Source organism: Streptomyces sp. NPDC059355 (genome assembly GCF_042752335.1).
In the GTDB taxonomy this organism is placed as follows: Bacteria; Actinomycetota; Actinomycetes; order Streptomycetales; family Streptomycetaceae; genus Streptomyces.
Window position 1 is genome coordinate 53,107 of record NZ_JBHYXN010000020.1, and the last position, 55,907, is coordinate 109,013.

The window sequence follows — 55,907 nt, forward strand, 5'->3', positions numbered from 1 at the left end:
CGGAGTCCGCCGCGCCGGACACGTACCTGACGGCGGGATCGGCGACCGGGGTCGACGCGGGGCTGCCGGTGCTGCTGGCCGAGGCGGCGCGGCGGGGCGAGCCGGGGTACACGGCGCAGATCCTGGTGGGCGGCGGGCTGACGCTGTCCCACCTGCCGGCGCTGCGGGCCGCCGGGATCGACGCGTTCCACATCGGCGGCGCGGCCCGGCCCGACGGCTGGACGGGCCCGGTCTCGGCCTCGGCGGTGGCCGACTGGCGGGCCGCACTGGCGTAGGCGTACCGCCGGCCCCGCCCCGCACCGCACCGCCGGCGGGCCGGCCCCGCACCGGCGGCGGGCGGTACGGCCGGCGGCCGGTGCCCCGGGCGGGCGCCGGCCGCCGTACGCGCTCACACCCCGGCGAGGGCCCCGGGCAGCGGGTCCGCGTACAGGGCCGTCAGGCCCGAGACCGCGCGGGTGAGGCAGACGTAAAGGCGCCGCAGGCCCGTGCGCTCGTCCGGCTCGCCCGCCACGATCGCGGCGGGCTCGTCCAGGACCACGTAGTCGTACTCCAGGCCCTTCGCCAGCGAGGCCGGGACCAGGGTCAGGCGCGAGTGCGCCGTCGTCTCCTCGCCGGGCGCGAGGTACGCCGTCCCCGCCGCCTCCAGCGCCTTCGCCAGCTCCGGGATCCGGGCGTCCGCCGCGATCAGGCCGACCGAGCCCTCGTGGCCGAGCGAGACGCGGCAGGCCTCGATCACCGAGGCGGTCAGGTCCGAGGGATCAGCCGCCAGCGCGACGACCAGCGAGCCCGGCGTCTCACGCACCGAGGAGACCGGGGCCAGCCCCGGCGAGATCGACGGCAGCAGCCGCGAGGCGTACGCGATCACCTCGCGCGGCACGCGGAAGCCGGCCGTCAGCTCCTCCAGCACCGCCTCCGGCTTGCCCAGGTGCGCCAGCGCCTCGTCCCAGCTGCGCGTGGCCCACGGGGTCGTGCCCTGCGCGAGGTCGCCCAGGACCGTGGCCGAGCCGGTCGTACAGCGCCGCCCGACCGCCCGGTACTGCATCGGCGACAGGTCCTGCGCCTCGTCGAGGACGACGTGGCCCAGCGAGTGCGTGCGCTCCACGAGGTCCGCCGCCTCGTCGATCAGGACCAGGTCGGCCGCCGACCACTTCGCCGACTTCACGCTGCGGAAGGGCTTGGCCCACAGCAGCAGCCGCTGCTCCTCGTCCGAGAGCACCCCCTGCGCGTGCTCCGCCAGGAACTCCGCGTCCGACAGCAGGCGCAGCACCAGCTTGGCCGGGTCCACGGCCGGCCACACCGCCTTGACCGCCGCCTTCACGGCGGCGCTCCGTGCCACCGCGTCCTGGACGCGGTCGTCCGGCGCCTCGCCCGCCTGCTCCATCCGCACGAGCACGGTGTGCGCGATCCGCTGCGGCAGCGCGTCGCGGGCGGCGCCGTAGCGGATCTCCCGGTCGAGGAGTTCGGTCACGATCTCCGCCAGCTCGTACGCCGGCACCCGCCACCGGCGCGAACCGCGCACCACCATCAGCGGCTCGGAGGGCGGGGTGACGTGCGAGCGGACCGCGCGGCGCAGCACCTCCGCCATGCGGGCGTCGCCCTTGACCACGGCGGCCGCGGCGGCGTCGGCGCCGCGGATCTCCAGGCCGTCGCGGGAGACGAGGTCCTCCACGGTGGCCTGCTTGACCTCCAGCTCGCCGAGGGCCGGGAGGACCTGCTCGATGTACTGCAGGAAGGAACGGTTCGGCCCGATGACGAGCGTTCCGGTGCGGGCGAGCCGCTCGCGGTGGGCGTACAGCAGGTACGCGACGCGGTGCAGGCCGACCGCCGTCTTGCCGGTGCCGGGGCCGCCCTGCACGCAGACGGACCCGGACAGGCCGGAGCGGACGATCTCGTCCTGCTCGGGCTGGATCGTCGCGACGATGTCGCGCATGGGGCCGACGCGCGGGCGCTCGATCTCCTGCTGGAGCAGCTTGCTGACGGCGGCCGCCTCAGAGGGGTCGGAGAGGTGCTCGTCCTCGTACGCGGTCAGCTCGCCGCCGGTGTAGCCGAAGCGGCGGCGCAGGGCGATGTCCTGCGGATCGTTCTTGGAGGCGCGGTAGAACGGCTGGGAGACCGGCGCGCGCCAGTCGATCACCATCGGATCGCCGTCGGCGTCGTGGACGTGGCGGCGGCCGATGTAGAACTGCTCGCCCTCCGCGCCTTCGGCGAGGTCCGCGCCGGGTGCGTGCAGGTAGTTGAGGCGGCCGAAGAAGAGCGGGGTGTGCGCGAGGTCGGCGAGGGCCTTGATCCGGTCGTCGATCTGGGCCTGGAGGACGATCGCGTTGACCCAGTTCGCCGTGACGTCACGGATGTCGAGGGCCTCGACGTCCTCGCGCATGGCGCGCAGGGCGGAGCGGGAGGCGGTGAGGTGGGCCTGCTCGCGGGCGAGGGGGTGGTGGGCGCCGGAGCCGCTGTCGCTGTCGTCGTCGATGCCGGTTTCGGGGGCGTGCGCGGACACGGAAATGCCTCCAGCTGCTGATCGGTACGGAACGATGCCCGCCGGTTTCCGTCCGGCGGGCGGCTCTCCCCGAAACGGCGGCGGGAGGCGGCAAGAGCGGAGATTGTAGTCAGTGCGCAGACGCGGCGCGAGCGGATTCACCGGCGGGAGGTCCCTCGGCAGGGGTAGGCCCGTCCGGGTGTCATACCGGGGAGTGTCAGACCTCGGGCAGAGCCACTAGGGGACGGCATGGGCCGGGAGGAGGAGGCGGGAGGGCCTGCGATTCCACCCGGAGACCGATGTGATATTCGGGACGAAAATGCACCATGGATACATGAGCACCGCAACCTTCACCCCGATCCGGGGCGGCCGCCCTAGCGGCGCCACCGCCACCTCCGACTCCCGCCCCCGGCACCTGGTGGGCAACGCCCTGCGGGCCGCGAAGGTCTTCGCCTCCGCGGCCGTGAGCGTGGTCGTGCTGGGCGAGTACGCCGAGGACGCGGGCGTCATACGCCGCTGACCCGCAGCCCCCGCCCCGCCCCGGGCCTGCCGTACGACCGCACGGGCCGGGTGGCGGGCTGGCCGGATAGCGGCGGGGCGCCCACGGTGATCCACTAGGGTCACGCGCGTGACCCGGAGTCTCCATTCCAGCCCCCCGACGTCGCCCCTGGTCGGCGTGCTGGTCACGGGCTCGCTCCTCGTGCTCGGCGTGCTCTGCATCGTGGTGCGGATCCCGATCGCCGACGGCCTCGCCGCCGGTTTCAGCGCCGCGGAGTGGCGCCCTCCCGCGGCGTACCCGCCCTTCGCGGCGATCCTGTTCACCCCGGCCGCCTGGCTGCCCGCCGGCGTCCTGAAGGCCGTCTTCGTGCTCGGCAACGCGGTCCTGCTCGCCCTGCTGATCCTGATGTCCTGCCGCCTCGCGGGACTGCGGGCCCGGCCCGGGGCCGTCCTGGGGGCCACCATCGCCGGGCTGTGGGTGGAGCCGCTGTTCCAGAGCCTGCTCGCCGGGCAGATCAACCTGGCGCTGACCTGCCTGGTCCTGTGGGACCTGCGCCGGCCCCGCGGCGCCCTCGGCAAGGGCTTCGCGCTGGGCACGGCCGCCGGGATCACCCTGACCCCGGCGCTGCTCATCCCGTACCTGCTGCTGACCGGCCGCATCCGGGCCGCTCTGACGGCTTCGGGCGCCCTCGCCGGGACCGCCCTGCTCGGGCTGCTGGTGCTCCCGCGGGACTCCGCCGCCTTCTGGTCCCGGCACCTGCCCGCCCCGGGCCGGGCGCTGCTGTCGGACTGGCCGCACCTGTGGGTCTGGGCCGTCCCGCTCCTCGCCCTCCTGGCCCGGGCGGCGGCCCGCCGCCGCCCGGAGCCGCGGCCGGGCCTCGTCCTGTTCCCGCTCCCGGTCCGCAGCTCACCCCTCGGGCAGCAGGATGTCCGCGTCGTCGAAGATCCGCGGCCCGGCCACGACGGGTGAGGCGAGCCGGGTCTCACGGCCGGAAAGCCGGTCAGCCGGTCAGTCCGTCGGGCCGTCGGTCGTCAGGAGCTCGTCGGCGTCCATGATGCGGTAGGCGTAGCCCTGTTCGGCCAGGAAGCGCTGGCGGTGGGCGGCGAAGTCCTGGTCGATCGTGTCGCGCGCGACGACCGAGTAGAACCGCGCCTCGTGGCCGTCCGCCTTCGGGCGCAGTACGCGGCCCAGCCGCTGGGCCTCCTCCTGGCGGGAGCCGAACGTACCGGACACCTGGATCGCGACCGTGGCCTCGGGCAGGTCGATCGAGAAGTTCGCGACCTTCGACACCACCAGCACGCTGATCTCGCCCTCGCGGAAGGCGTCGAAGAGCTTCTCCCGCTGCGCGTTCGAGGTCTCGCCCTTGATGACGGGCGCGTCCAGGTGCTCGCCGAGCTCGTCGAGCTGGTCGATGTACTGACCGATGACCAGCGTCTGCTCGCCCTTGTGCTTGGCGACGAGCGCCTCGGTGACCTTCCGCTTCGTCGCCGTCGTCGCGCAGAAGCGGTACTTCTCCTCCGTCTCGGCGGTCGCGTACGCCAGCCGCTCGCTCTCGGTCAGGTTCACCCGGACCTCGACGCAGTCCGCCGGCGCGATGTAGCCCTGCGCCTCGATCTCCTTCCACGGCGCGTCGAACCGCTTCGGGCCGATCAGCGAGAACACGTCCGACTCGCGGCCGTCCTCGCGGACCAGGGTCGCGGTCAGGCCGAGCCGCCGCCGGGCCTGGAGGTCGGCGGTGAACTTGAACACCGGCGCCGGCAGCAGGTGCACCTCGTCGTAGAGGATCAGGCCCCAGTCCCGGGAGTCGAACAGCTCCAGGTGCGGGTAGACGCCCTTCCGCTTCGTCGTCAGGACCTGGTACGTGGCGATCGTGACCGGCCGGATCTCCTTGCGGGTGCCGGAGTACTCGCCGATCTCCTCCTCCGTCAGCGAGGTCCGCTTGACCAGCTCGTGCTTCCACTGGCGGGCCGAGACGGTGTTCGTGACCAGGATCAGTGTCGTCGCCTTGGCCATCGCCATGGCCCCGGCGCCGACCAGCGTCTTTCCGGCGCCGCAGGGCAGCACGACCACGCCCGAGCCGCCGTGCCAGAAGCCCTCGACGGCCTGCTGCTGGTACGGCCGCAGCGCCCAGCCGTCCTCGACGAGGTCGATGGCGTGCGCCTCGCCGTCGACGTACCCGGCGAGGTCCTCGGCCGGCCAGCCCAGCTTCAGCAGGGTCTGCTTGATCTGCCCGCGCTCGGAGGGGTGCACGGCGACGGTGTCGGGGTCGAGCCGGGCGCCGACGAGCGGGGCGATCCGCTTGGAGCGCAGGATCTCCTCCAGCACGGGCCGGTCGGTGCTGGTCAGGACCAGCCCGTGCACGGGGTGTTTGGAGAGGGTGAGGCGGCCGTAGCGCGCCATGGTCTCGGCGACGTCGACGAGCAGCGCGTGCGGGACGGGGTAGCGGGAGAACTCGACGAGCGCGTCGACGACCTGCTCGGCGTCGTGCCCCGCGGCCCGCGCGTTCCACAGCCCGAGCGGGGTGATCCGGTACGTGTGGATGTGCTCGGGGGCCCGCTCGAGCTCGGCGAAGGGGGCGATGGCCCGCCGCGCCGCCCCGGCGAGCTCGTGGTCGACCTCGAGAAGCAGTGTCTTGTCGCTCTGGACGATGAGAGGCCCGTTCACCAAACGTCCCTTTCCTGCGGGGGGTGGCCGCCCGGGCGCGGACGGCCAAACCTCCAGTCTGCCGCATCCGCCCGGTGGGGGGACAGCCATGGCCGCAGCGCCGCGTACGAGCCGCCGCGCGGCCGCCGCTCACCGCACGACGGGACCGGACGGCGGGGACCACGGGCAGCGCCTCCGCCGAGCTCCGTCTCCCGTCGGCCAGGGGCCAAGCCCGTTGCCGGTGCGCCGCTGCGGGAGAACGCACCCTTTCACGGCCCATGACGACCGCCGACGCGCCCGACACAGCGGAACACGCTGAGCCCGACGTGGTTCACGGCGTCTGCGGGCGCGCTGAAGCGCGCTTCGAGCCCCTCCAGGGGACCGAGCCGGGCCAGGTGCTCCAGGGTGATCCCGATCCGTGTGGAGACGGTCAGCGCGGCTGCCTCGACCTCCTCGCGCTGCCGGCTGGTCTCGCCGTCGGGGTCCCCGATCAGGAAACGCACCCGGCACCCGCTCTCGGCCTTCCGACGGACGAGGCCCGCGAAGTCGGGGACCTGCGTCCAGAAGAAGTAGTTGGTGTACCCGCCGAGGAAGATGTCCCGCGTCGCGTCGCGGGCCAGCCGTGCCCACGTGGTGGAAGGGCAGGCGGATCGGTAGGGGTACGAGCTGACCAGCTCGCGGTCGTGACCGACCTTGACTCGCGTGGTGACTGCCTCGGGCCAGATCATCCCGATAGGGCTGGCAACCATGGCGTCGTCGGCAGACCGTGAGCGGAAGGCAAGCCAATGGTGCGAAACAGTCCCCCTGACGCACGTCAGGGGGAGTACCTCACCTACGCGCCGCAGGGCGAGCAGTGTCCTGCGTGCCGGAGGGCCATCGAGTCCTTGGAACTGGTGGAGAGGGGAACGCTGGAACGAGCGCCGGCGCCGGCGGTCGTCGTTTACCGCCACATCAAGTGCCCGCTGGAGTCCGGGTGACGGCGCGAGATGACGCGCGCGAGCCGGCGCCCGTCCGTGGCGGAAATCCACGCGACGGGGGGCGGGGCGGTTCGTAAGGTCGGGGGATGGATGATCGACGTTCTTTGGTGCCGGACGGGTTCGACGTGCCGCTCACGTTCGCCGGCGACGGGTTTCGGTTGGAGCCCTTGGGGGAGCGGCACAATGCGCGCGATCTCGCTGCCTGGAGCGGGAGCATCGCGCACGTGCGGGCCACGCCCGGGTTTCAGGGGCGTGGGTGGCCGCCCGCCGAGGGGATGTCGGCCGAGGCGAATCTGGCCGATCTGGCGCGGCACGCACGGGATTTCGCGGACCGGAAGGGGTTCACGTACAGCGTCCTGGACGGTGACGAGGTCGTCGGCTGCCTCTACATCTACCCGGGGCACGAGGCGCCGGAGCGGGTGAGCGTCAGCTCCTGGGTGCGGGAGGACCGGGCCCCGCTCGACAAGGTGCTGTACGAGGCCGTGACGCACTGGCTCCGTGCCGTGTGGCCGTTCGACGCGCAGCTCGTCGACTATGCCGCTCGGTGAGCACGGCGAAGGGGCCCGGCACTTGGTGTGCCGGGCCCCTTCGCCGTGGTGCGGGTGATCAGGCGCGCGTCGCGCGGCGGCGGGCGCCGAACCAGGTGGCGGCACCGCCGAGGCCGACGAGGACGGCGGCCAGGCCGGAGTACAGGCCGGTGTTCGAGTCGGCGCCGGTCTGGGCCAGGGAGCCCGTGGCGCCGGTGGCCTTGGTGTTGGTGTTGCTGTTCGCGGCGACGACCGCGGTCGCGGAGGCCGAGGCGGACGGCGACGGGCTCGTGGACGGCTGCGTGGTGGCGGACTTGCTCGGGGTCGGCGAGGGCGACGTGGTCGTGGTGGCCGGGGCGAGCTGGAACTTCGTCTCGTTGCCCGCGAACTCGTAGGTGTTGCCCTCGGCCAGGCCGACGCCGGCCTGCAGGGTGACGTCGGTGGCCTTCTTGAAGTCCGTGTTCGGGCCCAGCGAAGTCCGCAGGTGCACGATGCGCTCGCCGGCGGCGGCGCTGAAGCCCTTCGGGATCGTCGGCAGGTCGAAGTTGTACGGGTCGGAGGTGTTCACACCCTGCCACTTGCCGTCGACCAGCATCTCCAGCTGGAGGTTGGGCACCTTGACGTTGGAGCCGAAGTTCACGCCCACCGACGTGCGCAGCGCCGTGCCGAACTCGCCGTCGCCGGTGAGCCGGTAGCTCAGGTCCATCTCCCGGCACTGGAGCGCCGGGACGCCCTTGCAGTCTCCGACGTTCTTGAACGCGGTCTCCAGCTTGCCCTTCTTGACCGACGGGTCCGTCTTGAAGGTCAGGGCGGCGGTGCCGTCGTCCGCGACCTCGCCCGAGTAGCTCGTGGCCGTCAGCGTGAAGTCACCGTTGGTGGTCGGGTAGCTCTTGCCGAGGCCGATCGTGACCTTCCAGGTCAGCTTGGAGCCCGCCGGGATCTCGAAGCCCTCGCCGCCCGTCTTGCCCGCCGGGTGGAACATGCCCTGCCACTCGCCGTCCTGCTGTCCGATGGAGGACTCGGTCGCCGGCGCGGTCACGCCCTCGACCTTGAAGACGACGTCGCTCTGCTGGAGCGGGCTCGCGCCTGCGCCCTGCAGGAGCAGCCAGGGGTGGAACGAGCTGGGCTTGTCCGCGGGGTTGGAGACCGTCAGCTCGAAGGTCTCCGTCGCGCCGCCCCGGGTCAGCGGGCCGCTCGGTGCGGGGGCGCCCATCGTGATCTTCAGCGCGTGCGGGTTCTCGGCGGCCGGAGCGGCGTACGCCGACAGCGGCATCAGGACGGTACCGGCGACGGCGGCGACGACGGCGGTGGCGGCCGCGGAGCGGAGGTTGCGGCGGGTGGCGGTGCGAGCGGACATGGTGGACTCCCCCCAAGGAATCACGAAGGCAGGCGAGCAGCGCAGAGCGGTGGCGGCCGGCAGGGCAGACGGAAGAGGACGTGCGAGGTGCCGCGGCAGAGCGCCGGTGGCGGGTGGTGCGGGGTTCTCGCTCCGGCGCCGGTTCGACTTCCTCGGCCGCTTGCTGCGATGAACTGATCTTCACACATCGTGGATCACCAATCCATCGCCCGTCTGTCACCGCTCTGCAACAGGGACCGGAGGGCCTTCCACCCCATCTGAGCTGCGAAAACGATGCCTCGCATTCCGCTTTTCGGATCGCGGTCTGGCTATGCGCCCAGGTGCTCCAACGGCCCCGCCGGATACGGGGTCTCCACCGGCAGCAGCGCCCGCGCCGCGGCCTCGTCCCCCGAGCGGACCAGGCCGTGGATCCTCCGGGCCAGCGGGGTCACGTCGCGGATGGAGACCGTCCACTCGTCGGCGTACGCGCGCGAGGCCGGCCCGGACAGGCCCAGCTGGAGCGAGCGGTGGGCCAGCGGGTTCAGGTGCAGGTCGCGCTCCGGGTCCCACTGGACGCGGGCGGGGGAGTCGCGCAGGGCCCGCTGCCAGGCCTCGTGGTCGGCGTGGGTGCCGCGTTCGTAGTGGGACAGGCAGGCGTGGCGCAGCGCGTGGTCGAAGCCCTCGCGGGTGATCTCGACGGCCAGCACCGTCTCCTGGTCGGCCTTGGCGGCCCAGCCGCAGCGGTACATCATCCACAGGAACGACGGCTTGATCCACGTCATCCGCTCCCGCTTCCAGGCGGGCGGGAACCGGCCGTCGCGCGCCGCGGGCAGCCCCAGTGAGGGCGCGTACGCCTGGTAGACGGTCACCGTGGTGCCGGTGTGCGCGGCCCGGATCCGCCGATTGCCTCGTACTTCTTGCATGCGGCAAGGGTGCTCGGCGCGAACCCCGGTCCGCCAGCCGTTTTACAGGTGCTCCTCCGCCAGCTCCGCGACCCCCGTGATCCGGTGCAACGCGTACGTCCGCACCTCGTCGGCGGTGTGGTCGTACCCCGTGACGAAGCCGCCCTCCACCCGGACCGGGGCGATGACGCGCTGGCTCGCCGCGCCGTCCGCGTTCACGTACCCGATCCACACCGCCGTCCCGGTCAGCGCGGCCGCCTGCACCGTGGCCAGGGTCTCCGCCGAGCTCGTGCGCGGGAGTTCGCCCGCCACCACGGGTGCCGTCGCCGGTTCCTTGCGTACCGCCGTCGCCGCCAGATCGCCCGCGCGGATCGCCCGTACGGCCGCCCCCAGCAGCGTCACGTCCGGTACCGGCGGCCCGTCCGGTACCGGGACCGGCGCCGAACGCGCCGGCGTGCGGTGGGCGTCGGCCCGCGTGACGACGACGTCGCCGGTCAGGGACTCCGCGGCCGGGGCGTAGCCCATCGCCCGCAACCCGTCGAGCAGGGCGCTCGGTTCGGCCTGCGCCGCCAGCACGGTCGGGGCCAGGCGCCGCAGGCCCAGCCCGGTGGACCGGCGGTCGGCCAGGATCTCGTTCAGCATGCCGTCGTCGTCGCAGCGCACGTACGAGGAGGCCACGCCGACCCGCAGGTGCCCGTGCCGGCGCGCCACGTCGTCGATCAGGTAGGCCAGCGGCTGCGGAACCGGCGTGATGCTGTGCTCGGAGAGGAAGGCGTGCAGGTCGGAGGCGGTCCGCCCGGAGTCCAGCGCCCGCCGTACGGAGCCGGGCGTGAAGCGGTAGACGGTTGCCCCGCCCTTGGACTCCACGTCCGCGAGGACGGCCAGCACATCGCCGAGCCCCCGGCGCAGCGGCCCGGGCGCCACCGCCGTCAGGTCGGCCTGGAGCAGTACGTGGTCCACCGGCTCCGGAAACAGCGGCGCGAGCAGCGGTGCCGGATCGCGGTGCTCCAGCAGCGCGCGGCCGTGCGCCGCGAGCGCGCCGCGGCCGGTCACCCCGAGCACCTCGGCCTCGGTCAGCGTCCACCGCGCGAGGCGGGCGCGCAGCGCGCTCGTCCCCCGTACGGGACGCTCCCAGTCGAGCCGGGCCAGCAGGGTGTCGGCGTTGGCGGAGCCGCCCTCGGGCAGGGCGGCGAGCAGTTCGAGGACGCGCCGGCGCACCTCGGGGGCGGCGGAGCGGTCCAGTTCGGGGCCCAGTGTGGACAGGGTGCGGCCCTTGGCGTCCTGATCGCCGATCAGGCCGGCGGTCCGGGTGGCCGGCAGCCAGGCCTCGGCGAGGACCGACCACCGCTCGCCGGGCGGGAGCTCGATCCAGTCGTCGAAGGCGGGGGTGGGCGCGTACCGTTCGTCGGCCTCCCCGTCGCTGGCCAGCAGCCCGGCCGCGTAGGCGAGTTCGATCCAGAACGCGGCCGCCGGCTCGGTGGCGTCCAGGGTGGCCGCGGCCCGCTTCAGGTCCCGGACGGACAGCCCGCCGGCCCGCAGCACCGGCGGCCCGGTGTGCTCCCAGGACTTCACCAGCTCCTCGACGGTGGCCAGCGCGGCCAGCGCCTGCCCGGCCGCATTGGCGTCCACAAGCTGTGGACGGTGCTCGCGGTCGGCGGGCACGGCCGGGGCCAGCGGCTCCGTCGCCCGGTGCGCGAGGCCGCCGCGCAGGTGCAGCGCCACCTCGCGGGGCAGTACGACGGTCCGCGCCGAAGCCGGCAGCAGCAGGCCGCGGTCGCGCAGCCAGCGCACGGGCGGGGTCGGGTTCGGCGTGACCTCCCCGTACGGAGGCCCCCACACGAGCCGTCCGAGCACCTGGTGGGCCTCCGCGGGGGCCTCGTCCAGCAGCGCCGACATCCGTTCCGGGTCGTTGAACAGGCCGGTCAGCGCCGTCACGGCGGACACCGGGTCATGCGTGGCGGGCAGCCCGGCGGCCGCCACGATCTCCTGGACCCGGGTCGGCGACATCCCGGCGGTGGCCTCGGCGACGGTCGGCCCGAGGCCCGTCGGGGAGGGCCGGCCGGCGGAGGGTGCGAGCAGCTCGCGGGCCGTGCGGACCAGCCGCAGCCGCTCGTCGTCGCCCCACACCAGGGCCTGGTCGCGCAGGGTGGCCAGGGCGCGCGGGAGTTCGGCGCGGGAGCCGTTGTCCTCCCGGGCGCCGGATCCGCTGCCGTGCTCGCCGGCCAGCAGGGACTCCAGCACCGGGTACGGGCACGGGTCCGGGGCCACCGCGAGGGCCTCCGCGGTCTGCAGCGCGAACCGGTCGAGCCGGTCCAGCGCGCGGATCACCGAGGCCCGGGTGCCGGCCCGGGTGGCCAGCTGCGTCATGTCACCCGGCACCGGGCCGAGCAGGTCCGGGCGCGCGTGCAGCAGGGCGGCGAGCGACGCGTCGTCGCGGGCGCGCAGCGCCTCGGCGAGGGAGCGCGGGGCGCTGCTCGCTGTGGCGTTTTCCGCAGCACTGCTGGGCTCAGGCAGCTCAGGCACGGTCGTCTCCATGGTCGCGTCGGCCGGTCCCCATCCGGCCAACGGTATCCGCTGAGCCCTCGGCAGCTCCACGGGCGCACGCGCTACCTTTCGGGAGGGTGGTACGGGAGGAGCCGGACATGGGGATCGAGAGCGACCATCTGGTCTACGAATATCTGAGCCGGGTCGGGGACTTGGCACAGCGGCGGCAGCTGTCCTCCGGGGACCGGATGCGGCTGGTGGCGGGGTTGCGGGACGAGATCGACCGGCGGCGCGCCAAGTACGAGCCGGAGACCCCGGCGGCCGTGCGGCGCATCCTGGAGCGGATCGGCACGCCGGAGGAGGTCCTCGACGGCATGGGCGCGTCGCCCGCCCCGCAGACGCGGGCCGCCACCCCCGATCCGGCCCCCGTGGTGCCGATCCAGCGGAGGCCCGGCCGGCTGCTCCGCAAGGCCGTGCCGGAGCAGCGCCCGGCGGACACCGCCCCCGCGCCGCCGCACCTGGCCGGGCTCGACGAACTCGGCGCCGACGGCGGGGCGGAGCCCGACTGGTGGCGCGTCTCGCCGGGCCCCTACGGCGCCGGACCGCAGGTCGAGGGCTTCGCGGGGGGGATCGAGATCCCGGAGCTGTTCGGGCACCCGGAGGAGGAGAAGAAGCCGGAGCCCGCGGCCGGTCCGGCGGGGAAGCCCGCCGCCGAAGGCGAATCGGCCGTACGGGGCCTCGTACGGTTCCTGAAACAGCGCCGGCAGGCCAACGCGGAGGCCAAGGCGGCGGCCGCACCGGATGCGGGGGCCGCGCCCGGCGCCGCCCCTCGCCCGAAGCCGCACGCCTTCCTGCTGCTGGCCGCGGCCGTGCTCGTGGCCGGCGCGGTCACCGGATCCTGGCTGCTGCTCGTCGGAGGCTGGCTCCTCGCGTACGCGTCGCGGGTGCTGGGGCCGGCCGAGCGCAAGGCGGTCGTGTTCGGGCTGCCGGGCGCCGTGTTCGCGGGCGCGGTGGTGTGGCTGTGGGGCCGCCTGGAGGGCCGCTGGGGCACGCCGCTGACCGACGAGGGGCTGGGTGTGGTCTTCCAGGGCATGTGGCCCTGGCTGGCCCGCGGCGCGGCCGTCGCCTCGGCCCTCTACCTGGTCTGGCGCTCCCGCCGCCGCTGAGGCTGAACGGCCCGTCCGGCGGACGCCACGGGGACGGGCGCCGGCGTGTCCCCGAATTCACCGTCCCGTAAGGCGGGGCCACGTCCGTGTTCCCGCCCGTCCGGCCCGGCTCGGCACAATGGAGGCATGAGCTCCGAGACCCCCGCCGTGCCCGCCGCGTCCGCCCAGCTGACGGTCGGCTTCGACCTCGACATGACCCTCATCGACTCGCGCCCCGGGATCAAGGCCGCCTACCAGGCGCTTTCCGCCGAGACGGGTACGTTCATCGACGCCGACGAGGCGGTCACGCGGCTCGGTCCGCCGCTGGACGAGGAGCTCGCGTACTGGTTCCCGGAGGCGGAGATCCCCGCCATGGCCGATCGCTACCGGGAGATCTATCCCACGCACGCCATCGAGCCGACCCCCGCGATGCCCGGCGCCCGCGAGGCGATCGAGGCCGTCCAGGCGCTCGGAGGCCGCGCGATCGTCGTCACGGCCAAGCACGAGCCCAACGCCCGGCTGCACCTCGCGCACCTCGGCATCGAGCCGGACGCGGTCATCGGCTGGCTGTGGGCCGAGGCCAAGGCGGGCGCGCTGCGCGAGTACGGGGCGCAGGTGTACGTCGGCGACCACGTCGGCGACGTACGCGGGGCCCGTACGGCCGGCGCGGTGTCGGTGGCGGTGCCGACCGGCCCGTGCCCCGAACCGGAACTGCGGGAGGCGGGCGCCGACGTGGTGCTGCCGGACCTCACCGCGCTGCCGCAGTGGCTCGCGGAGTACGTCCGCACGCACGCGGTCTGACCCGCGGGGGCGTCGGGTCCGCGCGTCAGGCCTGGGAGGCGCGGGCGTCCCGGCGCTGGGCCGCGGCCGAGCGCAGCACGCCGGCCGCCGAGATCAGGAAGCCGATGCCCATCAGCATGCACACGGCCCACGCGTACGACGGGAACGGGTCGACGTCCAGGAACAGCGGGGCCATCGTCGCGAGGGTCGCCACGGCGCCCGCGATGAACACGATGCCACCGGCGCGCACCAGGCCGTCGCCCGGCCGCGCTTCGTCGGAATGAGGAGTAACAGTCACCTCACCAGGGTAGTTCCCTGGCCGAAGCAGCCGACAGCGCAGCCGAAATACGAAGAGCCGGCGAAGGACCGGGGATCGTCTTGTCTCCTGTGAAACGCCCACTAGCCTGGACACGGCGGGTCACCATGACCCGCTGCGCTGTTGTCCGGACCCGCCGCGCGGCGTCCCGGACCCCGACGAGCACAAGGACAGAGGACGGACGTGCCTACCGGCAAGGTCAAGTGGTTCAACAGTGAGAAGGGCTTCGGCTTTCTCTCCCGCGACGACGGCGGAGACGTCTTCGTCCACTCGTCGGTGCTCCCGGCCGGGGTCGACGCCCTCAAGCCCGGCCAGCGCGTCGAGTTCGGTGTCGTCGCCGGACAGCGCGGTGACCAGGCGCTTTCCGTGACGGTGCTGGACCCGGCCCCCTCGGTCGCGGCCGCTCAGCGCCGCAAGCCGGACGAGTTGGCCTCGATCGTGCAGGACCTCACGACCCTGCTGGAGAACATCACTCCGATGCTGGAGCGCGGCCGCTACCCCGACAAGGTGCACGGCACGAAGATCGCCGGCCTGCTGCGCGCGGTGGCCGACCAGCTCGACGTCTGAGCCCTCACGATCCGTTCGCACGACGCTGCCCCGGCCCTCTCCAGAGGGCCGGGGCAGCGTCGTGGGTGGCCGGAAAACGCCTACGGGAAGTCCAGCGCGTTCGGCGCGATGGCCGGTACCAGACCCTCCGCCGCGGCCCGCGTCAACAGCCCGCGCACCGCCGCGTACCCGGCGTCTCCCAGGTTCGCGGTGAACTCGTTGACGTACAGCCCGATGTGCTGGTCGGCGACGGCCGGGTCCAGCTCCTGCGCGTGGGCACGGACGTACGGGCGGGAGGCCTCCGGGTCGTCCCAGGCCATCCGGACCGAGGTACGGGCCGACTCGGCCAGCGCGTGCAGGGTCTCGGCGCCCAGCGAGCGCTTGGCGATGATCGCGCCGAGCGGGATCGGCAGGCCGGTCGTGGACTCCCAGTGCTCGCCCATGTCGGCCAGGCAGTGCAGCCCGTAGTCCTGATAGGTGAACCGGGCCTCGTGGATGACCAGTCCGGCGTCGACCCGGCCGTCGCGGACGGCCGGCATGATCTCGTGGAACGGCAGGACGACCACCTTGCCGACGCCGTCCGGCAGCACGTCCGCGGCCCACAGCCGGAACAGCAGGTAGGCGGTGGAGCGTTCGCTGGGCACGGCGACGGTCTTGCCCGCCAGGTCCACACCGGCCTCGCGGGTGAGGACGAGGGGCCCGCAGCCGCGCCCGAGCGCCCCGCCGCACGGCAGCAGCGCGTACTCCTCCAGCACCCACGGCAGCACGGCGTACGACACCTTCAGCACGTCCAGCTCGCCGCGCTCGGCCATGCCGTTGGTGATGTCGATGTCCGCGAAGGTCACGTCGAGGCCGGGCGCGCCCGGGACCCGGCCGTGGGCCCAGGCGTCGAAGACGAACGTGTCGTTCGGGCAGGGCGAATAGGCGATGGCGAGCGGCTCGGCGGGCCGGCCGGCGGGCCGTTCAGCGGTGCTCATGGCGTTCTCCCCAGGTGACGAGTACGGGCCCCAGGGCGCGGAATCCGGCGGTGAGCGCGGCCAGCGCGTCCCCGATCCGCCAGGCGTCGCGGTCGCGGGGGCCGACGGCGTTGGACACGGCGCGGATCTCCAGTACGGGCAGCCCGTGCGCGGCGGCCGCCTCCGCGACCCCGAAGCCCTCCATGGCCTCGGCCCCGGCGAGCGGATGCCGGGCGGCGAGCCGGGCCGCGCCCTCGGCGGTGCCGGTGACGGTGGAGACGGTCAGCACGGGCGCGAGCAGCGCCCCGGTGGCCTCGGCGGCGCGGGCGGCGAGTTCGGCGGGCGGCAGGTGCACGCTGTGCCCGAACCCGAGCTGCTGCACGTCGAGGAAGCCGTCGGGGGTCTCGGCCCCGAGGTCGGCGGCGACGACGGCGTCGGCGACCACGAGGGAGCCGACCGGGGCGGCGGGCCGGAACCCGCCGCCGATGCCGGCGGAGACGACGAGGGAGTAGTCGGCCAGCGCGAGCGCGGTGGCCGTGGCGGCCGCGGCCGCGGCCGGCCCCACCCCGCCGACGAGGACGTCGGCGGCGAGACCGGGCAGATCGCGCCGGGAGAGGAGGTAGCCGCCGGGAAGGGCGCGCGGCTCCGGCGTCACCGGGTCCGTATGAGGGGTGAGACCGGTGGCGACGGAGTCTGCCTCCGCCGCCACCGCGGTCACGATGAGCGCGCGCACGGTCGGTACGTGGCTACTTGAGCTTGACGTTGTAGGCCCAGACGGCGAGCGGCTTGCCGTCCTCGCCGACCTGGACGATGTTCAGCTTCTTGGAGGACGGGGCCTCACCCTGGCCGCCGGTGGCGAAGAGGTCGGCACCGGGGAAGCTGCGGTAGGTGTTGGAGGAGGGCTCGGTGATCGGCTGGCCGTCCAGGACCGCCTGCCACCGCTTGCCGTCCTCGACGACGTCCGGCTCGACGCCCAGACGCAGGGTGTCCCCGCGGCCGTACTCGATGGTCTTGGCGTCCTTCATGTCGGTGAGGCACTCCTGGACCTTGTCCATGGAGAGCTCCTTGGAGTCGGAGCAGACGGCCTCGGTGGACACCGACGACGTGCCGACCGTCACGGTCGCCAGAGGCGTCGGCTTGTCGCAGGCGGAGAGGAGGAGGAGGCCGGCGGACACGGCTCCGAGGGCCGCGACGCTGCGGCGGCCCCTACCCGAGAAAAGCTGTGCGGTCATGAGCCGAAGGCTATCGGGCCACCCGCCTCCGCCGCCGCACGGGGGTGTCCGTGGCCTGCCGCGCGGCGCGCACCCCACCCGGCAGGGCCGGTTTGCCCCGCTCTACGCCACTCGGGGGCGGGGAGAACCCGGATGGTGGTGGCGGGGGGCGGTGAGGCGGCCGCGGAGGGCCATCACGGTGCCCGCCGCGACGATCGCCGACGCCACGGCCATGCCCAGGACCCCGTTGAGCGGCAGCGCGATGCCGATCGCGCCGCCCAGCACCCACGCCATCTGGAGCAGCGTCTCCGAACGGGCGAACGCGGACGTCCGGACCGCCTCGGGCACGTCCCGCTGGATCATCGCGTCCAGCGACAGCTTCGCCAGCGCCTGGCAGAAGCCCGCCGTGGCCCCCAGTACGGCCATGAACAGCCCGCTGTAGAACACCGCCGCCAGGATCGCGACCCCCAGGGTCGCCGACAGCACCGACGCGATGATCGTCTCCGGGGCGCGGGCCCGCAGCCATGCGCCCACCGCCGTCCCGCAGGCGTTGCCCACGCCCGCCGAGACGCCCACGATGCCCAGCGACACCGCCGCGCTCTGCCCGGCGAGCGGGTGCTCGCGCAGCAGGAACGCCAGGAAGAAGATCAGGAACCCGGACAGCCCGCGCATCGCGGCGTTCGCCAGCAGACCGCACAGCACCGACGGGCTCACCGTGCGCAGCCCGGGCTTGCGCGAGTGGGGCTCGTGCGTGGACAGCCGGGCCCGGCGCTCGCCCTTGGCCTCGTCCACCTTGTGCGGCAGCGAGAACGCCGCGAACGTGCCCCAGACGAAGATGGCGCAGGCCCCGTACAGCGGCCACGGCGGCCCGATGACGTGCAGCCCCGCCGCGACGGGCGCCGCCGCGGCGGTGGCGAGCAGGCCCGCCAGGGTGACCCGGGAGTTCGCCTTGACGAGTGAGAACTTCGGCGGGAGCAGCCGCGGCACCACCGCGCTGCGCACCACCCCGTACGCCTTGGAGGCGACCAGCACGCCCAGCGCGGCCGGGTAGAGCTCCAGCCCGCCCGTGGCCACCGCGCCCGACATCATCACGGCGAGCAGCGCCCGCGCGAGCATCGCGCAGGCCATCGCGGCCCGCCGTCCGTGCGGCAGCCGGTCCAGCGCCGGACCGATCACCGGGGCCAGCACGGCGAAGGGGGCCATCGTGATCGCGAGGTACAGCGCGACGCGGCCGCGTGCCTCGTCCGTGGGTACCGAGAAGAACACCGTAGAAGCCAGCGCCACTGTGATCATCACATCGCCGGCGCCGTTGATGGCGTGCAGCTCGATCAGCTTGCCGAGACCCGACTCGCCGGCCCCGTGCGCGTGCGTGGCCCGCCGGATCCCGCGCGCCGTACCGGTGAAAGGGCGCCGCAGGGCACGCCCGACGGCCCGGCCGGCCCGCCTGGCCGGTCCCGAGCCGTCGCGGGACGACCGTACGGGTGCCACACCCGCCATAGTGCCCCACGGACCCCTCACGGTCCCGTCCCGGCGCGTTACGGGCGCCCGACGGATCGCCGTCGGGACGGCGTCGGGAGGTCGTAGGGGCGATGTCGGCACACGCTCTCGTCCGCGAATCGGACCTTGCATGTGGGCCCAAGGCGTCGGAGGAGGTAGCGTGCGTAGCGCGCCACCGGCGGTTGCTCTCGGCCGCGCGCCTCTTCGCGATCCCGCAGAATGGATTGCAGGTAGGTGCGCCCGAGGCCGATCGGGTGCGGACGTCGACGCGGCCCTCTGGTCCGCTCCGCCCGCGCCACGTACGGACAGGACCGACGGGTCGTTCAGGACGACAGTACGGACGGCGCACTCGTGAGACGGCGTAGGAGAGAACGAGACCTGTGAGTGCTGCGACGACGCGAAGCCGTACCCCCGACCGCCTGTGCGCCGAGGCGGTAGACCTCGCCCGCACGGCGGCCGAGGAAGCCGCCGCCCCCTCCGTGGTGGGCGAGCACGTCTCCGCCGTGGCGGAGGGTGACCGGGTCGTCACGCACTTCTTCGAGTGCAAGGACCCCGGATACCGGGGCTGGCGCTGGGCCGTCACCGTCACGCGCGCCTCCCGCGCGAAGAACGTCACCCTCGACGAAACGGTGCTGCTTCCCGGCGACGACGCGCTGCTCGCCCCCGAGTGGGTGCCGTGGAGCGAGCGGCTGCGCCCGGGCGACATGGGCCCCGGCGACCTGCTGCCCACCGACGCCGAGGACCTGCGGCTGGAGCCGGGCTGGTCGGGCGAGGACGCGCCGCCGCCGAACTCCGTCGTCTCCACCGAGATGGCCGAACTGGTCGAGGCCGAGGACGCCGACGTCACGGACCGCGCCGTGGTGCCCGTACGCGGCTCCATCACCTCCGTCGCCGAGGAGCTCGGCATGCGGCGTGCCCGGGTCCTGTCCCGGTACGGGCTGCACAGCGCCGCCGACCGCTGGGACGAGTCCTTCGGCGCCAAGACCCCGATGGCGCAGGCCGCGCCCGCCTCCTGCGTCTCCTGCGGGTTCCTCGTCGCCATCGGCGGCTCGCTGGGCCAGGCCTTCGGCATCTGCGCCAACGAGTTCGGCCCGGCCGACGGGCACCTCGTCTCGCTCTCGTACGGCTGCGGCGGCCACTCGGAGGCCGCCGTCATGCCGAAGCCGCTGCGCCCGGCGCCGCCGGTGCTCGACTCGATGGCCACGGACGAGTTCCCGCTGCGCCCGGCCCCCGACACGGGCTCGGTCCCCCCGGCGGACCTCCCGGCCGCGGACCTGGGGCACTCGTAGGGGTGTCCTGCCCTGTCCTGCCCTGTCCGTACGGGGCGACGGCCGTCCCCCGGCGGCGTACGCTCGGCGCATGGGGGAAGACGGCATGGTGGGGCTGGACGGCCGGGTGACCGGGACGGTGGGCCCCGGGCTCGTGGGCGAGGTCATCGTCCGCATCCGGGGCGGCGCGGAGCACTTCCTCGCCCATCCGGCGCACGGGACGGGCCGGCTGCCGGTCGGAACGGTCGTGACCGTCGTCGAGTACCTGCCTCCGCGCACGGTGTACGTGATGGCGGCGTACGACAACTGAGCCCCGGCGCCACCTGCGCGGATGTGGTTCGTATCAAGATGGCGACAAGAAGCCGTCTGCGTCTTCTTAACGGCCCCGCACAGGAGCACACTCGCCCTCGTCAGTGTCGAACGGCACTGCGATAAGGGGGCGTTGCCGATGGCTATCGGCGTCGTGGCGGGAATCGTTCTCGTCGCATTCCTGGCTTTGATCGGCCTGTTCAAGCTCATGTGGCGGGTGGCCGAACCGAACGAGGCACTCGTCATCTCCGGCTCCACGCACCGCACCGAGGGCATCGGCGAGGGCATGGGGTTCCGGATCGTCACCGGGCGCGGAACCCTCGTGGTTCCCGGCGTCCAGGCGGTGCGCAAGCTTTCACTGGACCTCAACGAGACCCAGCTGAACGTCGACTGCGTGACCCACCAGGGCATCCCGCTGCGGGTGAAGGGCGTCGTGATCTTCAAGATCGGCGACGACCTCGTGTCCATCGCGAACGCGGCACGCCGCTTCCTGGACCAGCAGAAGATGATGCCCGAGCGCGTGCACATCGTCTTCGCGGGCCATCTGCGCTCCATCGTGGGCGGGCTGACGGTCGAGGACATGATCCGCGACCGCGAGAAGCTGACGGGGCAGACCCGGGCGGCCTGCGGCACGGAGATGGAGAAGCTCGGCCTCATCGTCGACTCGCTCCAGATCCACGAGATCGAGGACCCGACCGGCTACATCAAGAACCTGGCGATGCCGCACGCGGCCGCCGTCCAGCGGGACGCGCGCATCGCGCAGGCCGAGGCGAACCGGCTGGCCACCGAGGCCGAGCAGACCGCGTTCGCGCGGATGGCGGAGGCCACCCGCGACAGCGAGATCCTCCAGGCGGGCTACCAGGCCGAACGCGACAAGGCCGCCGCGACCGCCCGCCAGGCGGGGCCGCTCTCGGAGGCGGCGGCCCGCCAGGAGGTCGTCGTACAGGAGACCCGGGTCGCCGAGCTGGAAGCGCACCGGCGCGAGCAGCAGCTCCAGGCGGACGTGCGCAAGCCCGCGGACGCGGCTGCGTACGAGACCCGCACCCGCGCCGAGGCCGAGCGCGACGCCCGCATCTCGGCGGCGCAGGCCAAGGCCAAGGAGACCGAGCTGGCGGCCGCGGCCGAGGCCACGCGCGTGACCACGGCGGCGACCGCGGACGCGGCGGCCACCGAGGCCCGTGGTCTCGCGGCCGCGAAGGCCACCCGGGCGACCGGTGAGGCCGAGGCCGCGGCCACCCAGGCGAAGGGGCTCGCGGTCGCGGCCTCGGCGAAGGCCAAGGGCCTCGCCGAGGCCGACGCCATCAAGGCGCGGGCCGCCGCACTGGCCGAGAACCAGGAGGCGGTCGTCGCCCAGCAGCTCGCCGAGAACTGGCCGGCGATCGTGGAGGCGGGCGCCGGGGCCTTCGGGAACGTGGAGCACATGGTGCTGCTCAACGGGGCCGAGGGCATGTCGGAGATGTTCGCGAAGGCGCTGACCATGGGCGGCACCGGCCTCGGCCTGGCCCGCCAGGTGCTCTCGTCGATGTCCCAGCCGGCCGCTCAGCCGGCCGACCGGGGAACCGCTCCGGACACCACCCCCGTGAACGGCAGGGCGGCGGCGCCGTCCCAGCAGATCCCGATCGCGGACGCGTAACCCGCAGCCGGGCGCGAGCCTGACCCGCGGTCCGGGTTAGGCTCGCGCCCATGAGGCTGTTCGCCGCGTTGATGCCGCCCCAGCAGGCCGTCGAGGAGCTGCGCCGGGCGGTGGCGCCGCTGTGGGACGACCGGCTGCGCTGGACGGGGGAGGCGGGCTGGCACCCTCGCCTTCATGGGCGAGGTACGCGACGAGCTCCTGCCGGACCTGCACGCCCGCCTCGCCCGCGCCGCCCACCGCACCGAACCCTTCAGCCTGCGCATCCACGGCTCCGGCCACTTCGGCGACCGCGCCCTGTGGGTCGGCGCCGCCGGCGGGCTCGACCCGATGCGGATGCTCGCCGAGCGCGCCGACGCGGCCGCCCGCCGGGCCGGGGTGCCGATGGAGCACCACCGCCGCTACACCCCGCACCTCACCCTGGCCCGCAGCCGCAGCGGCGCCGACATGCACCCGTACGTCGAGGCCCTGGCGGACTTCGAGGGCACGCCCTGGCGGGCCGGCGAGCTCAGCCTGGTCCGCAGCAACCTCCCGGCGGGAGGGGTCCCCGGCGAGCAGCCCCGCTACGAGGTGGTCGAGGCCTGGCCCCTGGCCGCCTGACCGCCCCTCGGTACGGGAAGGCGCGGAGCCCGCGTTACGCTCGACGGGTGGATCCCAAGACCCGAAACCGTGTGATGGCCGGTGTACTCGTGCTGATGTTCGTCGTAGTGGCCGTGGCAGCCGCCGTGGGCCAGTAGCCCTGCCCGGACGGCGACCCCGCCCGCGCGGACCCTTGCTTCGAGTGGACTCCAGGCAGTTGGCTTGGGGCCCATGAAGTACACACAGCTCGGACGCACCGGACTCAAGGTCAGCCGACTCGTCCTCGGCACGATGAACTTCGGTCCGCAGACGGACGAACCCACCAGCCACTCGATCATGGATGCCGCGCTCGGCGCGGGCCTGAACTTCTTCGACACCGCCAACGTCTACGGCTGGGGCGAGAACAAGGGCCGCACCGAGGAGATCCTCGGCACCTGGTTCGCCCAGGGCGGCGGCCGGCGGGACAAGACCGTGCTGGCCACCAAGGTGTACGGGAACATGGCCGGCGAGGGCGACCCGTGGCCCAACTACGACCGGCTCTCGGCGCTGAACATCCGCCGGGCCGTCGAGGCCAGCCTCAAGCGGCTCCAGACGGACTACATCGACCTCTACCAGTTCCACCACGTCGACCGCCGGACCCCGTTCGAGGAGATCTGGCAGGCCGTCGACGTGCTGATCCAGCAGGGCAAGGTGCTGTACGCCGGATCGTCGAACTTCCCCGGCTACAAGATCGCCCAGGCCAACGAGACGGCCGCCCGGCGCGGTTCGGTCGGGCTGGTCAGCGAGCAGTGCATCTACAACCTCGCCGAGCGGCGTGCCGAGATGGAGGTCGTCCCGGCCGCGCAGGAGTACGGGCTCGGGGTGATCCCGTGGTCCCCGCTGCACGGCGGGCTGCTGGGCGGCGTCATCAAGAAGGAGGTCGAGGGCGGCCGCCGCGCCTCCGGGCGCTCCGCGGACGCCCTGGCCAACACCGCCGTACGGGCGCAGGTGCAGGCGTACGAGGACCTGCTCGACAAGCACGGCCTGGAGCCCGGCGAGACGGCCCTGGCGTGGCTGCTCACCCGGCCCGGGGTGACGGGGCCGATCGTGGGTCCCCGTACTGCGGAGCAGCTGGAGAGCGCGCTGCGGGCGCTGGAGCTGGAGCTCTCGCAGGAGGTGCTCTCCGGACTGGACGAGATCTTCCCCGGCCCGGGGGTCTCGCCGGAGGCCTTCGCCTGGTGATCCGGCCGGCATGACGGCGCGACCGGTCCGCGCCCCCCGGTGCGGGGCGCGGACCGGTCGCGGATCAGTCGCGGGGGAACTCGGAGGTGTCGAGCTTCAGGCCCACCGCCGTGCCCGTGAGGTCGATCTCGCCCCCGAAGGCGATCTTCGTCTCCGTGGCGTAGTCCCCGTCCTTGGGCTGGGTGTGGAGCACGCAGCGGCGGGTGTACGGATCGACGATGAGGTACGCGGACACCTCGGCGGCGGCGTACGCCGCCTTCTTGGGGCCGTAGTCGTTCGCCGCGGTGCCCTTGGAGATCACCTCGGCGACGAATTCCACGTCCTCGTGGCGCCAGTGCGCCGCATCGTCCTTCGTGGCATCTGCACCGAGCAAGGCGACATCCGGCGCGAACCCGTTCAGACGGCCCGGAAAGTCGATGCGTACGTCCGAGAGGGCTTTCACTCCCATGCCGAACTCGTCTTCCAGCGCACGGACGATCCTGCGGATGATCTCCCAGTGCGTGTCCCGCTGCGGCGACATGTAGACGGTCCCCTCGACGATCTCGACCTTCAATCCCTCGGGGACGGGCTCAAGCGCCTCGAACATCTCGTCCAAGGCCTGCTCGCTGCTGATGTCGGCCATCTCGATCCTGTCGGTCTCCACGACGGTCACCGTGGCGTTCCTCCCCGCTGCCGCGCAGCCGCGGGCAGCCGCATAGCACAACGATACGCACGGGGAGCGGGTCACGGAGGGAACGCCGGGTGGGGCCCCGAGGGCCGTCAGGGCATCCGGTACGGGCCGCCGATGCCCCAGGCCTGGTGGAGGACCGCCGCGAACTCCCCGGCCAGGCGGTGCTCGCCGGAGGCGTTGGGGTGGGTGCCGTCGTACGTGTCGTGCGCGATCTCGTACGAGGCCGGGCGCGCGGCCAGCAGGATCGGCGAGGCGTCGGTCGACAGGTCGGCCACGGCCTTGGCGAGGAGCTCGTTGAACCGGGCCACCTCGGCCGCGAACGGCGCGTCGGAATCGGCCCGGACGTTCGGGATGACCGGGAGCAGGACCATCCGGATGCCGGGCCGGGCGGCGCGGGCCTCCGCGATGAAGCGGCGGGCGTTGGCGGCGGTCTCCTCGGCGGCGGTGTAGAAGCCGAGGTCGATCAGGCCGAGGGAGACGAGCAGGACGTCCGGTTCGCCGGAGCGGACGGCGGAGCCGATGAGGGGGGCCATGTGCTGCCAGCCCTCGCCCCAGCCGGCGAGGTGGCGGCGGGCGTGCTCGGGGAAGCCGGGGTCGGCGTAGCCGTGGCTGACCGGCTCGTTGGCTCCGGTGTCGAAGAGCGCGGTGCGCGGGCCGACGATCTCGTGCGGGCCGCCCGGCGCGGCACCCAGGTGCTGCCACATCCGGTAGCGCCAGGTGTAGTCGCCGGCGCGTCCGATGGTCATGGAATCGCCGACGAACATGAAACGCATCCGGTCATCATCGCGGATCACGCGCCGGGCGCCCCTGTGATGCCGGACACGCGGGGCGGCCTGGCACGCTTGGGGTATGCGCCTGCTGCCGTTGACCGCCGTCATCGCCCTTGTCGTGCTGCCCGGTTCGGCCGCCGCGGCCGCCGAGTCCTCGGCTTCCGCCGCCCCCGGTGCCTCCGGGTTCACGATCACCGATCCGCGCATCAAGGAGTCGAGCGGGCTGGCGGCGAGCCGGATCCACCCGGGCGTGTACTGGACGCACAACGACAGCGACGACGGCCCGTACGTGTACGCGGTGGACTCGGCGACCGGCAAGACCGTGGCCCGGGTGACGCTGACCGGGATCGGCACCCCGCGCGACGTCGAGGCCATCTCGCTGGGCCCGGACGGGCAGCTGTACGTCGGCGACATCGGCGACAACCTGAACGGGACCTGGGACCACGTCTGGATCTACCGCTTCCCGGAGCCGAAGCAGCTGGCCGATGTCACGGTCAAGGCCGAGCAGTTCACGGTGAAGTACGCGGACGGGGCGCGCAACGCGGAGGCGCTGATGGTGCATCCGGTGACGGGCCGGGTGTACATCGCGAGCAAGAGCGAGGACAAGGGCGGGCTGTACGAGGGCCCGCAGCAGCTGTCCGCGTCGGGGACGAACGTGTTCCGGCGGGTCGCGGACCTGCCGTGGGTGACGGACGGGGCGTTCTCGCCGGACGGCGGCCGCCTCACGCTGCGCGGCTACTTCTTCGCGCGGACCTACCCGTGGAAGGACGGGAAGCCGCAGGGTGAGGGCGAGCGGGTGGACGCGCCGTGGCAGGGGCAGGCGGAGTCGGTGACGTACTCGGCGGACGGGTCGACGCTGCTGTTCGGATCGGAGGGGGAGTCGAGCCGGGTGGTGGCGGTCGCGGTGAAGCCCGCGGCGGGCGGATCCGCCGCCCCGGCCCCGGCGAAGCCGGGCTCGGCGCCGGCCGCCGGGGCCCCCGGCCCCGCGGGAGAGCAGGGCGGGGGCGGCTTCACGAAGGGTGCGGCCGTCCTGGCCGTGGGCACGGCGCTGGTCTTCGGTGCCAAGCGGCTCTTCCGCCGTAAGCCCCGCGACTGACGCGGCCGCGCCGTCGACGCGTCACATGGCCGCGCCGTCGACGCGGCAGCCGCAGGGGCTCGCAGCGGACGTGCTACGCCGCCGTGACCAGCTCGCGGGGGCGGGGCGAGGGGACGAACGTGACCCCGTGGCGGCTCACACTGAGGCGGAGATTGCCGACGCGGGACAGGATCACCGCGATCGTCGCGGCCGCGGCCAGGGAGACGAGGCCGCCCGCGGCCATGCCGATCCGGGCCCCGTACGTGTCCGTCACCCAGCCGACGACCGGCGCACCGATCGGGGTGCCGCCGGTGAACACCATCATGTACAGCGCCATCACCCGGCCCCGCATCTCGGGGTCGGTGGCCATCTGGACGCTCGCGTTCGCGGTGACGTTGACGGTCAGCCCGAACATCCCGATCGGCACCAGCAGCGCCGCGAACAGCCAGAACCCGGGCGCGAAGGCCGTCACGACCTCCAGTGCGGAGAACAGGACCGCCGCCGCGACCAGCAGCCGCAGCCGCGAGTGCCCGCGCCGGGCCGCCAGCAGCGCACCCGCCAGGGAGCCCACGGCGATCAGCGTGTTGAACAGCCCGTACGTGCCCGCGTCCCCGTGGAACACGTCGCTGACGAACGCCGACAGCCAGATCGGGAAGTTGAACCCGAAGGTGCCGATGAAGCCGACCAGGACGATCGGCCAGATCAGCTCGGGGCGGCCGGCGACGTACCGCAGGCCCTCCCGCAGCTGGCCCTTGGCGCGCGGACGCGTCTCGACCGGGTGCAGTTCGCGCGTGCGCATCAGCAGCAGGCCGGCGACCGGCGCGGCGAAGGACAGCCCGTTCAGCATGAACGCCCAGCCGACGCCGAAGGCGGTGATCAGCACACCGGCGACCGCCGGGCCGACCAGCCGCGCGGACTGGAAGTTCGCCGAGTTCAGGCTGACGGCGTTGGCGAGCTGCTCCTTGCCGACCATCTCGGAGACGAAGGTCTGCCGCGCGGGGTTGTCCACGACGGTGACGAGGCCGAGCAGGAAGGCCGCGAGGTACACGTGCCAGACCTGGACGTGTCCGGCGAGGGTGAGTGCGGCGAGCGCGACACCGGTCAGGCCCATCAGGGCCTGGGTGGCGATCAGCAGCGGCCGCTTGGGCAGCCGGTCCGCGAGTACGCCTCCGTAGAGGCCGAACACCATCATCGGCAGGAACTGCAGCGCGATCGTGATGCCGACCGCGGAGGCCGAGCCGGTCAGGGACAGGACCAGCCAGTCCTGGGCGATGCGCTGCATCCAGGTGCCGGTGTTGGAGACGGCCTGTCCCGTGGCGAAGAGCCGGTAGTTCCGGATCTTCAGCGAGCTGAACATCGAGTTGTTCTTGCCCGTGGAGCGTGTGGAGCGCGTCGGGCGCCCGGTGGTAGTGGTGGATGTATGGCCGGGTGCGGAGTCTGCTCCGGTTCCCGTACTCAAAAGCGTTCGCCTCCTGGCGTCGTTCCTTACAAGTGCGCGAGCTTTTCCAGGACGGGAGCGGCCTCGCGCAGCTTGGCCCATTCGTCCTCGGTGAGCTCGGCCGCGAGCCCGGCCAGGAAGGCGTTCCGCTTGCGACGGCTCTCTTCGAGCATCGCTTCGGCCTCCTCGGTCTGGGTGACCACCTTCTGGCGGCGGTCGTCCGGGTGCGGCTGCAGTCTGACCAGTCCCTTGGCCTCCAGCAGCGCGACGATGCGTGTCATCGACGGCGGCTGGACGTGTTCGCGCCGGGCCAGCTCACCGGGGGTGGCCTGGCCGCACCGGGCGAGGGTGCCGAGGACCGACATCTCGGTCGGGCTCAGCGATTCGTCGACGCGCTGGTGCTTGAGGCGCCGGCCCAGCCGCATGACGGCGGAGCGGAGGTCGTTCACGGCGGCAGCGTCGTCGCCATGGGTAAGGTCGAGCATCTCTTTAGACTACCTCATTACTCTCTCTAAAGAACGCAGGTTAAGCGTGTCACTCGTACGGGTGAGTCCGCAGCGGAAAGCGGCACGCGTCCACGTCCTGTGCCACGACCCTTTCGGCATGGGGACACACGTGCTGAGCATGCGCATAGACGGGGAGCTGCTCGACCGCCTCCGGACTCATGCGGCGAAACGCGGAATGAGCGTCCAGGACTACGTGGTCCGGACGCTCATTCGCGATGACTTCGACGAGCGCTTCAACGCGGCCGTCGACGAGACGGAGAAGTTCTACGGGCTCACGTGAGACACCCGGCGTACGGAGCGGCCGGGACCTCATGGCCCCGGCCGGTCGCCGGCGCGGGCGTCCGGTCCGGCCCCTCCCCCGCTCCGTCGGCGGTGCCGGACGGGACGACCCGGCGGGCGGCCTGTCCGGCCCGGTGGTTGCCGCGGAACAGGGCGAGGCGCTGGATCTCCTTGGCCCGGTCCCGGACCTCGTCCGTGCAGGGCAGGCAGTCGAAGCCCCTGAGCAGGTGGCTCAGCCGGCTCAGCCGCTCGGCCTCCGTTGCAGGGCCCCGTTGACCGTGGCGACCTTGGTGGTCGTGCCGGACAAACGCTGTGCCGCGGCCGGCAGGTCGTCGTCGAGGTCGATCACGGTTCGAGCCATGGCGTTTTTTCCAGCCGGAGACGGCAACGGCCCCGCCCTCCGTGAGGGCGGGGCCGGAAGTCGGCCGGAAGGGGCGGGCGCCTTACGTGAGGCCGAGGGCCGGCATCGCGTAGTAGAAGACGAACACCGCCGATACGACGTACAGGGCCGCCGGGACCTCACGGCCCCGGCCGGTCGCCAGCCGCAGGACGCAGAAGCTGATGAAGCCGAAACCGATGCCGTTGGTGATCGAGTACGTGAACGGCATCATCACCATGGCCAGGAAGGCCGGGACGGCGATGGTGAAGTCGCTCCAGTCGATGTCCCTGACCGAGCCCGCCAGGATCAGGAACCCGACCGCCACGAGGGCGGGGGTGGCAGCCTGGGACGGGACCATGGTGGCGAGCGGGGTCAGGAACAGCGCCACGGTGAAGAGGCCGCCGGTCACGACGTTCGCGAGGCCCGTACGGGCGCCCTCGCCGACGCCGGCCGTGGACTCCACGAAGCAGGTGGTGGCCGAGGACGAGGTGGCGCCGCCGGAGGCGACGGCCAGGCCGTCGATGAGCAGCACCTTGTTGATGCCGGGGAAGTTGCCGTCCTTGTCGATCAGCTTGGCCTCGTCGCCGACGCCGAGGATCGTGCCCATCGCGTCGAAGAAGCAGGACAGCAGCACGGTGAAGACGAAGAGGATGCCGGTCAGCATGCCGACCTTGCCGAAGCCGCCGAACAGGCTGACCTGGCCGACGAGCCCGAAGTCGGGCGCGGCCACCGGATTGCCCGGCCACTCGGGGACGGTCAGGCCCCAGCCCGAGTCGGGCAGCTCGGCGATGAGCTGGACGGCGACGGCGAGGACGGTCATGACCACGATGGAGATCAGGATCGCGCCGGGCGTCTTGCGGATCAGCAGGGCGAGGGTCAGCAGGACGCCGACGATGAAGATCAGGACCGGCCAGCCGTGCAGGTGGCCGCCCGTGCCGAGGGTGAGCGGCACGGTGGTGTGCGCGGCGTCCGGGATGCGGGTGACGAAGCCCGAGTCGACCAGGCCGATCAGCATGATGAACAGGCCGATGCCGATCGCGATGCCCTTGCGCAGGCCGAGCGGGACGGCGTTCATGACCCGCTCGCGCAGGCCGGTCGCGACCAGCAGCATCACGACGAAGCCGGCCAGGACCACCATGCCCATGGCGTCGGGCCAGCTCATGCGCGGGGCGAGCTGGAGGGCGACGACGGTGTTCACGCCGAGGCCGGCGGCGAGCGCGATCGGGACGTTGCCGATGACGCCCATGAGGAGCGTGGTGAAGGCCGCCGTCAGGACGGTGGCGGTCACGAGCTGGCCGCTGTCGAGCTGGTGGCCGTACATGTCCTTCGCGCTGCCCAGGATGATCGGGTTCAGCACGATGATGTAGGCCATCGCGAAGAAGGTGGCGAAACCGCCGCGGACCTCCCGGCCGACGGTGGAACCGCGCTCGGAGATCTTGAAGTGGCGGTCCAGGGCGGACCCGCTGCGGGGGGCGGGGTCCGGGAGGGTGGGCGCGGGGGCGGGGGCCGACGTGCTCATGCGGTCCTCTAGGTCTTCATTGCGGGGGGCATTGGGTGATTCATACGAAGAAAATGGGCCATGCCCACACCGTTTCAGTATGAACACATGAACGAAAGCCCGTCCATCTCCGCGCGTAGATCCTGTTTCGGGCCGCCTAGACTTGAGGGCATGGCGAAATGGACAGCGAAGCACGAGGCGCCCGAGCCCCTCGAGGGCCCGATCGTCGCGACCGTCACCGGCGGCACGATCCTCTGGTTCGCGATGTTCGTCGTCCAGCTCCCCTTCTACGGCTGGTTCGCAGACCGCGACCTGCTGTGGTGGGTCTGGTGCTGCGCGGCCGGCGGGTTCCTCGGCCTGATCGGCGTCTGGTACGTCCGGGGCCGCGACGCGGCGCTCAAGCGGCACGCCGCAGAGGCGCTTGCCGCGCGGAACGAGGAGAGCGGCGGCAGCTCCGGCTGAGCGATCAGGCGGACCGGCAGGGGGCCGGGGCCGGGGGCGGGGGGACCAGGGGACGATTCGGGTCATCCCGAAGTCGGATCTTCGGACTTCTCGGCGGGTGAAGCGGTAGAACCCCCTTTACCGTCGAAAGCATGACGCAGCGGGCAGAGATCGAACCCAACGGTTCCGAGCCGGGTGGCGGGCCCGGCGGCGCGGCCATCGACGCGGGAGCCGAGCTGGATCCGGTACACCCGGTCCGGCCGCCCGCACCCCGGTTCAAGCCCGCGGGCCTGACCACCGCCGAAGTCGCCGAGCGCGTCGCCCGCGGGGCCGTCAACGACGTGCCCGTACGCAGCAGCCGCTCCACCGCCGACATCGTCCGCGCCAACGTCTTCACCCGGTTCAACGCCATCATCGGCGTGCTCTGGGTGGTCATGCTCATCGTCGCGCCGCTCCAGGACAGCCTGTTCGGCTACGTGATCATCGCGAACACCGGCATCGGCATCATCCAGGAGATGAGGGCCAAGAAGACCCTGGACGGCCTCGCCGTCATCGGCGAAGCCAAACCCAGCGTCCGCCGCGACGGCCGGACCGCCGAGATCTCCACCTCCGAGATCGTCCTCGACGACGTCATCGAGCTCGGCCCGGGCGACAAGGTCGTCGTCGACGGGTCCGTCGGCGAGGCCGAGGGCCTGGAGATCGACGAGTCCCTGCTCACCGGCGAGGCCGACCCCGTCCTGAAGAAGCCCGGCGACCCCGTCATGTCCGGGTCCTTCGTCGTCGCCGGCGGCGGCGCGTTCACCGCCACCAAGGTCGGCCGCGAGGCCTACGCCGCCCAGTTGGCCGAAGAGGCCACCCGCTTCACGCTGGTCCACTCCGAGCTGCGCTCCGGCATCTCCACCATCCTCAAGTACGTCACCTGGATGATGATTCCGACCTCGATCGGCCTGATCATCAGCCAGCTCGTCGTCAAGGACAACAACCTCAAGGACGCCATCGCCCGCACCGTCGGCGGCATCGTCCCGATGATCCCCGAGGGGCTCGTCCTGCTGACCTCCGTCGCCTTCGCGATCGGCGTCATCCGGCTCGGCCGCAAGCAGTGCCTGGTGCAGGAGCTGCCGGCCATCGAAGGCCTCGCCCGCGTCGACGTCGTCTGCCTCGACAAGACCGGCACCCTCACCGAGGGCGGCATGGACGTCACCGAGCTCCGCCCGCTCGGCGGCGCGGAGGCCGCGTACGTCAAGAAGGTGCTCGGCGCGCTCGGCGAATCCGACCCGCGCCCCAACGCCAGCCTCCAGGCGATCATCGACGCCTACCCGGACAGCGCCGAGTGGCGCTGCACCGAGTCCCTGCCGTTCTCCTCCGCCCGCAAGTACAGCGGCGCCAGCTTCAGCGAGGGCGACGGCGAGAACAACACCTGGCTGCTCGGCGCCCCCGACGTGCTCCTCCCAGCCGGGGACCCGGCCCTCGAAGAGATCAACGAACTCAACGAGCAGGGCCTGCGCGTCCTGCTGCTCGCCCGGGCCGCGCGCGAGCTGGACGACCCGGCCGTCGGAGCCGGCGCCAAGCCCACCGCCCTGATCGTCCTGGAACAGCGGCTGCGCCCCGACGCGGCCGACACCCTGCGCTACTTCGAGGACCAGAAGGTCCACGCGAAGGTCATCTCCGGCGACAACGCCGTCTCGGTGGGCGCGGTGGCCGGCAAGCTGGGCCTGCCGGGCGCCGAGAACACCGTCGACGCGCGCAAGATGCCGACCGATCAGGCCGACATGGCCAAGGTCCTCGACGAGAACGCCGTCTTCGGCCGGGTCACCCCGCAGCAGAAACGGGACATGGTCGGCGCGCTGCAGTCCAAGGGCCACACGGTCGCGATGACGGGCGACGGCGTCAACGACGTCCTGGCCCTCAAGGACGCGGACATCGGCGTGAGCATGGGCTCGGGCTCAGAGGCCACGCGCGCGGTCGCCCAGATCGTCCTCCTGAACAACAGCTTCTCCACCCTCCCCTCGGTGGTCGCCGAGGGCCGCCGGGTCATCGGCAACATCACCCGTGTCGCCACCCTCTTCCTCACGAAGACCGTCTACTCGGTGCTGCTGGCCATCCTGGTGGTCTGCTTCCAGGTCGAGTACCCCTTCCTGCCGCGCCACTTGACGCTGCTGTCCACCCTCACCATCGGCATTCCGGCGTTCTTCCTGGCCCTGGCGCCGAACAAGGAGCGCGCGCGGCCGCACTTCGTGAAACGGGTGATGCGGTACGCGATCCCGGGCGGCGTGATCGCGGCGGTGGCCACCTTCGTCACGTACCTGCTCGCCCGCCACCACTACAGCGGCCCCGAGGCCCTCGAGGCCGAGACGAGCGCGGCGACGCTGACGCTGTTCCTGACCTCGATGTGGGTCCTGGTGATCATCGCCCGCCCGTACACGTGGTGGCGGGTGGCCCTGGTCGGCGCGATGGGCGGCGCCTTCCTGATCGTCCTGGTCGTCCCCTGGCTGCAGGAGTTCTTCGAGCTGAAGCTGGTGGGCACCGAAATGCCCTGGACGGCGGTCGCCGTCGCGGCGGCGGCCTCGGCCCTGATCGAGCTCACCTTCCGCTGGGTCAACCGCAAGTTCCCCGCCTAGGCGGTCTGTTCCGGATCTGCCTCGCGGGGCGGGTCCCGCGTCCCGGGACGTCCCGACCAGGCCGTGGGACGGCGGGAAGGCGCATGAGGACGGCTAGGTTCTTCCGTAGACGCCGTCGGGCCGGCCGGGATCGCGAGCCGGGCCCCACGACGGTGCGTCATGTTTCGCACATCACCGGCGGGGCGGGTCCGACGAGGAGCCCCGGCCGACGACACACCACGGGAACCCTCATGCGCATACGCACCGCCGCGGCAGCCGCGCTCGCCGCAGCCGCATTCGGCACCGTCCTGTCCGCCGTTCCGGCCCAGGCCGTGGACCACAAGGACGTCACGATCAACATCGCGGACGGCTACTGCCTGGACATCCCGAACAGCAACGCGTTCAACGGACAGGTCGTCCAGCAGTGGCAGTGCAACGGCACCAACGCCCAGCGGTGGAACATCCTGGACGCCGGCGCCACCCACTTCAAGATCCAGAGCGTCGCGTGGCCGCAGTTCTGCCTGAACAACTGGAGCGGCGGCAACACCCAGGGCGACTACATCAAGCTCTACAACAACTGTGACAGCCCCGACGCCGCCTTCAACATCGTCGGCACCGACTTCGGCAACTACATCCGGTTCCAGCCGATGAAGGCGACGAGCAACTGCGTCAACATGTGGGGCGGCCAGGTCCAGGGGGCCGTCGCGCGCCTCTACTCCTGCTCCGACGACGGCCCCAACGCGCGCTTCCGCCTGTGGAAGACCGGCGGCATCTAAAGCGCCCTTGCGGATCGGTGCGGGCCCTCGCCCTCGCCCGCACCTGCACCCGCACCCGCCTCAGTCGAACCAGCGGTCGCGGGCCAGTTCCGCCGTGCGGGAGGGGTCTTCCAGCAGGGCGGCCACCTCGAACCGGCGGGGCCACTGGTCCGCGGCCCAGGCGAGGCCGGCCGCCACGCCCTCCAGGGTGGCGGCGTGGAGCGTGCCGTCCGGGGTGCGGCGCCAGTCGAGTTCCACGCCGCCCGCGATCAGCTCCTCGTGCTCCAGGTAGGTCGCCGGGGTCGAGGGGCCCAGGAGGATCCGGACCGGCTCCGGGACCTCGTGCTCCTCGCCCGGCGTCGTGACCTCCGCCGGGACCGTCTCCGACAGGCGGCGGACCTGGAGCAGCTCCGCCAGGTCGGCCGCTCGGGCCGGGGCCACCGGCAGGAGCGGGAGCCCCGCCGTCAGGGGCAGCAGGTCCGGGGCGTCCGCGATCAGCGCGTCCGCCGCGTCGACCACCACGATCTCCCCGTCCACCACCGTGCGCAGCTCGTCCGGGAGCGTGACCTGCTCGGGGTCCAGATCCGCCAGGGCCCCGTACAGGGCGTGCAGCTGGCGGTCCGAGACCTCCCGGTCCGGGTCGGCGAGCCGGCCCAGGAGCTCGGCGGCGCCGCCGGGTTCGTCCAGCAGGGCCGGCACCGTCGTGCGTACGCCGAGCGCGCGCAGGACCTGCTCGTCCTCGAAGCCCGTCGCGTCCGCCGGGGTGTAGAGCCCCGCCAGCAGCGGGTCGCCGCCCGCCGCGCGCAGCCCCGCCGGGCGGCGGCCGTCGAGCACCGGGTGGTCGCGCAGCCACCAGGCGGTGTACGAGCGCACCGACTGCGTGGTGCCGTCCGGCAGCAGCACCCGTACGGGCTGGGTCAGCGCATCGCGCAGCGGGGGCTGCGCGAGCATCGCCAGGGCCTGGGGCCAGCAGTCGTCGTCGACCAGGTCGAGGTCGCGCACCGCGACGAGTTCCGTGGCCACGGGCGGCAGCGGGGTGTCGGGGAGCTGGTCCAGCACGTCCTCGCACCACACGTCCACCGCGTCCAGCAGCCCCGCGTCGTCCGGCTCGGCGAAGTCCCCGTCGCGCGGCTCCAGTTCGTCCGGGTCGAGGACCACGTCGGTGGCGCGGACCAGCTGGAAGGTGGCCAGCACGCCACACGCGGTCAGCGGCTGCGCGCCCCACCTCTCGGCCAGTTCGCCGTCCACGTAAGGGACTTCGTCCTCTCGGATCACCGAGGCCAGCGGCGAGCCCGGCAGCAGCAGCTCGCCCGCGGGCGTGAGCTCCCCCTCCTCGTCCGGCAGGGCCAGCGCGCCCAGCCACGGCTCGTCGCCCGGCGCCAGGTCGGCCTCCCGGACCAGGCCCAGGACCACCTCCGCCAGCTCGTCGGCGTCGAGGGCGTCCTCGTCCCAGATCTCCCCGGCGTCCAGCGAGGCGGCCACCGCCGCCCGCACCTGCGGGGTCGTCAGGACCGCGCGCGGCGTGGCCGGGAGCGCGCCCAGCCGCTCCAGCAGCGGGTGGGCGGCGTCCGGGTGGGCCACCTTCAGCCCCATCCGGGCCAGGTCCTTCGGGGTGTCCGCGTAGGGCAGCAGTACGTGCCGGGGGCCGATCGTGGTCCGCCCGTCGGCCAGCGGCACCGGCAGGCCCGAGAGCCGGTCCGGGTCCACCCCCGCCAGGGTGTCGTACAGCCGGTGCCACCACTCCGGGGTGCGCTCGATGCCCGCGATGCGCTCGATGGCGTCGCCCAGCGGCAGCCGGCCCACGCCCAGCGTGCGCAGCTCGGGCCGGCGCTCCAGCCCGGCGGGCAGCAGGGTGGGCAGTACCTCGGCGAGGACCCGTACGGTGTCGGCGCCCGCGCCCTCCACCACCTCGGCCTCGAAGGGCCGCAGGGCGGAGCGCTCCTCCGCGTGCTCGGCGGGGGCCGCCGGGGCGAGGAACGCCGTACGCGGCAGCCGCTGCAGCACTGCCGCGCGCAGCGCCCCGTCCAGCGGGCCCTGGCCGAGCGGCCCGGGTACGAGGTCGACCAGCGCGGTGCCCACCGGGTCCCAGGCGCCCAGCAGTTCGGCGTACGCGTCGGCCGCGCGCTCCACCAGGAAGTCGGTCAGCGGGCCCGGTGCGGGGTGCCGGCGGGCGGTGTCGAGCGGCAGCGTCGCGATGAGCAGGGCGGGGATGCCCAGCGGCTCGTCGGTCGGGGTCGGCGCGTGCACCACGCTCGCGGTGGACGGGCGTACGGGAGCGCCTTCGGTGTCCACGGGCACGGCCCAGGACACCGTCCAGACCGGCCGCAGCCGCTCCTCGACCGGCCGGTCGGCGAGCAGGGCCGGCTCGATGGGGCCGCTGTGGCGGACGGTGCGCCAGCGGCGGGTCTCGGCGGCGCCGCCCGCCGCGTCCTCGACGACGGTGTACGGGCCCTCGTCGCGTCGGCGGAGCGTACGGGTCCCCTCCTGCGGGGTCTCCACGACGATCTCGGCCAGCCCGGGCAGGGTCAGCAGCAGCGCGTCGTCGATGCCGGACAGCAGCCGCTGCACCAGGCCCCCGGCGGCGGCGTCGCGCAGCGGGAGGACGACCACGGTGTCGTAGCCCTCGGGGGCGGTGCCCTCGGCGGGCAGCGGCAGCCGCAGCAGCGGGACGTGCCCGTCGCGGCGGCGCAGTTCGTCACCGAGGCCGGGGCTGCCGTTGGCGGCGTCGCGGGCCAGCTCGCGGGCCTCGGCCAGGGACCAGCGGACACCGCCGTGGCGGCCCAGTACGGCGGGCTCGTCGGACACCGCGAGGACGGCCGCGAAGCCGACGCCGAACCGGCCGACGGTGTCGGCGGAGCCGGTCGTGCCGGCCGCTCCTGCCGCCCCGGCGGGCTCCCGCTTCGCGGAGGCCCGCAGGGTGCTCAGCGACTCCACGCCCGTCGCGTCCAGCGGGGCACCGGTGTTGGCGACGGCCAGCACCCCGTGCCCGCCCTCGCCGGAGTGCAGGGTGAGCCGCAGCCGGCCGGGCACCTTGGCCCGGGCCGCGGCGTCGGCGGCGTTCTGCGCCAGCTCGACGACGAGCCGGTCGCGGTAGCCGCCGAGGGCCAGGTCCTCCTCGGCGTTGGCGTCCTCGCGGAAGCGGGCCGGGCCCGCGCCCCAGGCGTCGAGGACCCCGCGCCGCAGCCGGGCCGTGCCGAAGGGGTCCACGCCGCTCTGGGCCGCCGTCACTCGCACGCTCACGCCGCTGCCTCCATGCTGTCCTGCACTGCGCTGCACCGCATTCACCGGAATGCCGAATGCCGAGGCCCTGAAGGTATCGCGTGCGGGCGGTGGGGTCCGGACGCGGCCTACGCCCGTCCGGTGAGGTGCGCGAAGACGACGACGTTGGAATCCCAGTGGCGGTCGGCGGTGAGGTCGCCGCCGCAGGTGATCAGGCGCAGCCCGGCCGCGCCGTGGGTGTCCCCGTAGACCTTGTCGGTGGGGAAGTGGTCCTTCTTGTACGTGCCGACTTCGTCGACCGCGAAGACGGCGGTGGTGCCGTCGGCCCGGTGGACCTGGATCTTCTCGCCCTTCTTCAGGGTCTTGAGGTTGAAGAAGACGGCCTTCGGGGCCCGCGGGGTGTCCATGTGGCCGACGATGGCCGCCGCGCCCGCCTCACCCGGGGTCGGGCCGTCCTTGTACCAGGCGGCGTCGTCCGGCTTGGCGAAGTCCGGCTCCTGCATCTCGCCTTGGGGGTCGAGGCCGACCGTGTCGAGCGGCGCGTCGACCTTGATGTCCGGGATCTCGATGCGGTCCGGGACGGAAGCGGGGAGCGTGGAGGCCGCCTTCGCCGTCGCGGCCCCGGCGGGGTCGGCGTTCGCCGACGCCGAGCAGCCGGAGGTGAGGACGGCGGCGAGGGCCGCGGCGCCCGCCAGAGCGGCAGCGCGGCGTGCGCGGCCGCCCCGGCGGGGAGGAGTGGGCTGCTCAGGCATGGGTCGTGGCTTCTGCCGCGTCGGCCGGGGCGGCCGTGTCCGCCGGCGCCTGGCCGGTGTTGACGGAGCCCTTGGGCGTCTTGTGCTCGCTCGGCTTGAGCGGGGTCACCGGCTTGACGTCGGGCTTGCCGCCGCCACCGCCGCCCGCCTCGGTGGAGAACTTCACGGTGTCGAACTCCTTGCCGCCCGCGAAGGCGTGCACCCCGTAGTACCCGGTCTTGACCCCCTTGGCGACGACGGCGGTACCGGTCCAGGTGCCGTGCCCGTCGCTCTTCAGGTCCACCCGGCCGCCGAACGCGTCGGAGGCGACGTACGCGTTCTTCACGTCGGCCGCCGTCTTGACCGTGGCCACGACCTTGTCTCCGGGACGGCCGGAGTCCGCGGACAGCTTCAGGGAGGACGTCGGTGCGGGCGGCGGGGTCTCGGCCTTGACGGTCAGCTGCGCGGTGGCCTGGAGCTTGCCGCCGTCGGGGGCGGTGCCCGTGAGGCTCACGCCGTAGTTGCCGTCCGCGACCTTGGCGATCTTCGCGGTGCCGGTCCAGGCGTCGTCGCCCGCCGGGCTCAGCCTGACGTCCTCCAGGGCCTTCGAGGAGACCGACAGGGCGGTGGAGCCCTTGGGGGCCTTCACGGTGACCTTGACCTCGGCGCCCGGCTTGCCGGAGGCGACGGACAGCTGCAGGGACGCGGAGCTGTCGCTGCTGCTCGCGCCGTGGCTGCCCGAAGGGGACGGGCTCGCGTCGGTGGCGAACGCGGGAGCGGCGGCGCCGAGGGCCAGCGTCGAGGTCAGGGCTATGGCTGCGAGGGTGACTGCCTTGCGCATGGAATTCCTCCTGAACGGGAGACCGGGGTTCGTTCCCGGCACACCTGACATGAGGGACATAAAGGGGTGTTTGGTTGCGGGCCCGCGCAGGCCCTCGCGGGGCACCTGCCGAAGGTCCTTCGGCATAAAGCCGCAGGCCGCGCACCCGCCAAGGGGGTGTCGTTTACAGGCTCTTTGCCCCGATTTTTGGGACCAAGGTCCCGGGGTTCGGGCCTTTCCGGGGCAACGACGGAGCCCCTGGCGACACGGAGTCGCCAGGGGCTCGTACGGTGCGGTTCGGACCGTGGTCAGACCACGGTCAGACGATGGTCAGGCGGTGGTCAGAGCTGCTCGATCACGTAGTCGATGCACGCGGTCAGCGCCTGCACGTCCGCCGGGTCGATCGCCGGGAACATCGCGATGCGGAGCTGGTTGCGGCCGAGCTTGCGGTACGGCTCGGTGTCCACGATGCCGTTGGCGCGCAGCACCTTGGCGACGGCGGCCGCGTCGATGTCGTCCGAGAAGTCGATCGTGCCGATGACGGCGGATCGCTTGTCGGCGTCCACGACGAACGGGTTCGCGTACTTCGAGGCCTCCGCCCATCCGTACAGGTGGCCCGCGCTGGCCGCCGTACGGCCGGTCGTGAACTCCAGGCCGCCCTGGCTGTTCATCCACTTCAGCTGCTGGTCCAGCAGGAAGAGGGTGGACAGGGCCGGGGTGTTGTAGGTCTGGTTCTTCAGCGAGTTGTCGATCGCCGTCGGCAGCGAGAAGAACTCCGGGATGTGCCGGCTGCCGGAGGCGTGCACGCGCGCCGCCCGCTCCAGGGCCGCCGGGGAGAACGCCGCCAGCCACAGGCCGCCTTCGGAGGCGAAGGACTTCTGCGGGGCGAAGTAGTAGACGTCGCTCTCGGTGATGTCCACCGGCAGACCGCCGGCACCCGAGGTGGCATCCACCAGGACGAGTGAACCGGCGTCGGCGCCCGCGACGCGCTTGACCGGCGCCGCCACGCCCGTGGAGGTCTCGTTGTGCGTGTACGCGTACACGTCGACGCCCGCCTCGGCCACCGGCTCGGGGTGCGTGCCCGGCTCGGAGGAGATCACGGTCGGCTCGTCCAGCCACGGCGCGAGCTTCGCGGCCTTGGCGAACTTGGAGGAGAACTCGCCGAAGGTGAGGTGCTGGGACTTGCGCTCGATGAGCCCGGCGGTCGCGATGTCCCAGAAGGCGGTGGAGCCGCCGTTGCCCAGGATCACCTCGTAGCCCTCGGGGAGGGAGAACAGGTCCCGGATGCCGTCCCGCACCGAGCCGACCAGGTTCTTGACCGGGGCCTGGCGGTGGGAGGTTCCGAGCAGGGAGGTACCGGTGGCGGCCAGGGCGTCCAGCGCCTCGGTCCGCACCTTGGAGGGGCCCGCGCCGAAGCGTCCGTCGGCGGGCTTGATGTCAGCGGGAATCTGGATCTCGGCCACGAGCGGAGCGTATCGGGTCCCGGTCCACCCCTCGGAGGCGCGTCCACCCGGTGAGACGGGTCCGGCCGGTGGCAGGGTGGGCGCCGTGACGTCACCCGGGGAACTCGAACGGACATTGCGGGAGAACCTGCGCGGGGAGGTGGACTTCGGGGCCGCGGCCCGAGCCCTGGCGACGATGGACGCCTCGAACTACCGCCGGGTGCCGGTGGGGGTGGCCCGGCCGCGCGACGCCGACGACGTGGCGGCCGCGCTGCGGATCTGCGCGGAGGCGGGCGTACCGGTCGTCCCGCGCGGCGGCGGGACCTCGATCGCCGGGCAGGCCACGGGCGTCGGCGTGGTGCTGGACCTGACCCGGCACATGAACGCCCTGGTGTCGCTGGACCCGGCCGCCCGCACCGCCGTGGTCGAGCCGGGTCTGGTGCTCGACCGGCTGCGCGAGGCGGCCCGCCCCCACGGGCTGACCTTCGGCCCGGACCCCTCCACGCATTCCCGCTGCACGCTGGGCGGGATGATCGGCAACAACGCCTGCGGGGCCCACTCGGTGGCCTGGGGGACCACCGCGGACAACGTGGCGGAGCTGGCGGTCACGGCGTACGGGGGCGCGTCGTACCGGCTGGGGGCGGGCTGGGCGGGAGCCCCGGCGGGCCTGCGGGAGCTGGTCGCGCAGAACCTGGCGGTGCTGCGTACGGGCATGGCGGGAGGTTTCTCGCGGCGGATCTCCGGATACGGCGGGCTGGATGCGCTGCTGCCCGAGCGGGGCGTGGAGGTGGCCCGGGCGTTCTGCGGGAGCGAGGGCACGCTCGGGGTGGTGACCGAGGCGGTCGTACGCCTGGTGGAGGCGCCGCGCGCGCCGGCCCTCGCGGTCCTCGGATACGCGGACGAGAGCGCGGCGGCGGATGCGGCGGCCGGGCTGCTGGGATTCGGGCCGCTGACGGTGGAGGGGATGGCGGCCGACCTCGTGGGCCCGGCTGCCGGGCTCCCCCGGGGCGGGGGGTGGCTGTTCGCCGAGATGCGGGACGAGGGGGCGGCGCGGTCCCTCGTACGGGCCGCGGACGCGGTGGACTCGGTGGTGGTCACGGACCCGGCGGGGCAGCGGGCGCTGTGGCGGATCCGCGAGGACGCGGCGGGGACGGCGACGCGGATGCCGGGAGGGGGCATGGCCTGGCCGGGGTGGGAGGACTGCGCCGTCCCGCCGGCCCGGCTGGGCGCGTACCTGCGGGAGTTCCGGGCGCTGCTGGCGCAGCACGGGCTGCGGGGGACCCCGTACGGGCACTTCGGCGAGGGCTGCGTCCACGTACGGATCGACTTCGATCTGGTGTCGGCGGCGGGGATCACCCGCTTCCGCGCCTTCTCCGCCGACCTGGCGGACCTGGTGGTCTCCCACGGGGGCTCCCTCTCCGGGGAGCACGGGGACGGGCAGGCGCGGGCGGAGCTTCTGCCGAGGATGTACGGGGCGGAGGTCATCCGGCTCTTCGGCGCGTACAAGGACGTGTGGGACCCGGCGGGCGGGATGAACCCCGGCATGCTGGTCCGCCCGGCCCGCCTGGACGAGAACCTCCGCTTCGAGGTGCTGCCGCCGACGCCGTTCGCGGGGGAGGTGGCCCGCTGCGTGGGCGTGGCGAAGTGCCGGTCCACCGACGCGGCCGGTCCGCAGGTCATGTGCCCGTCGTACCGGGTCACGGGGGAGGAGCGGCACTCCACGCGCGGCCGGGCGAGGCTGCTGCACGAGATGCTGGCCGGGGAGATCGTGACGGACGGCTGGCGCTCGCCGGAGGTGGCGGAGGCGCTGGACCTGTGCCTGGCCTGCAAGGGCTGCCTCGGCGACTGCCCGGTGGGGGTGGACATGGCTTCGTACAAGGCGGAGTTCCTGCACCGCCACTGGGCGGGCCGCATCCGCCCCTTGTCCCACTACACCCTGGGCGGCCTGCCCGCGTGGCTCCGCCTGATCGCCGCGCTGCGGCTGGCGCGCGTGGCGAACGCGGCCGGCCGCCGCCTCCCGGTCCCGGGCCTGACGAGGGAACGCCCCCTCCCGCCGCTGGCCGGCGAGCCCTTCACCCGTTGGTGGCGGCGCACGTTCGGAGCGGCCGCGGCACCGTCGGGGCCTGTGCACCCCGGCCCGCCCCCGGGCCCGCACCCCGGCCCGCACGCCGGCTCGCCCCCGGGCCCGCACCTGGCCGCGGCCTCACCCGGCGTCACGCTCTGGCCGGACACGTTCACCGAGTACCTGTCCCCGCAGACCGGGCAGGCAGCCGTCAAGGTCCTGCGCGCCGCAGGACTCGCCGTCTCCCTCCCCCCGAAGGGGGCCTGCTGCGGGCTGACCTACCTCTCCACCGGCCGCCTCGACCGCGCCCGCACCGTCCTGCGCCGCACCCTCGACGCCGTGGAGGACGTACGAGGACCCGTGACGGTCCTCGAACCCAGCTGCGCCGCCGCCCTGCGCACCGATCTCCCCGCCCTCCTGCCCGACGACCCGCGCGCGCAGCGCCTCGCGGCAGCCGTCCGGACCTTCGCCGAGACCCTGGAGGAGTACGCCCCGCACTGGCGGCCGCCCCGCCTGGACCGCCCCGCCGTCGGCCAGACGCACTGCCACCAGCACGCCGTCCTCGGCGACGCCGCCGACCGCAGGCTCCGCGAGCGCGCAGGCCTCGGCGGCGAGCTCAGCGGCGGCTGCTGCGGCCTCGCCGGGAACTTCGGCTTCGAGCCGGGCCACCACGAGGTGTCCGTGGCCTGCGCCGAGGAACAGCTGCTCCCCGCCCTGCGCGCGGCCCCGCCCGGGGCCGCGGTCCTGGCGGACGGATTCTCCTGCCGCACCCAGATCACCCAGCTCGCCGGCCTCCCCGACGGGAGCCGGGCCCGCCACCTCGCCGAGCTCCTGGCGGAGGTCCTGTAAGCCGACGCACGCCCCCGCGGCCCTTACGCACCCCTTAGTCTGGATTAATGCCCGCAACTTCGCCCAAGTCCGACCGCGCCGCCCCGGCGCCCGCCGAGCTCACGACGACCCCGGCACTCCCGACGGCCGCCGGCGTCGGCCCCTCCCGCTTCGGCCCCGTCGCACTGGTCATCGCCGCGGGCATCTCGGTGCAGTTCGGCGCCGCCCTCGCGGTCAAGATCATGCCGGGGGCCGGCGCCGCCGGCGTGGTCACGCTGCGGCTCGCGGCCGCCGCGCTGGTGCTGCTGGTCCTGTGCCGCCCGAAGGTCCGCGGGTACTCGCGCGCCGACTGGGGCACGGTCGTTGCCTTCGGCGTCGCCATGGCCGGCATGAACGGGCTCTTCTACCAGTCCATCGACCGCATCCCGCTCGGCCCGGCCGTCACCCTCGAAGTCCTCGGCCCCCTCGTCCTCTCGGTCGTCGTCTCGCGCCGCCTGGTCAGCCTGCTCTGGGCCGGCCTGGCCCTCGGCGGTGTCGTCCTGCTCGCCGGCCACGGCGGCGGCAACGGCTTCGGCGGCCTCGACCCCCTCGGCGCCGCCTTCGCGCTCGGAGCGGGCGTGATGTGGGCGGCGTACATCGTGTTCAGCGCGCGTACGGGCCGCCGCTTCCCGCAGGCGGACGGGCTGGCCCTGGCCATGGCGGTGGCGGCGGTGCTCTCGCTCCCGCTGGGCGTGGTCGAGGCCGGCTCGGCGCTCCTGGTGCCGAGCACGCTGGCCCTGGGCGTCGGGGTCGCCGTCCTGTCCTCCGTGCTGCCGTACACCCTGGAGCTGCTGGCGCTGCGCCGCGTCCCCGCCCCGACGTTCGCGATCCTGATGAGCCTGGAGCCGGCCATCGCGGCCACGGCCGGGTTCCTGCTCCTGAACCAGGCGATGTCGGCGATCGACGCACTGGCGATCGCACTGGTCATCGCGGCGAGCATGGGCGCGGTCCGCTCCCAGACCCGCAAGACGGCCGCCGCCTGAGCCCGTGCGCCCGCCCCGCCGGGCGCGGGGGTGCTCGGCGGGGCGGGGGCTCGGTGCTCAGCCCAGCGGCAGGTCCAGGTAGGACGGCGTGGCCTCCGGGGAGGTGAAGGCCAGCGTCGCGCGCGGCAGGTTGGCGTCCCCGTAGAACGGGTCGCGGGCGTCGATCACCAGCATCAGCCGGTGCCCGCGCGGGACGTCGTACGCCGTCGCCTGGAGTTCGAGGTCGGCGCTGACCAGGCTGTCGGGCGGCGAGTCGAGGTCCGTGTACGGGGCGTGCGTGACGATGTGCCCCGTCCCGTCGGGCGCCACCGCGAGCAGGTACGCGACGAACGACGAGTCCGGGTTCGCGGCCCGGTACGTGACGCGCAGCCTCGGCGTGCCGCGCAGCCGGGTGGTCTCCGCCTCCGGGTCCGCCGTCCAGACGGCGGCGACGGTGCGGTCGATGTCGCCGGTCCGGTACGCCTTGGGGCGGCCCGCGATCTCGTCGTACCCGGAGCGGACGATCCCGTCGGCGACGGTCGCCGGGGTGTCCACCCCGCACAGCACGCCCGCGCTCCAGCCGGCCTCGGGCCGCTCGGTGAGCTCCCCGCCGCTCGCCAGGTGCAGCCGGCGTACCTGTTCGGTGACGGATTCCCAGGTGGGGCGGGGTTCCAGGGTCTGGCCCCACATGACCTCGCTGAGGATCCGGCCCTCGTCGGCGATGCCGTTGTCGATGTCCCTGAGGTGGTGGTCGAACCAGCGGTGGGCGTTCGTCCAGATCCGGTTGGGCAGGCCGATCATGCCCGTCATCTCGGGGCCGGAGTGGTCGCCGATGGAGAGGTCGAGGCGTTTGGGGCCGGTGAGCTCGTTGAAGAGCTTCAGCGTCTGGTTGCAGGGGAAGAGGGTCTCGTGCCAGGCGTGCGAGAAGTAGACGGGAACCTGGCGCCGGTTGAGCTCCTTGATGTGGGTGAACGGCGAGCGCTGCTCCGCCCAGCGCAGGGTGCCCTGGATGTCGCGGCCCGCGAGGACGTTCTCGAACACGCTCTGCGTCTGCGGGCTCAGCCGCGCCTTCGAGGCGGCGCTGAGCAGCGCCTGGACGGCTGCCACGTGCCGGGTCCGGTTCTCGTAGAAGGCCTCGCCGAGGTCGCCCCAGGTGCTGAGCGCGACCACCGCGTCGACGCGCGTGTCGTGCGCGGCGACGAGCTGGCCGATGCCGGAACCGTACGAGTCGCCCAGGAAGCCGATCTTCGTGACCGGGCCGGCGGTGCGCTCGATGAGGTGGTCCAGGGCGCGGCTGCCGTCGGCGACGTCGAGCGGGCCGGCCACGTCGACCTGGCCCTCGGAGCCGGCGAAACCGCGGGTGCTGTAGGCGAGCACGTTGTAGCCGCGCGCGGCGAACACGCTGGCCTGGACGGCGTACGGGAGCCAGCCGTGGTTCGTCCACGGCGAGGGCATCACGATCACCGGCCGCGGCCGGCCCCCGTTGTGCCGCCACAGCGCGGCGTCGAGCAGGTCCCCGTCGGAGCCCGCGACCTTGACCCGGCTGAAGACGGCGACGGACCGGGCGTCGGCCACCTCCGCGGCGCGGGCGGGGGCGAGGCCGGTGACGTCGCCGGTCTCGAGGGCGGCGACGAACGCGGTGAGGGTGGTCGCGTCGAGTTCGGGATAGAGCGAGAAAGCGGCTGAGATCACGTCGGTTCATCCTCTTCGTCGAGTGACGTTCTTCGTCGGGTGACGTTCGGCGAGTGACTTCTTCGAGTGGCTTCTTCGCGAGTGCCTTCGGCGCGGGGGGACTTCGCGGGGGACGAAGCGTTCAGTATCGAGGCGACATCGGCGGGCTTCCGCCGCTTTCCGGCGTACGGCCTGAATCGCCCCCTCCGGGGCCGCGGCGGCCGGGCCCGCCGACCAGGCCGGAGTCGGTGCCGAAGGTCAAATCGCCATCTGCCCAAGCCAGTTGGCGGCGCTGGCGCGAAGGGGACGCTCGGCGGGCAAATCATGCAAGCATGCTTGATTGTTTTGCGCGCGGCTGCCAGTCTTCCCCTCACGCCGAAAGGGGAGCCCGCCGTGCTCGATCCGTCAGCTGTCGCCGTCTTCGCCGATCTGCGCGAGGAAGGCCTCGCGCTCGAAACCCTGGTACGGGACCTGCCCGCCGCCGGCTGGGCCGAGCCCACCCCCGCGAGCGGCTGGACCGTCGCCCACCAGATCGCCCACCTGCACTGGACCGACCGGGCCGCGCTGGTCTCGCTCACCGACCCCGTGGGCTTCGCCGCCCTGGTCGAGGAGGCGGTCAAGGCCCCCGAATCCTTCGTGGACGAGGGCGCGGAGGAGGGCGCCGCGCTGCCGCCCGCCGAACTGCTGGCCCGCTGGCGGGCCGGGCGCAGCGCTCTCGGCGAGGCGCTCGCCGCGGCCTCGCCCGACGCCCGCTTCCCCTGGTACGGACCGCCGATGAAGGCCGCCTCCATGGCCAGCGCCCGCCTGATGGAGACCTGGGCGCACGGCCAGGACGTGGCCGACGCCCTCGGCGTACGCCGCACCCCGACCGCGCGGCTGCGGCACGTGGCCCGGATCGGCGTACGGGCCCGGGACTACGCGTTCGCGGTACGGGGGCTGCCCGCGCCCGCCTCGGAGTTCAGGGTGGAACTCGTACCGCCGGACGGCGGGGAGCCCTGGGCCTACGGGCCGCCGGAAGCGGCGGACCGGATCGCCGGGCCGGCGCTCGACTTCTGCCTGCTGGTGACCCAGCGGGCCCACCGCGCCGACCTCGCCCTGACCGCGACCGGCCCCGACGCCGACCGCTGGCTGGACATCGCCCAGGCCTTCGCGGGCCCGGCGGGACCCGGCCGCGCGCCGGGGGCGGCTCGATGAGCGGCGGCCGGCGGCCGTTGCGCGTCGGCAATGCCTCGGGGTTCTACGGGGACCGCTTCAGCGCGTTCGAGGAGATGCTGACCGGGGGCCCGCTGGACGTGCTGACCGGCGACTACCTCGCCGAGCTGACCATGCTGATCCTGGGACGGGACCGGCTGAAGTCCCCGGACCTCGGCTACGCCAAGACCTTCCTGCGGCAGCTTGAGGAGGGCCTCGGGCTCGCGCACGAACGGGGTGTGCGGATCGTCGCCAACGCGGGAGGCCTGAACCCGGCGGGACTGGCCGACGCGGTCCGCGCGCTCGCCGCCGAGGCCGGGGTCCCGGTGTCGGTCGCCCACGTCGAGGGCGACGACCTGATGCCGTTCGCGGAAGGCGCGCTGACCGCGAACGCCTACCTCGGCGGCGCCGGCATCACGGCCTGCCTGCGGGCGGGCGCGGACGTGGTCGTGACGGGCCGGGTCACCGACGCGGCGCTGGTCAGCGGTTCGGCGGCCTGGTGGTTCGACTGGGCGCCGGACGACCACGACCGGCTGGCGGGGGCGGTGGTGGCGGGCCATGTCCTGGAGTGCGGAACCCAGGCCACCGGCGGCAACTACTCCTTCTTCACGGCGCACGACGTCCGCCGCCCCGGATTCCCGCTGGCGGAGATCGCGGAGGACGGCTCGTCGGTGATCACCAAGCACCCGGGCACGGGCGGGGTGGTCTCGGTGGGCACGGTGACGGCCCAACTCCTGTACGAGACCCAGGGCCCCCGCTACCTGGGCCCGGACGTCACGGCCCGCCTGGACACGGCCCGCCTGGCGCAGGCGGACGCGGACCGGGTGTCGATCTCCGGAGTCGTGGGGGAGGCTCCGCCCGCCACCCTCAAGGTGGGGGTGACCCGCATCGGGGGCTGGCGCAACGAGGTGGTCTTCGTCCTGACGGGCCTGGACATCGAGGAGAAGGCGGCGCTGGTCCGGACGCAGTTGGCGGACGCGCTGTCCCAAGTGGCCACGGCGGACTGGACGCTGGCCCGCACGGACCGCGAGGACGCGGAGACGGAGGAGACGGCCAGCGCGCTGCTCCGCCTGGTCGTGCGCGACCCGTCGCCGGACCGGGTGGGCCGCGCCCTCACCTCGGAGGCCATCGAACTGGCCCTGGCCAGCTACCCGGGCTTCCACGTGACGTCCCCGCCGGGCCCGGCCCAGCCGTACGGGGTCTTCACGTCCTCGACCGTCCCGGCGACGGCGGTGCCCCACGTGGCGGTCCTGCCCAACGGCACGCGCCAGCCGGTCCCGCCGGTCGCCCCGGTCCCGTCGGCCCCGCCGGCGTCCGGGGCGCGGGGGTTCGGGGGCGCGGCCCCCGCCTGGTCCGGGGCGGCGCCCACGGCTTCGGGGCGGGGAGGGGCGGAGGAGAGCCCCGCGGGGCAGCCCACCCGCCGAGTCCCCCTCGGCACGCTGATCGGCGCGAGGAGCGGGGACAAGGGCGGCGACGCCAACATCGGGGTGTGGGTCGAGCGGGACGACGCCTGGGAGTGGCTCCGCACCACCCTGACCGCCGAAACCCTTCAGGCCCTGCTCCCCGAGACCGAAGACCTCCGCGTCACCCGCCACACCCTTCCCAACCTCCGTGCGCTCAACTTCACCATCGCCGGAATCCTGGGCGCCGGCGTGGCCTCCGCCCACCGCTTCGACCCCCAGGCCAAGGCCCTCGGCGAGTGGCTGCGCGCCCGGCACATGGACATTCCCGCCCACCTCCTGCCGACACACCTCCCGCTCACCCCGGAGGGGACCGCCCCATGACCCGTCTCACCACCACCGTCGACCCCCACGCCCCCGACCACCTCGCCCACCACGCGGCCGCCACCGCCCGCCTCGCCGAGCTGGACGCCGAGCACGCCAAGGCGCTCCTCGGCGGCGGCGAGAAGTACACGGCCCGCCACAAGGGCCGCGGCAAGCTCCTCGCCCGCGAGCGGATCGAGCTGCTCCTGGATCCGGACACCCCGTTCCTTGAGCTGTCCCCGCTCGCCGCCTGGGGCAGCGACCACCCCGTCGGCGCCTCCATGGTCACCGGCATCGGCACGGTCGAGGGCGTCGAGTGCCTGGTCACCGCCAACGACCCCACCGTCCGCGGCGGCGCCTCCAACCCCTGGACCCTCAAGAAGGCCCTGCGGGCCAACGAGATCGCCCGGCAGAACCACCTGCCCTGCATCAGCCTCGTCGAGTCCGGCGGCGCCGATCTCCCCTCCCAGAAGGAGATCTTCATCCCGGGCGGCGCGATCTTCCGCGATCTGACCCGGCTCTCGGCCGCAGGTATCCCCACCGTCGCCGTCGTCTTCGGCAACTCCACCGCCGGAGGCGCGTACATCCCGGGGATGTCCGACCACACCATCATGATCAAGGACCGCTCCAAGGTGTTCCTCGGCGGTCCGCCGCTCGTCAAGATGGCCACCGGCGAGGAGAGCGACGACGAGTCCCTCGGCGGAGCCGACATGCACGCCCGCACCTCCGGGCTCGCCGACTACTACGCCCTCGACGAGCACGACGCCATCCGCCAGGCCCGCCGCGTCGTCGCCCGCCTGAACCACCGCAAGCCGCACCCCGATCCGCAGCCCGCCGAAGAGCCGAAGTACGACCCGGAGGAGCTCCTCGGCATCGTCCCCGCGGACCTCAAGACCCCCTTCGACCCCCGCGAGGTCATCGCCCGCATCGTCGACGGCTCCGACTTCGACGAGTTCAAGCCCCTGTACGGGACCAGCCTGGTCACCGGCTGGGCCACCCTCCACGGCTACCCGGTCGGCATCCTCGCCAACGCCCAGGGCGTGCTGTTCAGCGCCGAGTCGCAGAAGGCGGCCCAGTTCATCCAGCTCGCCAACCAGCGAGACATCCCGCTGCTCTTCCTCCACAACACCACCGGATACATGGTCGGCAAGGAGTACGAGCAGGGCGGCATCATCAAGCACGGCTCGATGATGATCAACGCGGTCTCCAACTCCCGCGTCCCCCACCTCTCCGTCCTCATCGGCGCCAGCTACGGAGCCGGCCACTACGGCATGTGCGGCCGCGCCTACGAGCCCCGCTTCCTCTTCGCCTGGCCCAGCGCCAAATCCGCCGTCATGGGCCCGGCCCAGCTCGCCGGGGTGCTCTCCATCGTGGCCCGGCAGTCCGCCGCGGCGAAGGGGCAGCCGTACGACGAGGAGGCCGACGCCGGGATGCGCGCCTTCGTGGAGGCACAGATCGAGTCCGAGTCCCTGCCGATGTTCCTGTCCGGGCGGCTGTACGACGACGGGGTCATCGACCCGCGCGACACCCGTACCGTCCTCGGCCTGTGCCTGTCGGCCGTCCACAACGCCCCCGTCGAGGGCGCCCGCGGCGGCTTCGGCGTCTTCCGGATGTGAGCCCGCACATGACCCAGCAGCCCATCACCTCCCTCCTCGTCGCCAACCGCGGCGAGATCGCCGTACGGATCTTCCGTACCGCCCGCGCCCTCGGCCTGGACACCGTCGCCGTCCACTCCGACCCCGATGCCGACGCCCTGCACGTACGGGAGGCCGACGCGGCCGTGCGCCTGCCCGGCGCCGCGCCCGCCGACACCTACCTGCGCGGCGACCTCGTCATCAAGGCCGCCCTCGCCGCCGGCGCGGACGCCGTCCACCCCGGCTACGGGTTCCTCTCCGAGAACGCCGGCTTCGCCCGCGAGGTGACCGCCGCCGGACTCGCCTGGATCGGTCCCCCGCCCGAGGCCATCGAGGCCATGGCCTCCAAGACCCGGGCCAAGGAGCTGATGCGCGCCGCCGGGGTCCCGCAGCTCGACCCCGTCGATCCCGCGGCCGCCACCGCCGCCGACCTCCCCCTCCTGCTCAAGGCCGCCGCGGGCGGCGGCGGGCGCGGTATGCGCGTCGTGCGGGACCTCGACACCCTCAAGGAGTCCCTCGACGCGGCCTCCGCCGAAGCGGCCTCCGCCTTCGGCGACGGCGAGGTCTTCGCCGAGCCCTACGTCGAGCGCGGCCGCCACGTCGAGGTCCAGATCCTCGCCGACTCCCACGGCACCGTCTGGGCCCTCGGCACCCGTGACTGCTCCCTCCAGCGGCGCCACCAGAAGGTCATCGAGGAGGCCCCGGCGCCCGCTCTGCCGGACAGCCTGCGCGAGAGCCTGTACACGGCCGCCGTGGCCGCCGCCCGCGCGGTCTCCTACCAGGGCGCGGGCACCGTCGAGTTCCTCGTCGCCGCCGACGGGCGCCCGTACTTCCTGGAGATGAACACCCGCCTCCAGGTGGAACACCCCGTCACCGAGGCCGTCTTCGGCCTCGACCTCGTCGCCCTGCAACTGCGCATCGCCGAGGGCGCGGCCCTGCCGCTGACACCCCCCGAGCCCGCCGGGCACGCCGTCGAGGCCCGCCTCTACGCCGAGGACCCCGCCCGGGACTGGCGCCCCCAGACCGGCGTCCTGCACACCCTCGCCGTCCCCGGTGGGGGCCTCCCCGGCGAAGCCGGGGGGACGGTCCGCGTGGACACCGGCTTCACGGACGGGGACACCGTCGGCATCCACTACGACCCGATGCTCGCCAAGGTCGTCGCCCACGCCCCGACCCGGGCCGAGGCCGTCCGCGCCCTCGCCCACGCCCTGGCCGGAGCCCGCATCCACGGGCTCACCACCAACCGCGAGCTCCTCGTACGCTCCCTGCGGCACCCGGAGTTCGCCGCCGGGCAGCCCGACACCGGGTTCTACGAGCGGCACCTCGCCGCCCTCACCGAGCCCGCCCCGGACACCGCCGGCCGCACCGCGCTGGCCGCCCTCGCCGGGGCGCTCGCCGAGGCGGCCCCCGCTCCGGGCGCACCGCTGGCCCTCCGGCTCGGCGGCTGGCGCAACCTCCGCTCCCAGCCGCAGACCCGCCGCTACACCGTGGCCGGTACCGAGCACGAGGTCCGGTACAACCCCGTGGACCCCGGGGACCACCCCGGTGTTCGCATCCTGTCGGCCGAGCGCCACCTGGTCGTCCTCGAAGTCGACGGGGTCCGGCGGATGTTCCACGTGAAACACAATTCGAACACGTCGGAGGTGTACGTGGACTCGCCCTTCACCGGCGCGCACACGCTCACCCCCGTACCCCGGTTCGCCGATCCCCAGGACCGCACCGAACCCGGCTCCCTGCTCGCCCCCATGCCCGGCACCGTCGTCCGCGTGGCCGAGGGCCTCGCACCCGGCGCCGCCGTCACCGCCGGGCAGCCCCTGCTCTGGCTGGAGGCCATGAAGATGGAGCACCGCATCGTCTCGCCCGCCTCCGGCACGCTCACCGCGCTCCACGCCACTCTCGGCCACCAGGTCGAGTTCGGCGCCCTGCTCGCCGTAGTCCAGGAGGAAACGCCAGCATGAGCCCCGCCACCAGCACCACCGTCGAGACCGAGGAACACAGGGCGCTGCGCGCCGCCGTCGCCGCGCTCGGGCAGCGGTACGGACGCGAGTACCTCGCCCGCGTCGCCCGTGAGGGCGGCCACCCCGACGAGCTGTGGGCGGATGCCGCCAAGCTCGGCTACCTCGGGGTCAGCCTGCCCGAGGAGTACGGCGGCGGGGGCGGCGGCATCGCCGAACTCTCCATCGTCCTGGAGGAACTGGGCGCCGCGGGCTGCCCCCTGCTGATGATGGTCGTCTCACCGGCCATCTGCGGCACGGTCATCTCCCGCTTCGGCACCGAGGCCCAGAAGCAGGCCTGGCTGCCCGGCCTCGCCGACGGCAGCCGCACCATGGCCTTCGGCATCACCGAACCCGAAGCCGGCTCCAACTCCCACCGCATCACCACCACCGCCCGCCGCGACGGCGACGAGTGGGTCCTGACCGGGCGCAAGGTCTTCATCTCCGGCGTGGACATCGCCGACGCCACTCTCATCGTCGGCCGCACCGAAGACGCACGGACGGGGAGCCTCAAGCCCTGCCTGTTCATCGTGGACCGCGACACCCCCGGCTTCACCCGCTCCGTCATCGACATGGAACTCCAGGCGGCGGAGAAGCAGTTCGAACTGGTCCTGGACGAGGTACGGCTGCCCGCCGAAGCCCTCGTCGGAGACGAGGACGCGGGGCTGCTCCAGCTCTTCGCCGGTCTCAACCCCGAGCGCATCATGACCGCCGCCTTCGCCATCGGGATGGGCCGCCACGCCCTCGCCAAGGCCGTCGACTACGCCAAGACCCGCCAGGTCTGGAGGGAGGCGATCGGCGCCCACCAGGCCATCGCCCACCCTCTCGCCGCGGCCCACATCGACCTCGAACTCGCCCGCCTGATGATGCAGAAGGCCGCCCACCTGTACGACGCGGGCGACGACATGGCCGCCGGCGAGGCCGCGAACATGGCCAAGTACGCTGCCGCCGAGGCCTGCGTGAAGGCCGTGGACCAGTCCGTCCACACCCTGGGCGGCAACGGCCTCACCCGCGAATACGGGCTGGCCGCCCTCATCACGGCCTCCCGGGTCGCCCGCATCGCCCCCGTCAGCCGCGAGATGATCCTGAACTTCGTCTCGCACCAGACCCTGGGCCTCCCCAAGTCGTACTAGGCGGCGCCCCGGCGGCCCCAGGCCCGGCGGGGGCCGCCGGGGGCGGCACCGCACGATCCGCAACACCCCCACAACCTCCGGAGGACATGGCATGACCCGCCCCGTCGGCGCCGCGCGAGCGCACGGCATCACCACCCTCACGCTCGACTCCCCGGCCAACCGCAACGCGCTCTCCGCGGACCTCGTCGGCGAGCTGCGCGCGGCCCTCGCCGCGGCGGCGGCGGATCCCGGGGCCCGGGCCATCGTCCTCACCCACACCGGCAACACCTTCTGCGCCGGCGCCGACCTGAAGTCCCCCTGCGCCCCGGCCGACTTCATCGCCCTGCTCGGCGAGATCGCCGAGCTGGACAAGCCGGTCGTGGCCCGCGTCACCGGACACGTTCGGGCCGGCGGCCTCGGCCTCCTCGGCGTCTGCGACATCGCCGCCGCCGGACCCGCCTCCACGTACGCCTTCACCGAGACCCACCTGGGCGTGGTCCCGGCCGTGATCTCCGCGCCGCTGCTCCCGCGCCTGGACCCGCGCGCGGCGGCCCGCTACTTCCTCACCGCCGAGGCCTTCGACGCGGCCGAAGCCGCCCGGATCGGCCTGCTCACCCTGCACGGCGAGGACGTGGACCAGGTCCTCGCCCCCGTGCTCGCGGGCCTGCGCAAGGCGGGCCCGGAGGCCCTCGCCGCCACCAAGGAGCTGCTCACCGCCCCGGTACGGGCGGTGCTCGCGAAGGACGGCGCCGCACTCACGGAGCTGTCCGCGCACCACTTCGGCTCCGCCGAGGCCCGCGAGGGCATCACCGCCCGCTTCGAGCGCCGGGACCCGTCATGGGCCCTGTGACCGACGCCCGGTCCACCGAGGACGACCGGACCGGGCCCGAGGCCCAGTCCGGCCCCAAGCAGGCCCGCAGCCGCGTCACCCGCCGCCACCTCCTGGAGGCGGCCGTCGCCTGCCTCGCCGAACAGGGCTGGGCCGGCTCCACCGTCGCGGTCGTCGCCGAACGCGCCGGGGTCTCGCGGGGTGCGGCCCAGTACCACTTCCCGACGCGCGAGGACCTGTTCACCGCCGCCGTCGCGTACGTCTCCGAGGAGCGCTCCGCCGCCCTGCGCGACCTCTTCCAGGCCGGACCCGCCGCCCGCCCCGCCGTGGTCGAAGCCATCGTCGACCTCTACACCGGAGCCCTCTTCCGCGCCGCCCTCCAGCTGTGGGTCGCCGCCTCCAACGAGGAGCAGCTGCGCCCCCAGGTCACCGAACTGGAGGCCCGTGTGGGCCGCGAGACCCACCGCATCGCCGTGGAACTCCTCGGCGCGGACGAGTCCGTGCCCGGCGTGCGCGAGACCGTGCAGGGCCTCCTCGACATGGCCCGCGGCCTCGGCCTGGCCAACGTCCTCACCGACGACACGGCCCGCCGCGCCCGTGTGGTCGCCCAGTGGTCCCGGATCCTGGACGCCGCCCTCGGCTGAAGCCGGCCGGTGGCGCCGCCGCCGCGTCCGCCGAGGGCGCCGCACCCCGTACGTCCACGGGATGCGGCGCCCTGACCGGCGTACGGGGCGTAGCGGGCGTGCGAGGTCTACGCGGCGTACGAAGAGGAAATCAGGCCGTGTCGGCGATGTCCGCGTAGCCCTCGATCTCGCGCGGGTCGCGCCGTCCGGGGCCGATGTAGCGCGCCGACGGCCGCACCAGGCGGCCCGTGCGCTTCTGCTCCAGGATGTGCGCCGACCAGCCGGCGGTCCGGGCGCAGGTGAACATCGAGGTGAACATGTGCGCCGGGACCTCCGCGAAGTCCAGCATGATCGCGGCCCAGAACTCCACGTTCGTCGCGAGCACCCGGTCGGGACGGCGTGCGTGCAGCTCCTCCAGCGCGGCCTTCTCCAGCGCGGCGGCCACCTCGTAGCGCGGCGCGTCCAGCTCCTTGGCCGTACGCCGCAGCACGCGGGCGCGCGGGTCCTCGGCCCGGTACACGCGGTGCCCGAAGCCCATCAGCCGCTCGCCCTTGTCCAGGGCCTTCTTCACGTACGCCACGGCGTCGCCGGTGCGCTCGATCTCCTCGATCATGCCGAGGACGCGGGACGGCGCACCGCCGTGCAGCGGCCCGGACATGGCGCCGACGGCGCCGGAGAGGGCCGCGGCCACGTCCGCACCGGTCGAGGCGATCACGCGCGCGGTGAACGTCGAGGCGTTAATGCCGTGCTCGGCGGCCGAGGTCCAGTACGCGTCGACGGCCTTGACGTGCTTCGGGTCCGGCTCGCCCCGCCAGCGGATCATGAACCGCTCGACGACGGACTCGGCCTTGTCGATCTCGCTCTGGGGAACCATCGCCCGGCCCTGCCCGCGCGCGGACTGCGCGACGTACGACAGCGCCATCACGGCGGCGCGCGCGAGGTTGTCGCGGGCGGTCTTCTCGTCGATGTCGAGGAGGGGCTTCAGACCCCACACGGGGGCGAGCATGGCCAGGGCGGACTGCACGTCGACGCGGATGTCGCCGGAGTGCACGGGGATCGGGAAGGGCTCGGCGGCGGGCAGGCCGGGGTTGAACGCCCCGTCGACCAGCAGGCCCCAGACGTTGCCGAACGAGACGTGCCCGACGAGGTCCTCGATGTCGACCCCGCGATAGCGGAGCGATCCGCCTTCCTTGTCCGGTTCGGCGATCTCGGTCTCGAACGCGACGACCCCTTCGAGCCCGGGTACGAAGTCGGACATCAGGCGGCTCCTCAGATAG

47 protein-coding genes and 2 pseudogenes (1 of these 49 running past the window's edge) are annotated in these 55,907 nt (G+C 73.4%); 26 read left to right on the forward strand and 23 right to left on the reverse strand.

Annotated elements, in window-relative coordinates; genetic code table 11:
• Nucleotides 1–275 carry the final stretch of a copper homeostasis protein CutC gene (locus ACFXGI_RS20285; protein WP_384708268.1) on the forward strand. The gene continues 430 nt to the left of window position 1, outside the view, so the window shows 275 of its 705 coding nt (coding positions 431–705); the start codon falls outside the window, past its left edge; the stop codon is at nt 273–275.
• A 113-nt stretch (nt 276–388) separates the two neighbouring features.
• Here the strand turns inward: ACFXGI_RS20285 and ACFXGI_RS20290 are convergent, their stop codons facing one another.
• Entirely contained in the window at nt 389–2,377 is a 1,989-nt protein-coding gene (locus tag ACFXGI_RS20290; RefSeq protein WP_384708478.1) for a HelD family protein, read from the reverse strand.
• 433 nt (nt 2,378–2,810) lie between these two features.
• Here ACFXGI_RS20290 and ACFXGI_RS20295 point away from each other — a divergent pair, with 433 nt between their 5' ends.
• Both ACFXGI_RS20295 and ACFXGI_RS20300 read left to right on the forward strand, forming a co-directional pair.
• A complete protein-coding gene (locus ACFXGI_RS20295) occupies nt 2,811–2,996 on the forward strand; it encodes a hypothetical protein (RefSeq protein ID WP_030858490.1) in 186 nt (61 codons plus the stop codon).
• Between the two features lie 108 nt (nt 2,997–3,104).
• Nucleotides 3,105–3,944 carry a glycosyltransferase family 87 protein gene (locus ACFXGI_RS20300; RefSeq protein WP_384708271.1) on the forward strand — a complete coding sequence of 280 codons (840 nt, stop codon included), beginning with the start codon at nt 3,105–3,107 and terminating at the stop codon, nt 3,942–3,944.
• 39 nt (nt 3,945–3,983) lie between these two features.
• Here ACFXGI_RS20300 and ACFXGI_RS20305 read toward each other — a convergent pair whose 3' ends face one another.
• Both ACFXGI_RS20305 and ACFXGI_RS20310 read right to left on the reverse strand, forming a co-directional pair.
• A complete protein-coding gene (locus ACFXGI_RS20305; protein ID WP_351778195.1) occupies nt 3,984–5,639 on the reverse strand; it encodes a DNA repair helicase XPB in 1,656 nt (551 codons plus the stop codon).
• Between the two features lie 284 nt (nt 5,640–5,923).
• Nucleotides 5,924–6,346 (reverse strand): annotated as a pseudogene (locus tag ACFXGI_RS20310) (XRE family transcriptional regulator); the annotation flags it as partial.
• A gap of 335 nt (nt 6,347–6,681) precedes the next feature.
• Between ACFXGI_RS20310 and ACFXGI_RS20315 the strand changes: the two are divergent.
• Complete coding sequence (locus ACFXGI_RS20315) at nt 6,682–7,143, forward strand: N-acetyltransferase (protein WP_384708274.1); 462 nt, start codon at nt 6,682–6,684, stop codon at nt 7,141–7,143.
• Nucleotides 7,144–7,201: 58 nt separating this feature from the next.
• On the opposite strand, the gene ACFXGI_RS20320 is transcribed toward ACFXGI_RS20315, so the two are convergent.
• From ACFXGI_RS20320 to ACFXGI_RS20330, 3 genes are all read right to left on the reverse strand, one after another.
• Nucleotides 7,202–8,479, reverse strand: a complete 1,278-nt coding sequence (locus ACFXGI_RS20320; RefSeq protein ID WP_384708277.1) for a hypothetical protein — start codon at nt 8,477–8,479, stop codon at nt 7,202–7,204.
• Between the two features lie 308 nt (nt 8,480–8,787).
• The gene (locus ACFXGI_RS20325) at nt 8,788–9,381 is read right to left on the reverse strand and encodes a DUF4291 domain-containing protein (RefSeq protein WP_384708279.1); all 594 of its coding nucleotides are present in this window, start codon (nt 9,379–9,381) and stop codon (nt 8,788–8,790) included.
• A gap of 42 nt (nt 9,382–9,423) precedes the next feature.
• Nucleotides 9,424–11,895 (reverse strand): helicase-associated domain-containing protein, encoded by a 2,472-nt coding sequence (locus tag ACFXGI_RS20330; protein WP_384708282.1) that lies wholly within the window; start codon nt 11,893–11,895, stop codon nt 9,424–9,426.
• Nucleotides 11,896–12,002: 107 nt separating this feature from the next.
• On the opposite strand from ACFXGI_RS20330, the gene ACFXGI_RS20335 reads away from it, so the two are divergent.
• Both ACFXGI_RS20335 and ACFXGI_RS20340 read left to right on the forward strand, forming a co-directional pair.
• On the forward strand, nt 12,003–13,010 hold the full coding sequence (locus tag ACFXGI_RS20335) for a hypothetical protein (protein ID WP_384708285.1): 1,008 nt from the start codon (nt 12,003–12,005) through the stop codon (nt 13,008–13,010).
• 126 nt (nt 13,011–13,136) lie between these two features.
• Entirely contained in the window at nt 13,137–13,790 is a 654-nt protein-coding gene (locus ACFXGI_RS20340; RefSeq protein ID WP_384708288.1) for an HAD family hydrolase, read from the forward strand.
• Between the two features lie 25 nt (nt 13,791–13,815).
• On the opposite strand, the gene ACFXGI_RS20345 is transcribed toward ACFXGI_RS20340, so the two are convergent.
• Nucleotides 13,816–14,067, reverse strand: a complete 252-nt coding sequence (locus tag ACFXGI_RS20345; protein ID WP_384708291.1) for a hypothetical protein — start codon at nt 14,065–14,067, stop codon at nt 13,816–13,818.
• Nucleotides 14,068–14,268: 201 nt separating this feature from the next.
• On the opposite strand from ACFXGI_RS20345, the gene ACFXGI_RS20350 reads away from it, so the two are divergent.
• The gene (locus ACFXGI_RS20350; protein ID WP_030012939.1) at nt 14,269–14,652 is read left to right on the forward strand and encodes a cold-shock protein; all 384 of its coding nucleotides are present in this window, start codon (nt 14,269–14,271) and stop codon (nt 14,650–14,652) included.
• An 80-nt stretch (nt 14,653–14,732) separates the two neighbouring features.
• On the opposite strand, the gene ACFXGI_RS20355 is transcribed toward ACFXGI_RS20350, so the two are convergent.
• From ACFXGI_RS20355 to ACFXGI_RS20370, 4 genes are all read right to left on the reverse strand, one after another.
• Nucleotides 14,733–15,608 (reverse strand): 1,4-dihydroxy-6-naphthoate synthase, encoded by an 876-nt coding sequence (locus ACFXGI_RS20355; RefSeq protein ID WP_384708294.1) that lies wholly within the window; start codon nt 15,606–15,608, stop codon nt 14,733–14,735.
• Nucleotides 15,595–16,320, reverse strand: coding sequence for a futalosine hydrolase (locus ACFXGI_RS20360; RefSeq protein WP_384708297.1), 726 nt, complete (start codon nt 16,318–16,320; stop codon nt 15,595–15,597). The genes ACFXGI_RS20355 and ACFXGI_RS20360 overlap by 14 nt, the downstream gene beginning before the upstream one ends.
• A gap of 13 nt (nt 16,321–16,333) precedes the next feature.
• A complete protein-coding gene (locus ACFXGI_RS20365; protein WP_030858468.1) occupies nt 16,334–16,819 on the reverse strand; it encodes a hypothetical protein in 486 nt (161 codons plus the stop codon).
• Between the two features lie 102 nt (nt 16,820–16,921).
• Nucleotides 16,922–18,295: an MFS transporter gene (locus tag ACFXGI_RS20370; protein ID WP_384708300.1), complete on the reverse strand. Its 1,374-nt coding sequence runs from the start codon at nt 18,293–18,295 to the stop codon at nt 16,922–16,924.
• 380 nt (nt 18,296–18,675) lie between these two features.
• On the opposite strand from ACFXGI_RS20370, the gene ACFXGI_RS20375 reads away from it, so the two are divergent.
• The 5 genes and pseudogenes from ACFXGI_RS20375 (at nt 18,676) to ACFXGI_RS20395 (ending at nt 23,302) form a co-directional block, all read left to right on the forward strand.
• On the forward strand, nt 18,676–19,584 hold the full coding sequence (locus ACFXGI_RS20375; RefSeq protein WP_384708303.1) for a DUF3027 domain-containing protein: 909 nt from the start codon (nt 18,676–18,678) through the stop codon (nt 19,582–19,584).
• Between the two features lie 70 nt (nt 19,585–19,654).
• Nucleotides 19,655–19,873 (forward strand): hypothetical protein, encoded by a 219-nt coding sequence (locus tag ACFXGI_RS20380; RefSeq protein WP_030156898.1) that lies wholly within the window; start codon nt 19,655–19,657, stop codon nt 19,871–19,873.
• A gap of 138 nt (nt 19,874–20,011) precedes the next feature.
• Complete coding sequence (locus ACFXGI_RS20385; protein ID WP_384708305.1) at nt 20,012–21,505, forward strand: flotillin family protein; 1,494 nt, start codon at nt 20,012–20,014, stop codon at nt 21,503–21,505.
• Between the two features lie 50 nt (nt 21,506–21,555).
• Nucleotides 21,556–22,102, forward strand: a pseudogene (thpR, locus tag ACFXGI_RS20390) (RNA 2',3'-cyclic phosphodiesterase).
• Nucleotides 22,103–22,312: 210 nt separating this feature from the next.
• The gene (locus tag ACFXGI_RS20395; protein ID WP_384708308.1) at nt 22,313–23,302 is read left to right on the forward strand and encodes an aldo/keto reductase; all 990 of its coding nucleotides are present in this window, start codon (nt 22,313–22,315) and stop codon (nt 23,300–23,302) included.
• 64 nt (nt 23,303–23,366) lie between these two features.
• Here ACFXGI_RS20395 and ACFXGI_RS20400 read toward each other — a convergent pair whose 3' ends face one another.
• Both ACFXGI_RS20400 and ACFXGI_RS20405 read right to left on the reverse strand, forming a co-directional pair.
• On the reverse strand, nt 23,367–23,954 hold the full coding sequence (locus tag ACFXGI_RS20400; protein ID WP_384708311.1) for a Uma2 family endonuclease: 588 nt from the start codon (nt 23,952–23,954) through the stop codon (nt 23,367–23,369).
• Nucleotides 23,955–24,061: 107 nt separating this feature from the next.
• Nucleotides 24,062–24,745, reverse strand: coding sequence for a GDSL-type esterase/lipase family protein (locus ACFXGI_RS20405; RefSeq protein WP_384708314.1), 684 nt, complete (start codon nt 24,743–24,745; stop codon nt 24,062–24,064).
• Between the two features lie 76 nt (nt 24,746–24,821).
• On the opposite strand from ACFXGI_RS20405, the gene ACFXGI_RS20410 reads away from it, so the two are divergent.
• On the forward strand, nt 24,822–25,838 hold the full coding sequence (locus ACFXGI_RS20410) for a WD40 repeat domain-containing protein (RefSeq protein WP_384708317.1): 1,017 nt from the start codon (nt 24,822–24,824) through the stop codon (nt 25,836–25,838).
• A 73-nt stretch (nt 25,839–25,911) separates the two neighbouring features.
• Here ACFXGI_RS20410 and ACFXGI_RS20415 read toward each other — a convergent pair whose 3' ends face one another.
• Nucleotides 25,912–27,174: an MFS transporter gene (locus ACFXGI_RS20415; RefSeq protein WP_384708320.1), complete on the reverse strand. Its 1,263-nt coding sequence runs from the start codon at nt 27,172–27,174 to the stop codon at nt 25,912–25,914.
• A 128-nt stretch (nt 27,175–27,302) separates the two neighbouring features.
• Entirely contained in the window at nt 27,303–27,740 is a 438-nt protein-coding gene (locus tag ACFXGI_RS20420) for a MarR family winged helix-turn-helix transcriptional regulator (protein WP_030156888.1), read from the reverse strand.
• Nucleotides 27,741–27,858: 118 nt separating this feature from the next.
• Between ACFXGI_RS20420 and ACFXGI_RS20425 the strand changes: the two genes are divergently transcribed.
• Nucleotides 27,859–28,041, forward strand: a complete 183-nt coding sequence (locus ACFXGI_RS20425; protein WP_327283971.1) for a ribbon-helix-helix protein, CopG family — start codon at nt 27,859–27,861, stop codon at nt 28,039–28,041.
• 240 nt (nt 28,042–28,281) lie between these two features.
• Here ACFXGI_RS20425 and ACFXGI_RS20430 read toward each other — a convergent pair whose 3' ends face one another.
• Nucleotides 28,282–28,401 carry a type II toxin-antitoxin system VapB family antitoxin gene (locus tag ACFXGI_RS20430; RefSeq protein WP_384708323.1) on the reverse strand — a complete coding sequence of 40 codons (120 nt, stop codon included), beginning with the start codon at nt 28,399–28,401 and terminating at the stop codon, nt 28,282–28,284.
• Nucleotides 28,402–28,483: 82 nt separating this feature from the next.
• A complete protein-coding gene (locus ACFXGI_RS20435; protein ID WP_384708326.1) occupies nt 28,484–29,938 on the reverse strand; it encodes an NCS2 family permease in 1,455 nt (484 codons plus the stop codon).
• A 150-nt stretch (nt 29,939–30,088) separates the two neighbouring features.
• Between ACFXGI_RS20435 and ACFXGI_RS20440 the strand changes: the two genes are divergently transcribed.
• From ACFXGI_RS20440 to ACFXGI_RS20450, 3 genes are all read left to right on the forward strand, one after another.
• Nucleotides 30,089–30,379: a DUF2530 domain-containing protein gene (locus ACFXGI_RS20440; protein ID WP_384708329.1), complete on the forward strand. Its 291-nt coding sequence runs from the start codon at nt 30,089–30,091 to the stop codon at nt 30,377–30,379.
• A gap of 131 nt (nt 30,380–30,510) precedes the next feature.
• The gene (locus ACFXGI_RS20445) at nt 30,511–32,976 is read left to right on the forward strand and encodes an HAD-IC family P-type ATPase (protein WP_384708332.1); all 2,466 of its coding nucleotides are present in this window, start codon (nt 30,511–30,513) and stop codon (nt 32,974–32,976) included.
• Between the two features lie 230 nt (nt 32,977–33,206).
• The gene (locus ACFXGI_RS20450; protein ID WP_384708335.1) at nt 33,207–33,731 is read left to right on the forward strand and encodes an RICIN domain-containing protein; all 525 of its coding nucleotides are present in this window, start codon (nt 33,207–33,209) and stop codon (nt 33,729–33,731) included.
• A gap of 60 nt (nt 33,732–33,791) precedes the next feature.
• Here the strand turns inward: ACFXGI_RS20450 and ACFXGI_RS20455 are convergent, their stop codons facing one another.
• The 4 genes from ACFXGI_RS20455 to serC all read right to left on the reverse strand — a co-directional run bounded on the left by ACFXGI_RS20455 (nt 33,792) and on the right by serC (nt 39,943).
• Complete coding sequence (locus tag ACFXGI_RS20455) at nt 33,792–36,944, reverse strand: sacsin N-terminal ATP-binding-like domain-containing protein (protein ID WP_384708481.1); 3,153 nt, start codon at nt 36,942–36,944, stop codon at nt 33,792–33,794.
• A 113-nt stretch (nt 36,945–37,057) separates the two neighbouring features.
• Nucleotides 37,058–37,681, reverse strand: a complete 624-nt coding sequence (locus tag ACFXGI_RS20460; protein ID WP_384708338.1) for a class F sortase — start codon at nt 37,679–37,681, stop codon at nt 37,058–37,060.
• Nucleotides 37,674–38,501: a hypothetical protein gene (locus ACFXGI_RS20465; protein WP_384708341.1), complete on the reverse strand. Its 828-nt coding sequence runs from the start codon at nt 38,499–38,501 to the stop codon at nt 37,674–37,676. Before ACFXGI_RS20465 ends, ACFXGI_RS20460 begins: the two co-directional genes overlap by 8 nt.
• A gap of 320 nt (nt 38,502–38,821) precedes the next feature.
• On the reverse strand, nt 38,822–39,943 hold the full coding sequence (gene serC / locus ACFXGI_RS20470; protein ID WP_384708344.1) for a phosphoserine transaminase: 1,122 nt from the start codon (nt 39,941–39,943) through the stop codon (nt 38,822–38,824).
• A gap of 85 nt (nt 39,944–40,028) precedes the next feature.
• Between serC and ACFXGI_RS20475 the strand changes: the two genes are divergently transcribed.
• Complete coding sequence (locus ACFXGI_RS20475) at nt 40,029–42,833, forward strand: FAD-binding and (Fe-S)-binding domain-containing protein (protein WP_384708347.1); 2,805 nt, start codon at nt 40,029–40,031, stop codon at nt 42,831–42,833.
• A 47-nt stretch (nt 42,834–42,880) separates the two neighbouring features.
• A complete protein-coding gene (locus ACFXGI_RS20480; RefSeq protein ID WP_384708350.1) occupies nt 42,881–43,834 on the forward strand; it encodes a DMT family transporter in 954 nt (317 codons plus the stop codon).
• Between the two features lie 57 nt (nt 43,835–43,891).
• On the opposite strand, the gene ACFXGI_RS20485 is transcribed toward ACFXGI_RS20480, so the two are convergent.
• Entirely contained in the window at nt 43,892–45,505 is a 1,614-nt protein-coding gene (locus ACFXGI_RS20485) for an alpha/beta fold hydrolase (protein WP_384708353.1), read from the reverse strand.
• 372 nt (nt 45,506–45,877) lie between these two features.
• Between ACFXGI_RS20485 and ACFXGI_RS20490 the strand changes: the two genes are divergently transcribed.
• The 7 genes from ACFXGI_RS20490 to ACFXGI_RS20520 all read left to right on the forward strand — a co-directional run bounded on the left by ACFXGI_RS20490 (nt 45,878) and on the right by ACFXGI_RS20520 (nt 54,651).
• The gene (locus tag ACFXGI_RS20490) at nt 45,878–46,678 is read left to right on the forward strand and encodes a TIGR03084 family metal-binding protein (RefSeq protein WP_384708356.1); all 801 of its coding nucleotides are present in this window, start codon (nt 45,878–45,880) and stop codon (nt 46,676–46,678) included.
• On the forward strand, nt 46,675–48,459 hold the full coding sequence (locus ACFXGI_RS20495; RefSeq protein WP_384708359.1) for an acyclic terpene utilization AtuA family protein: 1,785 nt from the start codon (nt 46,675–46,677) through the stop codon (nt 48,457–48,459). The genes ACFXGI_RS20490 and ACFXGI_RS20495 overlap by 4 nt, the downstream gene beginning before the upstream one ends.
• Nucleotides 48,456–50,054 carry an acyl-CoA carboxylase subunit beta gene (locus ACFXGI_RS20500; protein ID WP_384708362.1) on the forward strand — a complete coding sequence of 533 codons (1,599 nt, stop codon included), beginning with the start codon at nt 48,456–48,458 and terminating at the stop codon, nt 50,052–50,054. Before ACFXGI_RS20495 ends, ACFXGI_RS20500 begins: the two co-directional genes overlap by 4 nt.
• Before the next feature lie 8 nt (nt 50,055–50,062).
• The gene (locus tag ACFXGI_RS20505) at nt 50,063–52,030 is read left to right on the forward strand and encodes a biotin carboxylase N-terminal domain-containing protein (protein WP_384708365.1); all 1,968 of its coding nucleotides are present in this window, start codon (nt 50,063–50,065) and stop codon (nt 52,028–52,030) included.
• Nucleotides 52,027–53,199 carry an acyl-CoA dehydrogenase family protein gene (locus tag ACFXGI_RS20510; protein ID WP_384708368.1) on the forward strand — a complete coding sequence of 391 codons (1,173 nt, stop codon included), beginning with the start codon at nt 52,027–52,029 and terminating at the stop codon, nt 53,197–53,199. The genes ACFXGI_RS20505 and ACFXGI_RS20510 overlap by 4 nt, the downstream gene beginning before the upstream one ends.
• 91 nt (nt 53,200–53,290) lie before the next feature.
• Nucleotides 53,291–54,028, forward strand: coding sequence for an enoyl-CoA hydratase family protein (locus ACFXGI_RS20515; protein WP_384708371.1), 738 nt, complete (start codon nt 53,291–53,293; stop codon nt 54,026–54,028).
• The gene (locus tag ACFXGI_RS20520) at nt 54,016–54,651 is read left to right on the forward strand and encodes a TetR/AcrR family transcriptional regulator (protein WP_384708374.1); all 636 of its coding nucleotides are present in this window, start codon (nt 54,016–54,018) and stop codon (nt 54,649–54,651) included. Before ACFXGI_RS20515 ends, ACFXGI_RS20520 begins: the two co-directional genes overlap by 13 nt.
• A 130-nt stretch (nt 54,652–54,781) precedes the next feature.
• Here the strand turns inward: ACFXGI_RS20520 and ACFXGI_RS20525 are convergent, their stop codons facing one another.
• Nucleotides 54,782–55,888, reverse strand: coding sequence for a citrate synthase 2 (locus tag ACFXGI_RS20525; protein WP_384708377.1), 1,107 nt, complete (start codon nt 55,886–55,888; stop codon nt 54,782–54,784).
• Nucleotides 55,889–55,907: the final 19 nt, after the last annotated feature.

What these genes read in the sequence shown, in the direction of transcription:
- ACFXGI_RS20425 (WP_327283971.1), top strand. Translation starts at nt 27,859, where the DNA reads ATGGGGACACACGTGCTGAGCATGCGCATAGACGGGGAGCTGCTCGAC.
- ACFXGI_RS20330 (WP_384708282.1), bottom strand. Translation starts at nt 11,895, where the DNA reads ATGGAGACGACCGTGCCTGAGCTGCCTGAGCCCAGCAGTGCTGCGGAA.
- ACFXGI_RS20480 (WP_384708350.1), top strand. Translation starts at nt 42,881, where the DNA reads ATGCCCGCAACTTCGCCCAAGTCCGACCGCGCCGCCCCGGCGCCCGCC.
- ACFXGI_RS20340 (WP_384708288.1), top strand. Translation starts at nt 13,137, where the DNA reads ATGAGCTCCGAGACCCCCGCCGTGCCCGCCGCGTCCGCCCAGCTGACG.
- ACFXGI_RS20500 (WP_384708362.1), top strand. Translation starts at nt 48,456, where the DNA reads ATGACCCGTCTCACCACCACCGTCGACCCCCACGCCCCCGACCACCTC.
- ACFXGI_RS20515 (WP_384708371.1), top strand. Translation starts at nt 53,291, where the DNA reads ATGACCCGCCCCGTCGGCGCCGCGCGAGCGCACGGCATCACCACCCTC.
- ACFXGI_RS20410 (WP_384708317.1), top strand. Translation starts at nt 24,822, where the DNA reads ATGCGCCTGCTGCCGTTGACCGCCGTCATCGCCCTTGTCGTGCTGCCC.
- ACFXGI_RS20505 (WP_384708365.1), top strand. Translation starts at nt 50,063, where the DNA reads ATGACCCAGCAGCCCATCACCTCCCTCCTCGTCGCCAACCGCGGCGAG.
- ACFXGI_RS20415 (WP_384708320.1), bottom strand. Translation starts at nt 27,174, where the DNA reads ATGTTCAGCTCGCTGAAGATCCGGAACTACCGGCTCTTCGCCACGGGA.
- ACFXGI_RS20525 (WP_384708377.1), bottom strand. Translation starts at nt 55,888, where the DNA reads ATGTCCGACTTCGTACCCGGGCTCGAAGGGGTCGTCGCGTTCGAGACC.
- ACFXGI_RS20290 (WP_384708478.1), bottom strand. Translation starts at nt 2,377, where the DNA reads ATGCGCGAGGACGTCGAGGCCCTCGACATCCGTGACGTCACGGCGAAC.
- ACFXGI_RS20435 (WP_384708326.1), bottom strand. Translation starts at nt 29,938, where the DNA reads ATGAGCACGTCGGCCCCCGCCCCCGCGCCCACCCTCCCGGACCCCGCC.
- ACFXGI_RS20320 (WP_384708277.1), bottom strand. Translation starts at nt 8,479, where the DNA reads ATGTCCGCTCGCACCGCCACCCGCCGCAACCTCCGCTCCGCGGCCGCC.
- ACFXGI_RS20365 (WP_030858468.1), bottom strand. Translation starts at nt 16,819, where the DNA reads ATGACCGCACAGCTTTTCTCGGGTAGGGGCCGCCGCAGCGTCGCGGCC.
- ACFXGI_RS20445 (WP_384708332.1), top strand. Translation starts at nt 30,511, where the DNA reads ATGACGCAGCGGGCAGAGATCGAACCCAACGGTTCCGAGCCGGGTGGC.
- ACFXGI_RS20450 (WP_384708335.1), top strand. Translation starts at nt 33,207, where the DNA reads ATGCGCATACGCACCGCCGCGGCAGCCGCGCTCGCCGCAGCCGCATTC.
- ACFXGI_RS20385 (WP_384708305.1), top strand. Translation starts at nt 20,012, where the DNA reads ATGGCTATCGGCGTCGTGGCGGGAATCGTTCTCGTCGCATTCCTGGCT.
- ACFXGI_RS20335 (WP_384708285.1), top strand. Translation starts at nt 12,003, where the DNA reads ATGGGGATCGAGAGCGACCATCTGGTCTACGAATATCTGAGCCGGGTC.
- ACFXGI_RS20495 (WP_384708359.1), top strand. Translation starts at nt 46,675, where the DNA reads ATGAGCGGCGGCCGGCGGCCGTTGCGCGTCGGCAATGCCTCGGGGTTC.
- ACFXGI_RS20295 (WP_030858490.1), top strand. Translation starts at nt 2,811, where the DNA reads ATGAGCACCGCAACCTTCACCCCGATCCGGGGCGGCCGCCCTAGCGGC.
- ACFXGI_RS20395 (WP_384708308.1), top strand. Translation starts at nt 22,313, where the DNA reads ATGAAGTACACACAGCTCGGACGCACCGGACTCAAGGTCAGCCGACTC.
- ACFXGI_RS20510 (WP_384708368.1), top strand. Translation starts at nt 52,027, where the DNA reads ATGAGCCCCGCCACCAGCACCACCGTCGAGACCGAGGAACACAGGGCG.
- ACFXGI_RS20355 (WP_384708294.1), bottom strand. Translation starts at nt 15,608, where the DNA reads ATGAGCACCGCTGAACGGCCCGCCGGCCGGCCCGCCGAGCCGCTCGCC.
- ACFXGI_RS20460 (WP_384708338.1), bottom strand. Translation starts at nt 37,681, where the DNA reads ATGCCTGAGCAGCCCACTCCTCCCCGCCGGGGCGGCCGCGCACGCCGC.
- ACFXGI_RS20380 (WP_030156898.1), top strand. Translation starts at nt 19,655, where the DNA reads ATGGGGGAAGACGGCATGGTGGGGCTGGACGGCCGGGTGACCGGGACG.
- ACFXGI_RS20370 (WP_384708300.1), bottom strand. Translation starts at nt 18,295, where the DNA reads ATGGCGGGTGTGGCACCCGTACGGTCGTCCCGCGACGGCTCGGGACCG.
- ACFXGI_RS20440 (WP_384708329.1), top strand. Translation starts at nt 30,089, where the DNA reads ATGGCGAAATGGACAGCGAAGCACGAGGCGCCCGAGCCCCTCGAGGGC.
- ACFXGI_RS20315 (WP_384708274.1), top strand. Translation starts at nt 6,682, where the DNA reads ATGGATGATCGACGTTCTTTGGTGCCGGACGGGTTCGACGTGCCGCTC.
- ACFXGI_RS20465 (WP_384708341.1), bottom strand. Translation starts at nt 38,501, where the DNA reads ATGCGCAAGGCAGTCACCCTCGCAGCCATAGCCCTGACCTCGACGCTG.
- ACFXGI_RS20430 (WP_384708323.1), bottom strand. Translation starts at nt 28,401, where the DNA reads ATGGCTCGAACCGTGATCGACCTCGACGACGACCTGCCGGCCGCGGCA.
- ACFXGI_RS20520 (WP_384708374.1), top strand. Translation starts at nt 54,016, where the DNA reads ATGGGCCCTGTGACCGACGCCCGGTCCACCGAGGACGACCGGACCGGG.
- ACFXGI_RS20420 (WP_030156888.1), bottom strand. Translation starts at nt 27,740, where the DNA reads ATGCTCGACCTTACCCATGGCGACGACGCTGCCGCCGTGAACGACCTC.
- ACFXGI_RS20405 (WP_384708314.1), bottom strand. Translation starts at nt 24,745, where the DNA reads ATGCGTTTCATGTTCGTCGGCGATTCCATGACCATCGGACGCGCCGGC.
- ACFXGI_RS20325 (WP_384708279.1), bottom strand. Translation starts at nt 9,381, where the DNA reads ATGCAAGAAGTACGAGGCAATCGGCGGATCCGGGCCGCGCACACCGGC.